The 57,671-nt window shown below is 63.7% G+C and carries 49 protein-coding genes, 1 tRNA gene and 1 pseudogene (2 of these 51 cut by a window edge); 30 read left to right on the forward strand and 21 right to left on the reverse strand.

Annotated elements, in window-relative coordinates; translation table 11 throughout:
- The 8 genes from K6142_RS12815 to K6142_RS12845 form a co-directional block, all read left to right on the forward strand.
- Positions 1-127, forward strand: the 3' portion of a protein-coding gene (locus K6142_RS12815) for a chemotaxis response regulator protein-glutamate methylesterase (RefSeq protein ID WP_190244806.1). 1,016 nt of this gene lie to the left of the window's left edge; only the last 127 of its 1,143 coding nucleotides appear in the window; its start codon lies off the left edge, out of view; it ends in the stop codon at positions 125-127.
- 170 nt (positions 128-297) lie between these two features.
- Positions 298-2,223: a HEAT repeat domain-containing protein gene (locus K6142_RS12820; protein ID WP_190244805.1), complete on the forward strand. Its 1,926-nt coding sequence runs from the start codon at positions 298-300 to the stop codon at positions 2,221-2,223.
- A complete protein-coding gene (locus K6142_RS12825; RefSeq protein WP_190244804.1) occupies positions 2,223-3,101 on the forward strand; it encodes a CheR family methyltransferase in 879 nt (292 codons plus the stop codon). The genes K6142_RS12820 and K6142_RS12825 overlap by 1 nt, the downstream gene beginning before the upstream one ends.
- Positions 3,102-3,126: 25 nt before the next feature.
- A complete protein-coding gene (locus tag K6142_RS16590; protein ID WP_263284345.1) occupies positions 3,127-3,252 on the forward strand; it encodes a hypothetical protein in 126 nt (41 codons plus the stop codon).
- Positions 3,237-4,010, forward strand: coding sequence for a ParA family protein (locus tag K6142_RS12830; protein ID WP_190244803.1), 774 nt, complete (start codon positions 3,237-3,239; stop codon positions 4,008-4,010). Before K6142_RS16590 ends, K6142_RS12830 begins: the two co-directional genes overlap by 16 nt.
- On the forward strand, positions 4,007-4,705 hold the full coding sequence (locus K6142_RS12835) for a chemotaxis protein CheW (RefSeq protein ID WP_190244802.1): 699 nt from the start codon (positions 4,007-4,009) through the stop codon (positions 4,703-4,705). Before K6142_RS12830 ends, K6142_RS12835 begins: the two co-directional genes overlap by 4 nt.
- 10 nt (positions 4,706-4,715) lie before the next feature.
- A complete protein-coding gene (locus K6142_RS12840; RefSeq protein WP_012611924.1) occupies positions 4,716-5,084 on the forward strand; it encodes a response regulator in 369 nt (122 codons plus the stop codon).
- A 159-nt stretch (positions 5,085-5,243) separates the two neighbouring features.
- Positions 5,244-8,342, forward strand: a complete 3,099-nt coding sequence (locus K6142_RS12845; protein WP_223380871.1) for a chemotaxis protein CheA — start codon at positions 5,244-5,246, stop codon at positions 8,340-8,342.
- 87 nt (positions 8,343-8,429) lie between these two features.
- On the opposite strand, the gene K6142_RS12850 is transcribed toward K6142_RS12845, so the two are convergent.
- On the reverse strand, positions 8,430-9,386 hold the full coding sequence (locus K6142_RS12850) for a hypothetical protein (RefSeq protein WP_190246059.1): 957 nt from the start codon (positions 9,384-9,386) through the stop codon (positions 8,430-8,432).
- Between the two features lie 268 nt (positions 9,387-9,654).
- On the opposite strand from K6142_RS12850, the gene ybgF reads away from it, so the two are divergent.
- The 6 genes from ybgF (at position 9,655) to K6142_RS12880 (ending at position 16,194) form a co-directional block, all read left to right on the forward strand.
- On the forward strand, positions 9,655-10,524 hold the full coding sequence (gene ybgF, locus K6142_RS12855) for a tol-pal system protein YbgF (RefSeq protein WP_190246058.1): 870 nt from the start codon (positions 9,655-9,657) through the stop codon (positions 10,522-10,524).
- A gap of 92 nt (positions 10,525-10,616) precedes the next feature.
- Complete coding sequence (gene dprA, locus K6142_RS12860; protein WP_223380872.1) at positions 10,617-12,242, forward strand: DNA-processing protein DprA; 1,626 nt, start codon at positions 10,617-10,619, stop codon at positions 12,240-12,242.
- Positions 12,243-12,296: 54 nt separating this feature from the next.
- A complete protein-coding gene (locus K6142_RS12865; RefSeq protein ID WP_190245566.1) occupies positions 12,297-12,791 on the forward strand; it encodes a hypothetical protein in 495 nt (164 codons plus the stop codon).
- Positions 12,788-13,627, forward strand: coding sequence for an HDOD domain-containing protein (locus tag K6142_RS12870; protein WP_012611918.1), 840 nt, complete (start codon positions 12,788-12,790; stop codon positions 13,625-13,627). The genes K6142_RS12865 and K6142_RS12870 overlap by 4 nt, the downstream gene beginning before the upstream one ends.
- A gap of 160 nt (positions 13,628-13,787) precedes the next feature.
- Positions 13,788-14,849 carry a diguanylate cyclase gene (locus K6142_RS12875; protein ID WP_190245573.1) on the forward strand — a complete coding sequence of 354 codons (1,062 nt, stop codon included), beginning with the start codon at positions 13,788-13,790 and terminating at the stop codon, positions 14,847-14,849.
- A gap of 235 nt (positions 14,850-15,084) precedes the next feature.
- Positions 15,085-16,194: a tyrosine recombinase XerC gene (locus K6142_RS12880; protein ID WP_190245574.1), complete on the forward strand. Its 1,110-nt coding sequence runs from the start codon at positions 15,085-15,087 to the stop codon at positions 16,192-16,194.
- 312 nt (positions 16,195-16,506) lie between these two features.
- Here K6142_RS12880 and K6142_RS12885 read toward each other — a convergent pair whose 3' ends face one another.
- From K6142_RS12885 to K6142_RS12910, 6 genes are all read right to left on the reverse strand, one after another.
- The gene (locus K6142_RS12885; RefSeq protein WP_190245567.1) at positions 16,507-17,628 is read right to left on the reverse strand and encodes an NAD(P)H-dependent flavin oxidoreductase; all 1,122 of its coding nucleotides are present in this window, start codon (positions 17,626-17,628) and stop codon (positions 16,507-16,509) included.
- A gap of 337 nt (positions 17,629-17,965) precedes the next feature.
- Complete coding sequence (locus tag K6142_RS12890; protein WP_190245568.1) at positions 17,966-21,274, reverse strand: PD-(D/E)XK nuclease family protein; 3,309 nt, start codon at positions 21,272-21,274, stop codon at positions 17,966-17,968.
- Positions 21,271-24,789 (reverse strand): UvrD-helicase domain-containing protein, encoded by a 3,519-nt coding sequence (locus K6142_RS12895; protein WP_190245569.1) that lies wholly within the window; start codon positions 24,787-24,789, stop codon positions 21,271-21,273. Before K6142_RS12895 ends, K6142_RS12890 begins: the two co-directional genes overlap by 4 nt.
- Before the next feature lie 292 nt (positions 24,790-25,081).
- The gene (locus K6142_RS12900; RefSeq protein WP_190245570.1) at positions 25,082-26,428 is read right to left on the reverse strand and encodes an ATP-dependent 6-phosphofructokinase; all 1,347 of its coding nucleotides are present in this window, start codon (positions 26,426-26,428) and stop codon (positions 25,082-25,084) included.
- 266 nt (positions 26,429-26,694) lie between these two features.
- Positions 26,695-27,690: a glycosyltransferase family 2 protein gene (locus K6142_RS12905; protein WP_190245571.1), complete on the reverse strand. Its 996-nt coding sequence runs from the start codon at positions 27,688-27,690 to the stop codon at positions 26,695-26,697.
- Between the two features lie 182 nt (positions 27,691-27,872).
- Positions 27,873-28,430: an HDIG domain-containing metalloprotein gene (locus K6142_RS12910; protein WP_190245572.1), complete on the reverse strand. Its 558-nt coding sequence runs from the start codon at positions 28,428-28,430 to the stop codon at positions 27,873-27,875.
- 299 nt (positions 28,431-28,729) lie between these two features.
- Here K6142_RS12910 and ricT point away from each other — a divergent pair, with 299 nt between their 5' ends.
- On the forward strand, positions 28,730-30,406 hold the full coding sequence (gene ricT / locus K6142_RS12915; RefSeq protein ID WP_223380873.1) for a stage 0 sporulation family protein: 1,677 nt from the start codon (positions 28,730-28,732) through the stop codon (positions 30,404-30,406).
- A gap of 162 nt (positions 30,407-30,568) precedes the next feature.
- Positions 30,569-32,542, forward strand: a complete 1,974-nt coding sequence (gene metG, locus K6142_RS12920; protein ID WP_190243612.1) for a methionine--tRNA ligase — start codon at positions 30,569-30,571, stop codon at positions 32,540-32,542.
- A 213-nt stretch (positions 32,543-32,755) separates the two neighbouring features.
- Here the strand turns inward: metG and K6142_RS12925 are convergent, their stop codons facing one another.
- The 3 genes from K6142_RS12925 to K6142_RS12935 form a co-directional block, all read right to left on the reverse strand.
- Positions 32,756-33,508 carry a TVP38/TMEM64 family protein gene (locus K6142_RS12925; protein WP_190243611.1) on the reverse strand — a complete coding sequence of 251 codons (753 nt, stop codon included), beginning with the start codon at positions 33,506-33,508 and terminating at the stop codon, positions 32,756-32,758.
- Positions 33,509-33,817: 309 nt separating this feature from the next.
- A complete protein-coding gene (locus K6142_RS12930; protein WP_223380874.1) occupies positions 33,818-34,240 on the reverse strand; it encodes a hypothetical protein in 423 nt (140 codons plus the stop codon).
- Positions 34,241-34,310: 70 nt separating this feature from the next.
- Complete coding sequence (locus tag K6142_RS12935; RefSeq protein ID WP_190243609.1) at positions 34,311-35,039, reverse strand: glycosyltransferase family 2 protein; 729 nt, start codon at positions 35,037-35,039, stop codon at positions 34,311-34,313.
- A 111-nt stretch (positions 35,040-35,150) separates the two neighbouring features.
- Here K6142_RS12935 and K6142_RS12940 point away from each other — a divergent pair.
- The 4 genes from K6142_RS12940 to K6142_RS12955 all read left to right on the forward strand — a co-directional run bounded on the left by K6142_RS12940 (position 35,151) and on the right by K6142_RS12955 (position 38,521).
- Positions 35,151-35,227 (forward strand) — tRNA-Met (locus K6142_RS12940).
- 329 nt (positions 35,228-35,556) lie between these two features.
- Positions 35,557-35,772, forward strand: a complete 216-nt coding sequence (locus K6142_RS12945; RefSeq protein ID WP_196608570.1) for a helix-turn-helix domain-containing protein — start codon at positions 35,557-35,559, stop codon at positions 35,770-35,772.
- Positions 35,773-35,842: 70 nt separating this feature from the next.
- Positions 35,843-36,013 carry a hypothetical protein gene (locus K6142_RS12950; protein WP_223380875.1) on the forward strand — a complete coding sequence of 57 codons (171 nt, stop codon included), beginning with the start codon at positions 35,843-35,845 and terminating at the stop codon, positions 36,011-36,013.
- 48 nt (positions 36,014-36,061) lie between these two features.
- Positions 36,062-38,521 carry an AAA family ATPase gene (locus K6142_RS12955; RefSeq protein WP_223380876.1) on the forward strand — a complete coding sequence of 820 codons (2,460 nt, stop codon included), beginning with the start codon at positions 36,062-36,064 and terminating at the stop codon, positions 38,519-38,521.
- 297 nt (positions 38,522-38,818) lie between these two features.
- Here K6142_RS12955 and K6142_RS12960 read toward each other — a convergent pair whose 3' ends face one another.
- From K6142_RS12960 to K6142_RS12985, 6 genes are all read right to left on the reverse strand, one after another.
- Positions 38,819-39,001: a hypothetical protein gene (locus K6142_RS12960; RefSeq protein WP_223380877.1), complete on the reverse strand. Its 183-nt coding sequence runs from the start codon at positions 38,999-39,001 to the stop codon at positions 38,819-38,821.
- A gap of 268 nt (positions 39,002-39,269) precedes the next feature.
- On the reverse strand, positions 39,270-40,865 hold the full coding sequence (locus K6142_RS12965; RefSeq protein ID WP_223380878.1) for a cobaltochelatase CobT-related protein: 1,596 nt from the start codon (positions 40,863-40,865) through the stop codon (positions 39,270-39,272).
- A 75-nt stretch (positions 40,866-40,940) separates the two neighbouring features.
- A complete protein-coding gene (locus K6142_RS12970; protein WP_223380879.1) occupies positions 40,941-41,966 on the reverse strand; it encodes a DUF3150 domain-containing protein in 1,026 nt (341 codons plus the stop codon).
- 45 nt (positions 41,967-42,011) lie between these two features.
- Positions 42,012-42,299 carry a hypothetical protein gene (locus tag K6142_RS12975; protein WP_223380880.1) on the reverse strand — a complete coding sequence of 96 codons (288 nt, stop codon included), beginning with the start codon at positions 42,297-42,299 and terminating at the stop codon, positions 42,012-42,014.
- A gap of 76 nt (positions 42,300-42,375) precedes the next feature.
- Positions 42,376-42,672, reverse strand: a complete 297-nt coding sequence (locus K6142_RS12980) for a hypothetical protein (protein ID WP_223380881.1) — start codon at positions 42,670-42,672, stop codon at positions 42,376-42,378.
- Between the two features lie 104 nt (positions 42,673-42,776).
- Positions 42,777-43,754 carry an AAA family ATPase gene (locus tag K6142_RS12985; protein WP_223380882.1) on the reverse strand — a complete coding sequence of 326 codons (978 nt, stop codon included), beginning with the start codon at positions 43,752-43,754 and terminating at the stop codon, positions 42,777-42,779.
- 64 nt (positions 43,755-43,818) lie between these two features.
- Between K6142_RS12985 and K6142_RS12990 the strand changes: the two genes are divergently transcribed.
- The 3 genes from K6142_RS12990 to K6142_RS16730 are packed head-to-tail and all read left to right on the forward strand — an operon-like array spanning position 43,819 to position 44,901.
- On the forward strand, positions 43,819-44,307 hold the full coding sequence (locus K6142_RS12990; protein ID WP_223380883.1) for a type II toxin-antitoxin system RelE/ParE family toxin: 489 nt from the start codon (positions 43,819-43,821) through the stop codon (positions 44,305-44,307).
- A gap of 49 nt (positions 44,308-44,356) precedes the next feature.
- A complete protein-coding gene (locus tag K6142_RS12995) occupies positions 44,357-44,599 on the forward strand; it encodes a CopG family ribbon-helix-helix protein (RefSeq protein ID WP_223380884.1) in 243 nt (80 codons plus the stop codon).
- Positions 44,596-44,901 carry a type II toxin-antitoxin system RelE/ParE family toxin gene (locus K6142_RS16730; protein ID WP_223380885.1) on the forward strand — a complete coding sequence of 102 codons (306 nt, stop codon included), beginning with the start codon at positions 44,596-44,598 and terminating at the stop codon, positions 44,899-44,901. Before K6142_RS12995 ends, K6142_RS16730 begins: the two co-directional genes overlap by 4 nt.
- On the opposite strand, the gene K6142_RS13005 is transcribed toward K6142_RS16730, so the two are convergent.
- The 3 genes from K6142_RS13005 to K6142_RS13015 form a co-directional block, all read right to left on the reverse strand.
- Positions 44,898-45,257: a hypothetical protein gene (locus K6142_RS13005; RefSeq protein ID WP_190243924.1), complete on the reverse strand. Its 360-nt coding sequence runs from the start codon at positions 45,255-45,257 to the stop codon at positions 44,898-44,900. The two genes, K6142_RS16730 and K6142_RS13005, sit on opposite strands and share 4 nt — an antisense overlap.
- A gap of 2 nt (positions 45,258-45,259) precedes the next feature.
- A complete protein-coding gene (locus tag K6142_RS13010; RefSeq protein WP_223380886.1) occupies positions 45,260-46,447 on the reverse strand; it encodes a hypothetical protein in 1,188 nt (395 codons plus the stop codon).
- Between the two features lie 137 nt (positions 46,448-46,584).
- Positions 46,585-47,304, reverse strand: coding sequence for an ERF family protein (locus K6142_RS13015; protein WP_223380887.1), 720 nt, complete (start codon positions 47,302-47,304; stop codon positions 46,585-46,587).
- 279 nt (positions 47,305-47,583) lie between these two features.
- On the opposite strand from K6142_RS13015, the gene K6142_RS13020 reads away from it, so the two are divergent.
- The 6 genes and pseudogenes from K6142_RS13020 to K6142_RS13045 all read left to right on the forward strand — a co-directional run.
- Positions 47,584-48,825, forward strand: a complete 1,242-nt coding sequence (locus tag K6142_RS13020) for an ISL3-like element ISDvu5 family transposase (RefSeq protein ID WP_223380888.1) — start codon at positions 47,584-47,586, stop codon at positions 48,823-48,825.
- 105 nt (positions 48,826-48,930) lie between these two features.
- A protein-coding gene (locus K6142_RS13025; RefSeq protein ID WP_223380889.1) for an IS3 family transposase occupies positions 48,931-50,168 on the forward strand; the annotation gives its coding sequence in 2 pieces (ribosomal slippage) (positions 48,931-49,276 and positions 49,276-50,168; 1,239 coding nt in all).
- A gap of 13 nt (positions 50,169-50,181) precedes the next feature.
- A complete protein-coding gene (locus K6142_RS13030; protein ID WP_223380890.1) occupies positions 50,182-51,255 on the forward strand; it encodes a GGDEF domain-containing protein in 1,074 nt (357 codons plus the stop codon).
- Positions 51,252-52,427: an FprA family A-type flavoprotein gene (locus tag K6142_RS13035; protein ID WP_223380891.1), complete on the forward strand. Its 1,176-nt coding sequence runs from the start codon at positions 51,252-51,254 to the stop codon at positions 52,425-52,427. Before K6142_RS13030 ends, K6142_RS13035 begins: the two co-directional genes overlap by 4 nt.
- Before the next feature lie 75 nt (positions 52,428-52,502).
- On the forward strand, positions 52,503-54,164 hold the full coding sequence (gene hcp / locus K6142_RS13040) for a hydroxylamine reductase (protein ID WP_010939296.1): 1,662 nt from the start codon (positions 52,503-52,505) through the stop codon (positions 54,162-54,164).
- A 547-nt stretch (positions 54,165-54,711) separates the two neighbouring features.
- Positions 54,712-55,235, forward strand: a pseudogene (locus K6142_RS13045) (transposase); the annotation flags it as partial.
- Between the two features lie 226 nt (positions 55,236-55,461).
- On the opposite strand, the gene K6142_RS13050 reads toward K6142_RS13045, so the two are convergent.
- Entirely contained in the window at positions 55,462-56,058 is a 597-nt protein-coding gene (locus K6142_RS13050; RefSeq protein WP_223380892.1) for an inovirus-type Gp2 protein, read from the reverse strand.
- 358 nt (positions 56,059-56,416) lie between these two features.
- On the opposite strand from K6142_RS13050, the gene K6142_RS13055 reads away from it, so the two are divergent.
- Positions 56,417-57,115 (forward strand): thermonuclease family protein, encoded by a 699-nt coding sequence (locus K6142_RS13055; RefSeq protein ID WP_223380893.1) that lies wholly within the window; start codon positions 56,417-56,419, stop codon positions 57,113-57,115.
- Positions 57,116-57,161: 46 nt separating this feature from the next.
- On the opposite strand, the gene K6142_RS13060 is transcribed toward K6142_RS13055, so the two are convergent.
- A protein-coding gene (locus tag K6142_RS13060) for a hypothetical protein (RefSeq protein ID WP_167123738.1) crosses the window boundary here: on the reverse strand, positions 57,162-57,671 show its 3' portion. Its footprint extends 531 nt past the window's final position; 510 of the gene's 1,041 nt are visible here — the last part of the coding sequence; its start codon lies off the right edge, out of view — the gene reads right to left on this strand; the stop codon is at positions 57,162-57,164.

Raw genomic sequence — 57,671 nt, forward strand, 5'->3', positions numbered from 1 at the left:
GGCGCAGAGCGACGCCACCTGTGTGGTCTACGGCATGCCCAAGGCCATCGTGGATGCCGGGCTGGCCGATGAAATCATAGACATAGACGACATGGCCTCTGCCATAATGGCGGGGCTGTACAAATAGCCCAGGCAGCACACCGCGCGGGCGCGGTGTCGCAGGGTGCCCCGGTGGGCAAGGCGCCGGACGCGGACGGAACATGCCGGATGCGTCAGGGCGCCGGAGCAGGGCGGAAAGGCCGCAGGGCTGCACCGGGTCAGGCAATAGGGCCAGCCATTCCACGGAAGGACGGGAGTATGTCCGAACAGCAGATCATCGAGCAACTCCAGGGCGACGACGTCGAGGCAATCCGCGAGGCGGCCTACGCCGCCGGGAACCTTCGACTGGAAAGCGCCGTACCGCATCTGGTGGCGCGCATCCAGAGCCACAACATCGGGGTGCAGGAAGCGGCCGACCGGGCCCTGCGCAAGATAGGCGGGGTTGCCGCCGTGCATGGGGTGCTGCCCCTGTTGCGGTCGGACGACGCGCCCATCCGCAACATCGCCATGGACGTGCTGCGCGAGATCGGGGCCGACGACTTCGACTCGCTGAAGCAGTTGCTGCATGACGACGACCCCGACATGCGCATTTTCGCGTCCGACATCCTAGGCACCTCGGAAAGCATCCTCGCGGTGCCTTCGCTGTGCGAGGCGCTGCTGCGCGACCCAGAGGTCAACGTGCGCTACCAGGCCGCCGTCAGCCTTGGCACCCTGGCCTTCCCCGAGGCGGCGGACTGCCTGAACAAGGCCATGATGGACGAGGAATGGGTGCAGTTCTCGGTCATTGAGGCGCTGACCAAGATCCGGGCCGAATCGTCGGTCAACGCACTGGTCAAGGCGCTGGACGCGGCCTCGGACCTGGTGGCGTCCATGATCGTGGACGCCCTTGGCGAGATGGGCAACATCAAGGCCGTGCCGCTGCTGCTCAAGCGCCTGGACAAGTCGCCCGGGCCGCTGCGCAACAAGATCGCCAAGGCCATCGTCAACGTGCTGGGCGGCAAGTCGCTGTCCCTGCTGGGCGAGAAGGACAGGTTGCGCCTGCGCGACTACCTGCTGGCCGCCATGGATGACGAGGACGAGGACGTGCAGAACGCCGCCATGCGCGGCCTTGCCAGCATCGGCGGGGCAGAGGCGACGGAGGCGGTGCTGAAGGTGGCCGTGGTGCTGGACCCCGACCGCGACCACGAGCGTCTGGTGGCCTGCGTGCAGAGCCTGGCCGACATCGGCTTCAACAGCGCGGTGGACCGCCACGTGCGCGGCGATGACGAGCACACCCTGCTCATCCTCGTCGAGGCCATCCGGGGCATGCCCAGCCGCCACGGCATCGACGTGCTGCGCGGGGTGTTCTGGGACAAGCCGCGCGATGCGCAGCGGGCCATGTCCACGGTGCTGGCCGAACGCTGCGACCCCAGCGACCGCGATTTCTTCATCGACGTGCTGGACCGGCACAACGACGCCCACGTGCTGAAGGCGGCGCTGCACTACCTGGGCCGCCGGGCCAAGGCGGTGGAGGCGGGCGACCGCATGCTGGCCCTGCTTGAACACCCCTACGACGACGTGAAGGAAGCCGCGCTGGACGCGTGCATCGCCCTGAACAACCCCGCCATGAACGCCCGCTTCCGCGAATCGTTCCGCAGCCCCGACCCGCTGCACCGCATGATGGCCGTGTACGCCATGGGGCGCTTTGACGTGGAGGAGAACCTTGCCGAACTCACCGAGGCGCTGGAAGACGAAGTGCCCGACGTGCGCAAGGTGGCGCTGGAGGCGGTGGCCAACGTGTGCCCCTTCACCAGCACCCGGCTGGAACTGGTGGTGCCCCGCCTGCATGATGAAAACCGCGAGGTTCGCCTGGCCCTCATAGAGTTGCTGGGCAACTGCGGCGAAGGCAACGTCTTTCCCTACCTGATCCAGGCCCTGGACGACCCGGACGACTGGGTGCGGGTGCGGGCCATCGAGGCGCTGGGTTCGCTGAAGGACGCCGACGCCGTGCCGCAACTGGTGGCCCTGACCGAAAGCGCCGGGCATCTGGTGCTGCTGAAGGTGGTGGAGGCGCTGGGCGCCATCGGGGGCAACGTCGCGTTCCGGGCGTTGCTGCATCTGATGGAATCGGATGATCCCGAGGTCCAGCAGGCCGCCGAGACGGCAGCCGCCCGCATCCACGAAGAACAAGGAGTGGATGACTGATGTCCTCGCTGTTCTCCAACTCCATCACGCTGCGCAAGGAACAGAAGATCTCCGACGAGGAGTTCGTGCAACTGCGCGACTTCATCTACCAGCAATGCGGCATCTACATTGCGGAAAACCGCAAGTACCTGGTGGAAAACCGCCTGTCGAACCGCCTCAAGGAACTGAACCTCAAGAGCTTCGGCGAATACTATTACTTCTTGCGCTACGACGCCAACAAGCGCACCGAGCTCAATCGGCTGTTCGAGGTGGTGACCACCAACGAAACCAGCTTCTACAGAAACCCCCCGCAGTTGCAGATATTTCAGGAACACGTGCTGAAGACCACCCTGAACGATCTGCGCGCCAAGGGGCAGAAGCGGCTGCGCATCTGGTCGGCGGGGTGCTCCACGGGTGAAGAGCCGTACACCATGGCCATCATCCTGCACGAGGTGCTGAAGACCGAGCTTGCCAGCTGGGACATCAAGATCACCGCCAACGACCTGTCGGAGGCGGTGCTTGCATCGGCCCGGCGGGGCGTCTATTCCGACTACGCCCTGCGCACCACCCCCAAGGAGATCATCGACCGCTACTTCATCAAGGAAGGCACCCAGTTCAAGGTGGACCCCAAGCTGAAGCAGATGGTGAACTTCGGGCAGATCAACCTCAGCGACCGCATGGGGCTGAAGCGGGTGGAACGCTCGCACATCGTGTTCTGCCGCAACGTCATCATCTACTTCGACGACGAGATGAAGAAGCAGGTCATCGGCTCGTTCTACGACAACCTGCTGCAAGGCGGCTTTCTGCTCATCGGGCATTCGGAGTCGCTGCACAACATCACCCGCGCCTTCAAGCCGGAACACCACACCGGCGCCATCATCTACCGCAAGCTGGAGTGACGGCGGCGGCAAGGGAGACGGCAACGTGACGGAACGGAACCACTCCATGTCCGGGGCGGTGGGCATGGCCGCAACGCCCCCGGCGGACATGGGCGACACGAGCGACATGTACGACATGGGCGCAAGGGATGGTCGATGGGCGCGCGGGTAGTGGCCATCGCCAACCAGAAGGGGGGCGTGGGCAAGACCACCTCCACCCTGACGCTTGGCGCGGCGCTAGCGCGCCGGGGCAAGCGCGTGCTGATCATGGACCTGGATCCGCACGCCAACGCCTCGGTGCACCTCCGGTTCTATCCGGAGGACCTGGACGTGACCATGTACGACCTGTTCATGGTCGACGAGGCGGCCTGGCCCGGCCTGTGGAAGCGCCTGGTGCGCCGCAACGAAGGCCAGTCCTGGGACATGGCCCCGGCAAGCATCCAGCTTGCCGAACTGGATGTGGACCTGAAGGGCCGCAAGGGCAAGGGAGCGATACTGCAGCAGGCCATCGCGCATGTGCGCGACGACTACGATTTCATCATCATCGACTGCCCGCCGCATGTGGGCATTCTGCTGGTGAACGCGCTGGTGGCCTGCGATTTGCTTGTCATTCCCATCCAGACGGATTTTCTGGCGCTGCACGGGCTGAAGCTGCTGTTCGACACCATCCGGGTGCTCAACAAGGTGCTGCCGCAGCCCATACGGTACCGGGCCCTGGCCACCATGTTCGACCGGCGGGCCAGGGCGTGCAACAGGGTGCTCGAACTGCTGGCGCAGAAGATGGGGCCGAAGATGTTCAACACGGTGGTCGGCATGGATACCCGCTTTCGCGAGGCCAGCGCGCAGGGCCGGGTTATCTACGATCTCGACCCCGACAGCCGGGGGGCGCGTGCCTACGACGCGCTGGCCGAAGAGATGCTGCAATCATGACCCAACGTTCACCCGAGGAGTACTTCCGGCAGCACGATTTCGGCTCGGAAGCGGCCACGGGCGGCGGGGGCGAGTTCACCGCCGCCGAACGGGCCTTCATGCAGAAGTATCTGGGCGTGGAGGAAGGCGACCTCCTGCGCCGCATCGGCATTGATCCCGTCCGTGCGGGCGGGGCGGGCGGGGCGGGCGCGGCGGGCGCCGCCGCCGGGCTCGAAGACGAGGCGGAATCGCTGGACGCCCGCCTGCGCAACGAACCGGTCTTGCAGATGGTTGGCTTTTTCCTGGGTGCCCAGGAATTCGCCGTGCCCACCGAGGCCGTGCAGGAAGTGATAAAGTACGCGGCGCCCACGCGCCTGCCTGCCGCCCCGTCGTTCGTGGCGGGCATAGTCAACCTGCGCGGGCGCGTCACCCCGCTGGTGCGGTTGCGTGAATTGCTGGGCGTATATGATGGCGGCGATGCCGCCGGCAGTGAAGACAGGTTCATCATCGTCTGCCGCAGGCGGGGCCTGCAAATGGGCATGATGATTGAGCGCGTGCATACCATGTACCGGGTGCCGCAACAGGATATCGACTGGGCCATCGAATCGCATCTCGGTATCAGCGTCGACTTTGTGTCCGGCCTGCTCAAGGCGGACGAACGCCTGATAAGCATCGTTTCGGTGGACAAGATACTCGACTGTGTTCTGAAACGCTGAGGAGGCACTCATGAGCAAGCATATATTGATCGTGGACGACTCCAAGACCGTTCGCAACCTGGTTGCCTTCATAATGAAAAAGGAAGGCTTCAAGGTTACCACGGCGGAGGACGGTCTGGACGGTCTGGAGAAACTGTACTCCTCCGAAAAGGTAGACCTGATCATTTCCGACGTGAACATGCCGCGCATGGACGGGTTCACTTTCATCAAGACGGTGCGCGAGCAGGAAGCCTACCGCGACCTGCCCATCGTGGTGCTGTCCACCGAAGGACAGGAAAAGGACATCCAGATGGGCATGAGCCTGGGTGCCAACCTGTACATGGTCAAGCCCGCCCAGCCGGAAAAGATGGTCAAGAACATAAAGATGCTGCTCGGTTGACCGATACAGTGCAGTATAGTGGTTCTGAATGCGCGGCATTGCGCCGCGCCAAGGCTTTCTGGGGGCCCGGAGAAACCGACGGATGCGGCCATGCTGCCGCGCCGGTCGGCATCCCGGCTATCGAGCACGGCCACGCCCCGGCCTACCTGAGGTGAGGGTATGAGTCAGGATTTCATGGATCCGGAAATATTCGCCGATTTCATCGTCGAAGCCAAAGAGCACCTTGAGACCATCGAGCCCAACCTGCTCGAACTCGAGAAGGCGCCGGACAATCTCGCGCTGCTGAACGAGATATTCCGCCCCATGCATTCGCTGAAGGGCGCGTCCGGCTTTCTGGGGCTGAACCGGATCAACGGCCTTGCGCACCGTGCCGAAAACATCATGGACGAGTTGCGCAAGGGGGACATGACCGTCACCTCCGAGATCATGGACGTCATTCTCTCGGCCACCGACGCGCTGCGCCAGATGGTGGACAACCTTGATACCACCGGCGGAGAGGGCGATGTGGAGACGGAATCCATCATCGCCACCATCGACGCCATCATGGCCGGCGGTGCTCCGCCAGCGGCCCCGCGTCCCGCGCCCGCCGCACCCGCACCCGCACCCGCGCCCGCGCCTGAACCCGCCCCGGTGGCTGAACCCGTTGTCGCTCCGGCACCCGCGCCTGCCCCGGCACCCGCTGCCGCGCCAGAGCCGGCAGCGGCGGCTCCCCGGCCTCAGGCGGAGCGCGAAGTCCCCGCAGATGCCGGGTCCGCCGAGTGGATCGCCACGCTGGAGCCTCTGGAATCCTATGCCCTCACCGCCTTCGGCGAAGGGCACCTCAAGGATTTCATCGACGAGGCCCGCGAGATGGCGGAAAATCTCAGTTCGGGGCTGCTGGAACTGGAACGCAACCCCACCGAGCAGGGTGAACTGGTCAACGACCTGTTCCGCTTCTTCCACAACCTCAAGGGCAACAGCGGCATTATCGGTTTTGCCGAACTGAACAGCCTGACCCACGAGGCGGAAACCCTGCTCAACAACGTGCGCCGGGGCGAAATGACCGGTTCGCACGAACTGGTGGACCTGCTGCTGCTGGTGGTGGACCTGCTGGAAGCGCTTGTGGCGCGCATCGACCCCGTGTCCGGCAACGTCACCCCGTTCGATATTTCGGTCATTCTCGAATGCCTGCGCAAGGCCGTGGCCGGTGGCGACATCACCCTGCCCGAAGGCCTCGGCGGTCGCCGCAGCGGTGGACCCGTGGCGGAAGCCCCCGCGCCGGAAGCCAGCGCCCCCGGCACGGATGACGACGAAGACGCGCCGTCCCCGCCCGTGGCCCCCGGCTACGACCCCGACGACGTGGCCCTGTTCATCAATACGGTACGCCAGCAGATGGACAACGTGGGCGTGGCCCTGAAGACCCTGGCCGTGGACGGCACCCAGCGCGAGTACGTTGACGCGTTGTACCGGTGCCTGGTGACCATCCAGAATTCTTCCGGCTACATGGGGTTGGACGATATTCGCGTCTACGCCGAGCGCACCGCGGGCCTGGTGGACCAGGCGCGCTTTTCGGGCATGGATTTCAGCCTGATGGTGGACCTGATGGAGCAGGAAACCTCCATCATTGGCGACATGCTGGAAAAGCAGATCGCCCGCATCAGCATGCCCGCGCCCGCCCAGGCCCCCGAAGCAGCCCCGGCTGTCCCCGAAGCCAAGGCGGCCCCCGCCCCGGCGGCAGAGGCCAGGGCCGTCGCCGCCCCGTCCGCCGCCAAGACTGACGTCACGACTGACGCCAGGGCAGCTGCCTCGGTTGATGCCGAAGACGAGGAAGCGGAGGACGACGACGCGGCGGTGGTCACCATTTCCTCGGTGACCGGAACCCCCGTGCCCGCAGCGGCGGTGAAGCCAGCCGCACCGGCCTCTGCTTCCGCCGTGGCCGCCCCTGCCGCTTCGGCCAGGCCTGCGGCACCGGTTGCTCCTGCCAGGCCCGCCGCTCCGTCAGCGCCTGCGGCCCCTGCGGCCCCTGCGGGCGGTCCGGGCGCGGCCGCAGCCGCGCAGGCCCAACAGGCGGGCACGGCCAAGGCCTCGTCCACCATCCGCGTGGACCACGAAAAGCTGGACCACCTGATGAACCTCATCGGCGAACTGATCATCAACCGCAACCGCTACACCATGCTGGCCCGCAGGCTGGAGGACGACACCAACGTCGTCATCGCCGAAGTGGCCCAGGACCTGTCCGAAACCACCTACGCCATGGCGCGCATTTCGGACGACCTGCAAGACACCATCATGAAGGTGCGCATGGTGCCGGTGTCCTCGGTGTTCTCGCGTTTCCCGCGCCTGGTGCGCGACCTGTCGCGCAAGAGCGGCAAGGAAGTGGACCTCATCCTGGAAGGCGAGGAAACGGAACTGGACAAGAGCGTCGTGGAAGTCATCGGCGACCCGCTGGTGCACCTCATCCGCAATGCCGTGGATCACGGCGTGGAGTCCGAGGACGAGCGCGTGGCCAAGGGCAAGAAGGCCAAGGGCAAGGTGACCCTGCGCGCCTACCACAAGGGCAACTCCGTCGCCATCGAGATCGAGGACGACGGCAAGGGCATCGACCCGGAAAAGATGCGCGAAGTGGCCGTGCGCAAGGGCATCATCACCCCCGACGAAGCCAAGGCCATGGACGACCGCGAAGCCATGGAACTCATCTTCGCCCCCGGGTTCTCCTCGGCAGAGAAGATCACCGACATCTCCGGGCGCGGCGTGGGCATGGACGTGGTGCGCACCAACATCAAGAACCTGAAGGGCAGCGTCAGCATCCATTCGGAAATCGGCAAGGGCACCCGCTTCACCCTGTCCCTGCCGCTGACACTGGCCATCATCGATGCGCTGATGGTCAACGTGGCGGGCGAGATGTACGCCATCCCGCTGGACGCCGTGTCCGAAACCACCAAGATCGAGGCGCGCCGCCTTACCGACGTCAAGGGCCGCAAGGCCGTGACCCTGCGCGGCGAAGTGCTGGGCATCGCCTCGCTGTCCGAACTGCTGGGCCTGCCCAAGGGCGACAAACAGGACGTGCTGTCCGTCGTCGTCATCCACGACAACGACCGGCGCCTCGGCCTGGTGGTGGACCGCCTGCTGGAACGGCAGGAAATCGTCATCAAGCCCCTGGGCGCCTATCTTGGCGACCTCAAGGGCATCTCCGGCGCGACCATCATGGGCGACGGCAGCGTCATCCTGATCCTGGATCCGCACGAAGTGTACATGATGGCTACTTCAAAGGCCATTTAAGCTCCGTTTAGTCTTTGCCATGAATGCAGAACGCCCCCGTCCGGCAGCACCGGGCGGGGGCGTTTTCTCGTGGATTCGGGAAATGCGCTACATGGGCGCGTGCAGCCGCACCACATGGGCCAGGGTGCTGGCCTCGCAGCCGCAGGCCACCATCAGCAGCACCAGCGCGGTCACGATGCCCACCTTGTGGCGCAGCGGCGTGGCGGAACGGATCACCGTGCCCCACAGGCCGCAGGCGGCCAGCGGCAGCACCAGCGTGCCGACCAGGGGCAGCAGCGGGGGCAGGACGGTAAGGTCCGGGCTGGTCAGCGTGGCGGCGCGGTACAGCACGTACACCCCCACCGGCAGGGCGCACAGGGTGCCGCCCAGGGCCCAGCGGGCGCATACGCCCAAGGCGTAGTTGTAATAGTCGCGGCCAAAGTCGTCCTTGTCGCGGCGGGTCAGCAGCCAGGCCAGGCACAGCGCACCGGCGGCACCCGCGGCCACGAAGACCGACTGGCCCAGCACCGGCCACAGCAGCGAGTCTGCGGGCGCGGCGATGAGGGCGCGCATGGTGTTCATGGCGGAAGCGCTGGAAGGCAGGGGATGCCCCGGCAGCAGCAGGGCGCGGGCAAGGCCGAAACCGCATGCCGTGGCCTCGATGCCGCCGATGCCGGCGGCAAGGCCCACGAAGCGGTGCATGGCAGAACCCTTGATGTACTTCCAGCCCAGCAGGTACAGGGCGGCACAGGCCCCGCCCCCCGCCAGCAGCGCAGGCAGGGCCAGCAACGGTATGCGGAACGGACCTTCCATCAGGTCGGGCTGCATCTGGGCCATGCGCAGGGTCACCACGCCGCTTACGGCCACCAGCACGGCGGCGGTCAGGGCGGCCAGCAGGGCGCCCTGGCGCGCCAGTTTGTCGGGGAACGAGGACCGCTGGGTCACGGCCAGACGTTGGGCGGACAGGCACAGGAACGGCAGGCCCGTCACGGCCAGCAGCAGGCAGGCCAGAATGCCGCCCGGCAATGCCAGCGACCAGACGGCGGCATCGGGAAACAGGATCATTCGGTAAAGCTCCGTTGGGGTGATGCGGCGGCGCGCAAGGGCGTTGTCGCACCGGTCTTGTGCCCCAAAACCGCTTGGGGCGCAAGGGCGCGGGCCGGGCGGCAACCGCCGGTGGCGGCGCGGGACGGGGCGATGGCGCTGATGCGGGCGATACCGCCCGCTGCCCGTCCGGAGCGCGGCGTTGCGTGGATTTCCTTGAAAAAATGGCGGCCATCGCCTATGGAGGGTACAGTTCCGTCAACGTACACGGCCAGTTCGGAGATTCCTCATGCAGCATCGGCGGCTTCGCGCATCGGCGGCATTGCTTGTTCCGGCCCTTCTTCTCGCCACGGTCCTCTGTTCCGGCTGCGCCGGACAGGGCACAGGACAGGGCGCGGCGCAGGGCAGCACCGAATGGCGGCTGCGCATGCTGGAGGAAAAGTACCTTTCCTACGAAGAGGCCCGCAAGGTCCGCGACGGCTCGGTGGACGAGCGGTTGCGCGCGCTGGAGGAAAAGCAGGCCGCACTGTCCGCCCGCGTGGACGGCGACCGCGAATCCGATGGCCGCAGGCTCGACGCGCTGGAAGGCGCACTTGCGGGCAAGACGAGCGGGCAACCTGCCGTGGCTTCGCCCCCGGTTGCATCTGGTGTTGCGTCGGGCGATGCTTCGGCGGTACCGGCAGTCGATGCCGACGACCTGGGCGCGGGCGGGCGCCGCATCCAGCCGGAACCCGCCAAGTCCGCCTCCAGGGCCGTGCAAAAGCCGGAGCCCAAGCCTGCAAAGGGCGTCTCGGACAAGGCCGCCTACGAATCCGCCCTGAACCTGCTGCAACGCGGCAAGACCGACGAGGCCCGCGTGCGTTTTGACGGTTTTCTGGGCGATTACCCCAACAGCGCGCTGGTGCCCAACGCCCTGTACTGGAAGGGCGAGGCCCTGTACGCCCAGCGCCGCTACGCCGACGCCATCGTGGCCTTCAAGGAGGTCACCGCGCGCTTCCCCAAGCATCACAAGGCGGCGGATTCGCTGCTCAAGATCGCGCTGGCCTACAAGCAGCTGGGAGATGACGAGAACGTGCGCTTCCACCTGAAGGCGCTGCGCGAAGACCACCCCGATTCCCCGGCCGCCAAGCTGGCCCGGCAGCGCTTTCCCAACGGGTAAGCCGCCCGCGCCCTGCCATGGCTTCCCAGCCGCCCGCCCCCATACGCCCGGATAGCGCGTTTTTGCGTGCCATGCCATCCGGCCCCGGCAGATTGCCCGCTTTTGTCGATCTGGACGAGGCGGGCCGCGCCGAATTGTGGGCCGCGCTGGCCTTGCGCCACAGCCCCGGCATCGGGCCGCGCACGGTGCGTCGCCTGCTGGCCGGGCTGGGGTCGGCGCTGGCCGCCGTGCAGGCTGCGGACCGGGGCGGGCACGACTGGACGCTGGCGGGGGTGCGACCGCACATGGCCGCGCCGGTGGCGCGCGGCGTGTGGCGCGACACGGCCCGGCAGGAATGGGACGCGGTGCGCGCCTGCCGCTGCTCCATCCTGCTGTGGACCGACCCGCGCTACCCGGCACGCCTGCGCGAAGTTTTCGACGCACCTGCCGTGCTGTACTGCCGGGGCGACGCATCGCTGCTGGCCAACCACGCCGTGGCGGTGGTGGGTTCGCGCCTGTCCTCGCGGGCCGGGCGCGGGGTGGCCGCCGACATCGCCTACAGCCTTTCGGCGGCGGGCGTCACCGTGGTTTCCGGTCTTGCGCGCGGCATCGACCGCGAGGCCCACGTGGCCGCGCTGGAAGAGGTGGGCTCCACCATCGGCGTGCTGGGCACGGGCATCGACGTGGTCTACCCGCCGGAGCACGCGGAACTGTTCGAACGCATGGAAGCCACGGGGCTGCTGGTGTCGGAATACGCCCCCGGCACGCTGCCCCTGCCCGCGCACTTTCCCGTGCGCAACCGGATCATCAGCGGATTTTCGGTGGGGGTGCTGGTGGTGGAGGCGGCAGCCCGCAGCGGCAGCCTGATCACCGCGCGCCTGGCCCTGGAGCAGGGCCGCGAGGTGTACGCCGTGCCCGGACCGGCCACGGCCCAGTACACCTGCGGCTGCCGGGGGCTCATCGAGCAGGGGGCACGGCCCGTGGCCACGGCGGAAGACATGCTGGCGGACCTGGCCCCGGTGCTGGGCATGGAACTGGCCGCGCTGGCCGCGCCGTGTCCGCCTCCCGGTTGGGGAGGTTGGGGAGGTTGGGGCGGTCGGGACGACGCTCCGCTGGACGAGGTGTTTTCGCAGGACTTTTCGCCCAATCCGGTGTCTCCGGTGTCTCCGGGTGCCCCGAACGCCGCTACGGACAGAAATGCGGCAACAGGGGCACTCCCCGACAGCATCAGGCCCATTCCGTATGATGCCGCCAGCCAGCCACTTAAGCTTTCCGGCGGAACAGCCGTAGTACCTGACGGACAGGCCATGCAGCCATCAACGGAACCCGTTGCCGTGCATCCTCCGGTGCCCGGTCCGGCTGGCCTTGCAGGGGGGCGGGGAGTATCCGCCGACCCGGCGCCGACATCCCGGGCTTCCGCGCACGCAGCGGCGGCCCCACCGGCAACGCTGCCCGCTTCACCTGGCCTGTCCGGGGCCCATCCGGCACCGCGCCAGTCGCGCATCCGCAAGTCGGCACCCCCCGCACCGTGCCCGTCCTGTGGCAGCGGCGGCACCGGTACCGGCGGTGGTCCGGATGACGCCATCCTGGCCTTCCTGCACGGTCGCCCCGGCGCCCACGTGGACGACATCTGCCGCGCGTTGTCCATGGGGGCGGCGGACGTCAGCTGCCGACTGGTGTTGCTGGAGGTAAAGGGCGGGGTTCGCCGGTTGCCCGGCATGCGCTACGAGCGTATGTAGGGAAACGCGCCAACACGGATCGAAACGGCGGGCATGCGCCTGCCGGGGAAGGATATGCAGAAGATACCGCTAGACCTCGCCGCGCCCGGCATGAAGCTGGCCAAGCCCGTCACCAAGTCCGACGGGCTGGTGCTGGTGGGCACGGGCGTTGAACTGACCACCACCATCATCTCGCGCTTCCGCGCCAGCGGGGTGCAGTCGCTTACCGTGCAGGGCCGCCCCGTGGACCTTGGCGACGACGGCGGCAGCGACCTAGAGCGCATCGCCGGGCGGCTGGACCACCTGTTCCGCAAGCACGGGCAGGACCGGTTCATGGTCACCCTGCGCAACATGCTGCGCCGCTTCTTTGCCGAGCGCATCGCCGCCGCCAAGGCGGCGGAAGAGGCCGAAGCCGCCGCACTGGCCGCCGCGGCAGAGGCCGCGCGCGAAGAGGCGGAAGCCCTGGCCGCGCAGAACCGCATCCCGCTTGTTGATGACGAGCCGGAAGGCGTGCCCGCCCGGCCCGAAGTGGGCAACGGCAACGGCGCGCCACGGGAGACCGGACGATGAGCGAAGACCTGCGCACCATTTACAAGGGCCGCCTGCTGGCGGTGAAGGACCTGCCCACGCTTCCCACGGCGTTGCAGGAAGTCTCGCGCCTGCTGGAGTTGCCCAATACCACCACCGACCAGGTGGCCAAGGTCATTTCCTTCGACCAGGTGCTGGCGGCCAAGGTGCTGAAGATGGTCAACTCGCCCATCTACGGCTTTCCGGGGCGCATAGGCACGGTAAAGCACGCCCTGGTGCTGCTGGGGTTCAACGTCATCCGGGGGCTGATCATCTCCACCTCGGTCTATGACGACATGAACCGCGCCATGCGCGGCCTGTGGGACCACAGCGTGGGCTGCTCGCTGGCCTGCGGCGAACTGGCCCGCGCGCTGGGCATGAAGGACCCGGAGGAGTACGCCGTGGCCGGGCTGCTGCACGACCTGGGCAAGGTGGTGTCGGCCCTGCAACTGCCCGAGGCCAAGGCCAGGGTGGACGCGGTGGTGCAGGACCAGGACCTGCCGTACATCGACGCGGAAACGCAGGTGCTCGGCTTCGGGCATGACCGCATCAACGCCTGGCTGGCCGAACACTGGAACCTGCCCCCGGCCATCCGCGAGGGCATGGCCTTCCACCACAAGCCCATGAGCGCGCGCATCTACCCGCAGATGGCCTGCGTGGTGCATGTGGGCAACTTCATGGCCCGGCTGTTCGAGTACGGATCCGGCGGGGACGACAACGTGCCGCAACTTTCGCCGCACGCGCTGAAGCTGCTGGGCATGAACCAGAACGCGCTGGAAGGTCTGCTGGACACCCTGTGCGAGAAATTCGCCGATGCCGGGGAACTGGGCTTTGCATGATTCCTGACGCTGCCGTGTCGCCATCTCAGCCGTCTGCCCCGTCGCCGTTTCTGGTGCCGTGCCAGACGCTGCCCGCATGCCCGATTCCGGTCTGCGCGTCATGGTGCGCGTCATGGCACACGTCATGGCTCGCGGCGTGGCTCGCGGCGTGGAGCGCGTCATGAGTACGCGCCCCTTGGGGTTCGGCGACGCAGCAGCGGCAAGCGTGCCGCGCTGCTGGCTGGTCACGGCGGACGGTGGCCTGGCCGCCACCGTGCGCGCCTTGTGGGCGGCGGGCGGCGGCCCGGAGGGACAGTGCGCGGCGTCGTCCCGGCCCATGGACTGGCGGGTGTTCGACAACGGGCGGGCCGTGCTGGAACAGTTTTTTCTCGATCCGCCGGACCTGCTGCTGGTTTCCGCCGCGCTTCCGGACATGTCCGGCGTGTCGCTGATCCAGTTGGTGAAGGGCGAGAACGTGTATCGCCAGGTGGCCACGCTGCTGGCCCTGAGCGCACCGGAAATGGCCGGGGTGGACTGGCAGGGCGTGGAAGCCGACGATTTCATGGTGCTGCCCTCCGTGCCGGTCTCGGCAGAGGGTGCAGGCTGCGCGCCCCTGCCGCCCCCGCTGACCACGGAACTCACGGCGCGCATCGAACTGGCCCTCACCCGCGCGGGCCGTGCCCTGGACGCCAGTCCGCTGACCAAGCTGCCGGGCAACACCTCGATCATCAAGTTCATCCAGGGGCTCATCGACCGGCGCATGGATTTCGCGCTGGCCTACGCGGACCTCGACAATTTCAAGGCCTTCAACGACAAGTACGGCTTTTCGCGTGGCGACGAAGTGCTCATGCTCACCGCGCGGCTGCTGGCCACCACGGCGCGCGAGGTGCGCGGCCAGCCCGCCTTCGTGGGGCATGTGGGCGGCGACGACTTTGTCTTCGTGACGCCCGTGGACGAGGCGGAAGACGCCTGCCGCCGCGTGGTGGGAGCCTTCGACGCCATCGTGCCCGGCTTCTACGACGCGGACGACCGCGAGCGCGGGGCCATCGTGGCCCATGACCGGCAGGGGCAGGTGCGCACCTTTCCGCTGATGGCCGTTTCCATCGCCGTGGTGTGCAACCGGCCCGGCGACGGGTTTTCGCTGGCCCACTACGGCGAGGCCTCGTACCGGGCAAGCCAGGTCAAGAAGCTGGCCAAGGACAGGACGGGCAGCTGCTATGTCTTCGACCGGCGACAGGCGTGACCGGAGCGGTCGTGGCGCATCCGGCGTATCCGGCGTATCCGGCGCGGGCGGCGCGGGGGGCGGCGGGGCGGATGCCCCGGCTGGCCGTGCCGTGCCGGCGGCGCATCGCACGCTGACTGCTCCCGCGCGCGGTTCCGGACCCACGAAATCTTTCTCCCCGTCCACCGCCGTTCCGCCCGGCGCCGATCCGCCGGGTGATACCCTGCTTCCCCCCGCCCGCGCGGAACTGCTGGAGATGTTCCTGGCCCACCTGGGCATGGAAAAGGGATATGCCGATGCCACGGTGACCGCCTACGGCACGGACATGGACCAGTTCGCGGCGTTTCTGAAGGACGCTGCCGACGGCCCGGCCATTCCCGGCAGGCCGTCCTTGCCGAATCCCGCGCCGTCCTTCGTCACGCTGTCCCTGGATACCCCGGAACACATCACCAAGCGCCACGTGCAGCGATTCCTGGCCGAGTTGCACCGCCAGCGCATCGCCAAGTCCAGCGTGGCCCGCAAGCTGTCGGCACTGCGGGCGTTCTTTCGCTTTCTGTTGCGGCTGCGCCGGGTCACGGCAGACCCCACGGCGGGCGTGCACAATCCCAAGCAGGATCAGCGCCACCCCCATGCCCTGAACGTGGACCAGGCCTTCGCCCTGCTGGACGAACGGCGGCAGCGCAAGGCGCTGGCCACTGCGCATGCCACGGCCCACGCCGGACACGGCGCGGATTCCGGCCCCGCCGATGCGGTTCTGCTGGCGCGCGACCTGGCACTGGCAGAACTGCTGTACGGCTCCGGCCTGCGCGTGTCCGAGGCGCTGGAACTGAACGTGCTGGACGCGGACCCGGCGTCGGGCGTGGTGCGGGTGATGGGCAAGGGCGGTCGCGAGCGCATGAGCCCGCTCAGCGACACGGCCCGTGATGCGTTGTCTGCCTGGCTGGCCGTGCGCCATCAGGTGGACGAGGGCCGGGGCGAACCCGCCCTGTTCCTGGGCGCGCGGGGCGGACGCCTGAACCGGCGGCAGGCCGCGCGGATCATCGAGACCCTGTGCCTGCGGGCCGGGTTGCCTCAGGCCATCTCCCCGCACGGACTGCGCCATTCCTTCGCAACCCACCTGCTGGAGGCCGGGGCCGACCTGCGCAGCGTGCAGGAACTGCTGGGCCACGCCCGGCTTTCCACCACCCAGCGGTACACCCACCTGACTCTTTCGCGCCTTGTGGACGTATACGACCGGGCACACCCCCGTTCCGATCTTGCGTCACCGTCGGGCAAGACGCCGCAACCAAAGCCCGCCGCAACGCCGGAAAAACCGGCCCGCGCCGCCACGCCCCGCAAGGGCGGCAAGCCCACGCCCAAGCGGTAGCATTTGCCCCCTCAACAAAAGAAACGGGCCGGAACCCCAGAGGGTTCCGGCCCGGTACATTTTGCGAAGCGGTTGGAAGTCGTTCGACTGAGCGGGGCTTTCTTCCTTATATCCCGCGACGGTCCTCCGTCGCGGGGGGCAGTGCGGAGAGGATGCAAGGAATTACGAGTTTTGTCCGCCGGGCAAGGCGGCGTAGCGTTTTTGAGCGGAGCGTACTTTTGTACGTGAGCATCAAAAGCGATACGCCAACGCAGCCCGGCGGCAAAAGACGGATTCCGCCCGCAGCGTGTCCGCGCCGGGACGAACGCAACGCTACGCGCGCAACATGCCGAAGCGCTTGGAGATAGCCTCCTCGAACTCCTGCTGGAGCGAGGAAACCAGATCGTGCACCGACTGGATGCGATCCACCCGGAACACATTGGCGCCCGAGAAGGCAAACCCCTTCTCCAGGTTCCCCTTCATGGCGTTGATCAGCGCGGCGGCGATGCAATACGGGGTCTGCTCCTGCTCGCAGGTGCTGATGCACTTGAACACGCACTTGAAGGGCTTTTTCGCGCCTTCGCGCATGGAATCGATGAACGAGTTGCCGATGGCGCGGCCCGGCATGCCCACGGGGCTCTTGATGATGGTCACGTCCTGCTCGGTGGCGTCCACGTAGGCCTGCTTGAAGCGGTCGTCGGCATCGCATTCGTGGGTGGCCACGAAGCGGGTGCCCATCTGCACCCCGGCGGCGCCCAGTTCCATGAACCGGGTGATGTCCTCGCCGGTGTACACGCCGCCAGCGGCAATGACCGGAATGCGGCAGCCCTTCTGGTCCTCGAAGGGTTTCACCGCTTCCACCACCTGCGGAATGACCGCTTCCAGCGAATGGTTGGGGTCGTCGATCTCTTCGGCCTTGAAGCCGAGGTGCCCGCCAGCCTTGGGGCCTTCCACCACGAAGGCGTCGGGCACGTAGTCGAAGCGGGTGATCCACTTCTTGGCGATGACCGAGGCCGCCCGGGCGGACGACACGATGGGCACGAGCTTGGTGCGGAATTCTTCCTTCTTCTGGTCGCAGGCCTCGCGCAGGTGCCGGGGCAGGTCCAGCGGCAGGCCCGCGCCGGAGAAGATGATGTCGGCCCTCTCCTCGATGGAGGTACGCACCATTTCGCCAAAGGTGGTCAGGGCCACCATGATGTTCACGCCCACGATGCCCTGTGTCATTTCGCGGGCCTTTTGCAGCTCGCGGCGCAGGGCGCGGACGTTGGCTTCGATGGGGTTCTTGGCAACGTCGGGCTCTTTCATCCCGATCATGGCGGCGGCGATGACGCCGATGCCGCCTTCGTTGGCCACGGCGGACGCCAGGCGCGACAGCGAGATGCCGACGCCCATGCCGCCTTGCACGATGGGTATGCGGGCGACCAGGTCGCCAATGTTCAGGGTCGGAAAAGGCATGATTCAGTCCTCCGGTGCGGTGCGTGCGTGCCGGTGAGGGCACGCGGAATGGGACCGGGCCCGCGCGCATGCCTGGCATGCTCGTGGGCGCTCCGGTGTGCCGCCATGCGCGGGCGGCGCGCGGAAGACACGCGATACGGCGGAATGCCGGATCGTGGGTCTCCGTGGACTGCATCGGAATCTTTCGGGCAGCAAACGCTGGGTGGCGTCGTGCGGTACGGTGGCGGCGGTGCGGTTTCTCCCGCGCAGTCCCCACTGCGCGGGCGCATGCGCCGCCGGGCCGTGGCCGGGCGGACGCCGCGCTGGCGGCGCGGAAGGGCCGATGCGGCCCATTCCCTCAGGCGCGCATTTTACACAGTTTCGTGCAAGAGCACCAGTCGCAATGTTTGCCGTCGCGTGGCAGCAGCAACGGCGCTTCGGCCATGTGCCGCAACAGGAAGGAGAGCAGGGCGGGAATGCGGGTGGTGATGGCCGCATCGCGGGTTTCGTCGTCCGTGCCGTCGCCGAACAGGGGCAGTTCCTGCCCGGCGTCGCGCAGGATGACCCAGGCGGCGTCGTGCACGTCGCGCCCGGAATGCTGTCCGTACATGTGGACGTAGGCGGGCAACTGCACGCCGTGCAGGGCACCGGCCACGTCGGCCAGCAGGTCGGGGTCGCGGTCCGGGGTCCACACCTCGATGCGTTCCCACAGCGCGTCGTCGGACCACGCGGAGGGCTTCCATTCCACCTTGCCGGTCTTGTAGTCCAGGATCACCGCGCCCTGGCCGTCTTCGAAGTCGCGCAGGTCCACCCGGTCCACCCGGCCATGCAGGCGGCGCACCCGGCGGCCCGCGCTGCCCGGCACGTCGATGGTGGCCTCCACCGGCTCTTCCAGATCCAGCACGGTGAACCGGTCCGGCTGGCGGGACAGGTAGCGGCCAAGGCGTTCCGGTCCGGCCACCTCCAACATCAGCAGGGCGTCGGGCGGCAACTGGGCGGAAAGGCCCGAGGTGCCCAGCCGTTGCAGGAACAGGCGGGCAAGCTGCTCGGCGGAAAGTTCGTCGCGGCGCACCTCGCGTCCCTTGTGGGGCAGGTGAAAGTCCAGCAGCACCTTGTGCAGCAGGTCGCCCACGGCAATGGGGTCGTCGCCTTCGTTCACCTCGTCCGGCGGGGCCAGCCCGGCCAGCCGTTCGTGAAAGAAGCGCACCGGGCAGGTCAGCCATGCGTCGAGGGTAGAGGGCGACACGGGCGCGTCCAGCAGCCGTTCCAGTGCATCGTTGATGGCGGTGGTGCGTTCGATGGGGCGCGGCGCGGAGCGGAACGGACGCACCGTGCACGCGGCGGCATGCAGCGGGGGCTGCCCGGGTGAGAGCAGGCCGCCGCGCGCCCGTTCCTCGCGCCACAGCAGTTCTTCGACAAAGCGGCTGCGGATCTTCTTTTCGTCCAGCAGGCCGCTGCGGTCCACGCCGGTCTGGTAGCACAGCACGGCCTGTTCCGCACCGGCCAGCAGGCGGTGGAAGTTGTGCGCGGCCACCCGCTCGCGGCGGCGCGAATCGGGCAGCCCGGCCATGGCGCGCAGGCTGTCGGGCAACAGCGGGTCGTGCCCAGGCGCGCCGGGCAGGCGGTCTTCCGTGGCGTCCAGCACGATGACCCGGCGGAAGCGCAGCAGGCGCGTTTCCAGCATGCCCAGTACCTGCAACCCGGCCAGGGGCGTGGCCTCGAAGGGCACGCGTTCCTCGCGCAGGGTTTCGCGCAGGATGGTGTGCAGCACTTCGCGCGGGAAGGGCGTGTCCGCCAGTTCGCAGTCGCGCAGGGCGGGGATGACCCGCTGCATGAGCCGGAACAGGCATTCCGCGTCGATGGGAAAGCGTTCCCACAGGGTGCCGCCGTGGGCCAGCAGCAGGTCGCACAGCGCGCCCACCACATCGGCCACGCGGGCCGGGGTGTCCGCCGCTTCCCAGCGGGTCAGGCACAGCTCCAGCACGCGGTGCAGCAGGGCCGCCGCCGGGCCGTGTTCGCCGCCGGGGGCCTTCCGGGCCACCTCGCGGGCCAGAGCGCGCGGGTCCACGTAGCTGGCCCCGCCGCGCACCACGTTTTCCATGAGGTGGAACAGGTCGCGCAGGGGGCGTTCGCCGTCCAGTTCCAGCATCTTCAGGTACGGGTGGCGGATGCATTCGATGACCGTGCGCCAGTGGTAGCACATGGTGGACGGCGCGGCGTCCGATCCGCCCGGGGCCGCGAACGTGCCGCCCGGTCCGGCTTCCGGCCCTTGCTCCGGCAGCGCCAGCGAGGCGGCGGGCCGGGCGGTCTCTTGCAGGCGCATCAGGGTTTCCACCAGTCGCACCAGCGTGGAGCGCACCAGCGGATAGCCCATGGAGATGTTCACGTCCTTGTCCGGCAGGTGGTGCAGCACGGGCATGAGCAGCCCGGTGTCCGGCAGCACCACCGCCGTGCCCGCCAGTTCGTCGGCGTCAGGGGCAGTCAGGGCGGTCGGGGCGGGGGGGATGGAACTTTCGGTGCTTTCGATTGCTGGCGTTAGACTCGATTCCTTCAAATTGCCGGACGGGGTCGTGTTGGCCGACGGGGCGTCGGGCGCATCGCCGCTATCGGCGCGCAGTTCCCGTTCCATGACCAGCAATTGCGAATGCAGGTCGTAGCCTTCATGAAAGGTGATCGACGGGGTGTGTCCGGACGGCGGGCAGGCCAGCGCTGCCCCGGCGCGCCACGAGGTCAGCCAGCGCACGTGGTCCTCGCAGGTCCAGTGCACCGGGCGACCGCCCAGTTCCGCCACGGACGCGTCGGTGTGCAGGCACACCGTGGCCCCTTCGTGCCGCCACAGGTGCAGGAACAGCGCTTCTTCCGTGCCGGTGAGGGTGGAAAACCCGGCCACGAACAGCCGCTTGCCCGCCAGCAGCGGGGGCAGGGTGAAGCCGTCGGGGCGTTCGGTGGCGCGGCCCGTTTCGTCGGGGCCGGGCAGCAGGCGCACGGAGCGGAAGGCGTCGAAGCCCGGCGTGGTCCAGCCGCGTTCCGTCAGCGCAGCCGCGTACGCCTCGTGGATGCGGCCCAGCGCGCCCAGCAGGGCGGCGGCAAAGGGGGCCACCTGGCCTTCCATGTACTGGTAGTCTTCGGGCACGCGGTTCTGGACGAAGAACTCCTCCATCAGCGCGGCAAGGCGTACGCCCCAGGGAAAGAACCGCCGCTGGTCCGTGGCGGCGAGGTGTTCGTACAATTCGTCGCCGGGCCGGGCCAGGTCGCGCACGCAGTCCATGAGCAGGCCCACCCGGTCCAGCAGGGGAATGGGGCGGGCCGGGCGCGCGGTGGGGTCTTCCGCGTGGGCGCGCAGCAGGGTGAACATCTGGCGCACCGTGAACACGCGGGGCAGCAGACAGGGCCGGACGATGTCCGGGGCGCGGCGGATGCGGTCCACAAGGTAGCGTCCGGGACGACCATGCGGAAAGACGAACACGGCGTCGCCGGGACGGCCGCCCGTGGCTTCGATGAGCGTGGCGGTAAGCCCGGCCAGGAAGTCCGTGTCCCACGGAAAGATCAGGAATGGGCGCGGGCCCCTGCCTGCATGGGGAGCATGCGCGGCGCGCCGCGCGGCAGGGCGTTTGGGCCGGGCCGGGGACGGCGCGCCGGGCATGAGGATGTCGTCTGGACCGGTCACGGGCGGTGTCCTTCGTTGGCATCGTTCTGGGGGGCGTCGTTCTGCGGGGCAGCGTCGGTGGTGCGCAGGGCCACGGGCCGCACGGTGCGCCCGTCAAGGTACACCAGCACGCCGCGCACCCCGGCGGCACCGCGCCCGGTGGCCTCGGCCAGCAGGCCCAGGTAGCGGCGCACCTGCGCCACATGGTCGTCGGATGGACGGCCCGTCTTCCATTCCACCACGGTGCAGGTTTCTCCGTCGTCCACCATGAGGTCGGTGCGGTGGATGCTGCCCTGCGCGTCCATGATGGACTGCTCCGGCACTCCGTGAGTGAACCAGTGCGCGGCCTGCGGCAGCGCCGCCAGCCACGCCAGCATGGCGGTGAGCTCGTTGGCCGTGGCCTCCGGGTCCGGCACCGGCAGGGGGAAGGCGCGCATGCCGTGGGCCACGGCGCGGGCGGCGTCCTGGTCCGGGGTGCCGGTAAGGCGCAGTTGCTCCAGGCAGGCATGCACCAGCATGCCGCGCCGCCGCTCGGTGAAGGTGAATTCCTCCAACTGGTTGCGGAAGATTTTCAGGCGCGGCAGCCACTGCATGGGCCGCCACGGGGCGGCGGTGGATGGTTGGTCCGGTGTGTGTCCTGCCGCGTGCCCCGGTAGCGGGCCTGGCGCCGGGGCTGGCGCTGGGGTTGGCGCCGGAGAAGGTAACGGAGCGGGCACGGCCTGCGGAGCATCGGGCGGCGCGGCCTGCGCCGCCGCTTCGTCCCGTGGAGCTTGCCGCGTGTCCTCGGTATTCGAACCGGCGTGCGCGTCCGTTGCCCGCGCCGGGGGCACCACCCCGGTCACGTATTCCTGCCCGGTGTCGATGTCGCATCCGGTCAGCAGGGCGCGCACCCCGGCCAGCAGGGACGAATTCCGCTCAGCGAACGGGGTGGAGGTGACGTAGGCGTGCAGTTCGTCCACGGGCCGCGTCCAGCCCACGTAGAGCAGGTGCAGTTTTTCGGCGGCGGCAGCCGCCTGCGCGTGGTGGTAGCGGTCGCCCATTTCCGGGCACAGCGGTGCCAGCAGCGGCTGGCCGTCCAGTTCCGCCACCACCAGCGGCGGGTCGGTGCGGTCGGGCTGGTGGTGGAAGGGAATCACCACCACCGGGAATTCCAGCCCCTTGGACTTGTGCATGGTCATCACCCGCACGGCGTCCATGGCCTCGGGCATGGGCACCTTTTCCTCGCCGCCGCTTTCGACCCAGAATTCCAGAAAGGTGGCCAGCGAGGTGAGCCCGCGCGACTCCGCGTTGTGCACCACTTCCAGAAAGCGGCGCACGTAGCCGATGTCCTCCGGATGGCGCTGCGCCACGCGGAAGCGTTCGAAGATTTCGCGCACGGTGTCGTAGGGGCCCATCAGCCCGGCGCGGGCGTAGAACGGGGCCAGCCATGTTTCCCACGCCACGGGGAAGGTGGCGCGAAAATCGGCCAGCAGCCCCCTGCCGCCGCGCGGGTCGTCGGCGGGGCGGGCGCAGCGGTCGGCCAGCCAGTCGCGCAGCGCACGGTCGGAAAGGCCGCTGACCCCGCCGAACAACTCACAGCCGGTCAGCACCTCCCACAGGGCCAGCGCGTTGGGCGGGTAGTCCAGAAAGGCCAGCAGGGCCACGGTCTGGGTGACGAGGGGATGGTCGGCCAGCCGCAGGCTGTTCTCGGTCACCACCGGCACGCCCCAGTCCATGAGCCACGATGCCACCTGCGCGGATTCGTCGTTCTTGCGCACCAGCACGGCCACGTCGCGCCACGGGCGGCGGGTGGCCAGGTCGTCCAGGAACAGCGCGCGCAACTGCTGGCGCACCTTGTCGCGCAGGTCGCCGTTGTCCTCGCCGTGCACGGGCACGATGCGCACCAGCCCGCCCTGGGCAGAATCCCTGTCCGGCACCTCCTGCGCCGCCCCGGCAAAGGCCCGCGCCACCGATGCGGCGGCCTCGTCCAGCACGTGGTCGGGCGTCTTGTCGCCCAGCATGGCCGACAGCACCCCCCGCGCGCGCAGCGGGTTGTCCAGTTGCGCGAACACGGTGTTGTTGTGCCGCACGATGGCCGCGCGGCTGCGCCAGTTGCGGGGCAGGGTTTCACGCTGCGGGTCGGGAACGATGGCGGTGAGCGCCGGGGATTCCAGAATGTCGTCGAACAGGGCGGAATCGCCGCCGCGCCAGCCGTAGATGGCCTGCTTCACGTCGCCCACCCAGGTCAGCCCGCCGCCGCGCGACAGGCATTCCACGGCCAGTGGCTCGATGGCGGCCCACTGGTCGCGGCTGGTGTCCTGGAATTCGTCGATGAGGACGTGCGCAAGCCGCGTGCCCATGCGGCAGAAGGCTTCGGACACGCCGAACTCGCCGTTCAGCACGTCGCGGGCGTGCAGGGGAATGAGCGGCTGGGGCAGCTTGCCTTCGCGCCGCTGGAAGTCGGGCAGGTGCGCGGCCATGGCGCGGGCCAGACCGGCCAGCGGGGCCACCTGCAAGGCGCGCTGGATGAGCCGCCCGCGCACCGCAAAGTCGTTGCAGGCGTCGCGCCAGGCATCGAAGGCCGCGCGCGCGTCGTCGCTGCCCTTGCCTTTGGACGCCTTGAGCAGGCAGTCGTCCAGCCCGCCCTTTTCCAGATAGGCGGACTTGGATAGCGGGGAAAAGGCGCTGTTCTCCGCGCATTTGTCCAGAAACTTGTGCAGGTTGGCGGCGGCGGAAAGCTGTTCTTCGACCAGGATGCGTGACAGGGTGGCCGTGGCATCCTGCATGTCGGCATGAATGGCGACCAGTTTGGCGGCCAGGGCGTCGGTATCCACATCGGGCAGGCCGCCGCGTGGCGCATCCGCATCGAACGGGTCGGGTCCGCCATTGAAGGGGGCTGGGCCAGCATTGAAGATGTCTGGACGGGACATGCCGCCTTCCGCCAGATGCAGTTGCAGCAGTTGCGAAAGGCGCACCCGCAGCCCGGCCCCCACGGTGAAGCCCTTGAGATCGGTGTGGAACAGCAACAGGCGGCAGGCATCGCGCACGTCATCCCGCAATTGGACATCGCCCCGGCGGGCGCGGTCCAGGATCAGGTCGTACAGCGGCTCGAAATACTCGTCGGGCGAAAAGGACGGCTCGAAGTCCGGCGGCAGGGACAGCTCCAGCGCGGCCAGCCGCACCAGCATGGTCAGCAGGCTGTCGATGGTGCGGATGTTCAGCGCGCCGTAGCGCCGCAGGATGATGTCCACCCAGCGGGCCGCGCGGGCCGGGGGCCACGCCCCGTCGCCACCGTCTTTCCGGGCTTGGGCGGGATCGGCAAGGGCATGCTCCTTGAGCAGCCGGATGACCCGCTCCTTCATTTCCGACGCGGCCTTGTTGGTGAAGGTCACCGCCAGGATGTCCGGCCAGCAGTGCCCGCCTTCCACGGCCAGGGCGCAGGCCCGTCCGTCCTCGTCGCGCGCGCCCGCCAGCAACGACAGGAAACGCCGGGTCAGGGTGTAGGTCTTTCCCGATCCGGCGGAGGCCTTGATCTGCGTCAGTGTTGGCGTGGGCATGGGTGAGATTCTTGACTATTGGGAATTGGCGATTTGGAAAAGGCAGGCAAGGTTATTGTGTATGGGCGCGACACCGTTTCCGGACGGGGGGGGCGTCGTCTGGCAAGGAAGCCCCGTGTTCCGCGGCAATAGATCACACCACTGCCTTTCTGACCGTGCCCGGACGGGGATTTCGTCGTCTGGCAAGGAAAATGAGCCTTCCGCGACGGGAGCGTACTCTTCTCGTACGTGACCGGAGCGGAAGGCGAAATCTGACGCCGCCGGAGGTCCGAAGGACGGAGTACAGGCGCGGTCAAATGGGGCAGGCCCGGGTGGTATCCGGCACCATCCCCGCCAGATCCACCTGCCCGGTGGACTCCAGCACCGCCCGCCAGTAGTCGGAAGACACGTTCAGCTTGCGCCGGGTGCGCGTCACCAGGTCCAGCGGCAGGTGCACGTAGCGGTCCATCAGTTTGGACACCACCATGCCGGTGCGCCCGGCCATGGCGGCGTGCACGGCGTGCTGGCCCAGAAAGCCGCAGTACACCCTGTCGTTGGCGTTGGCGGGCACGGAACGGATGATGTAGCTGGGGTCGATGTACTTCAGCGCGTACGGCAGCGAATGTTCGTCGCAGTAGCGCTTGATTTCCGAGCGCAGCAGGGTGGCGATGTCGCCCAGGATGGGGTTGCCCGAGGCGTCGGTTTCGCCGGTGCCCTCCAGCAGGTGCTGGCCCGCGCCTTCCGCCACCACGATGACGGCGTGGGCGCGCGAGCGCAGCCGCTTTTCCAGCGCGGGCAGCAGGCCCCCTTCGCCGTGCAGGGCAAAGCGCACCTCGGGAATGAGCACGAAGTTCACTTCCTTCAGCGAAAGGGTGGCGTGCGCGGCGATGAAGCCCGACTCGCGTCCCATCAGCTTTACCAGGCCCACGCCGTTCATGGCCCCCAGCGCCTCCACGTGGGCGCACTGGATGGCCTCCGTGGCCTTGTACACGGCGGTTTCGAAGCCGAACGACTGGCTGATGAAGTTGATGTCGTTGTCGATGGTCTTGGGGATGCCGATGACCGAGATGCGCAGGTTGCGCCGCGAAATTTCGGCCACGATGCCCGACGCCGCGCGCATGGTGCCGTCGCCGCCGATCATGAACAGGGCGCTGACGTTCATGCGCTCCAGCGCGTCCACCACCTCTTCGGGCGACTGCGGCCCGCGCGACGATGCCAGGATGGTGCCGCCGAACTGGTGGATGTCCGAGACCTTGTCCGGGGTCAGTTCCATGAATTCGTGGCGGTACTTGGGGATGAACCCTTCCAGCCCGTAGCGGATGCCGATGACGGCGGGCACGTTGTAGGCGTGGTACGCCTCCATGACGATGGCCCGGATGACGTCGTTGATGCCGGGGCACAGGCCGCCGCAGGTGACGATGGCGCACTTGGTCTTGGAGGAATCGAAATACAGGTGGCTGCGCGGCCCGGCGGGTTCGAACAGCAGGGGCACGGATTCGGCGCCCAGTTCGGCGATGTGCTCGCGGTCGAGGAACAGGGGGATGCCCTGTTCGTCGGCGTAGCTGCCGTAGCAGAGCGGGGTGGGTATCTTGGCCGGTCCCAGGACGGGAATGGTGGTGTCCAGTTGCAGGACGCCGTTGTCGAAATGGGTCGAGGGCATGGGGTCTGTCCTCCCGGGGATGGCGGCTTGGAGTGAAGTGGGCGGAGGGGGGAGCCGGTCAGGAAATGTCGGCCGGTTCCGTTGGCATTTTGTGTGGTTTTTTCCGGATATACCTGTGCAGCATAGCACGGCGCAGCCCATAAGGCCAGCCTGCGCGCGCGGAATGAACGGGGCGGACGGTGTGCGCCGTCCGCCCCGATGCGTTCATGGTTGGGGTCGGCCTTTCGCGCGCGGACAGGGCCGCGTGTGCGGTGCCAGCGCCCCGGCTACCAGGGTGTGGTGGGGTACTGCATGCCAAGCTGGGTATCCAGCATGGCCCGCGAGGTTTCGCGCAGCACGGCGGTGTTGTGGCGGGCGCACTTGTCGCAGCCGATGCCGGGCAGCGCGGAGACCACGTAGCGCACGCTGGTGCCCGCCAGTTCCAGCAGGCTGTTGCCCAGCGAGGTGAGCACGCAGTAGTTCTTCCACACGTACAGCATTTCGTCGCGCACGCGGGTGCGCACCACGCCGTCGCCGTTCAGGTCGAAGTCCTCGACTTCGGGCCGCAGGACAAAGGCGTCCTGCGCGCAGGCGCGGGCCTGCGGCACCACGGCCACGTTCCAGTCGAACATCACCGCGCGGCGGATGCGGCGGCACAGGTCGTGCCCGGTGAAGGCATCGCCGTGAAAGCGTTCGTCCAGCGGGCCCAGCTTGCGCAGGGCGGCGGTCTTCACGGCGGCGAAGGCCAGCGAAACGGCCTGCACGCGGGTGGGCTGCTGGAAGTGCTTTTCGCCGTAGGCGGGCCAGTTGAACCAGGTGCGCGGCAGGCAGCCCGGCAGCCCGCTGAGGCGGGCCAGCTTCACGATCAGGCCGGGCAGGCGGGCGGCGCCGCGCAGCACGGCGTCCTTGGGGCCGTTGACCATGCCGCCCGCCACCATGCAGGCGGGGGTGGTGTCCATGTGTTCCACCAGACGGCGGGCCGCGCCGGGGCACAGGGTGACGGCGGGATCCACGAAGATGACCACGTCGCCGCTGGCGCGGGCGACGCCCAGGTTGGCGGCGGCGGCAAAACCGGCGCTCGCCGGGGCTTCCACGATGACGGCCTCGGGCGCGATGTCGCGCGCGTTGCGTACGGTGGCGTCGGTGGAGGCGCGGTCCACGACGATGATGTCGGCGGATTCGGCAAGGCCCGTCATTTCGGCCGCGGCGGCGCGGACCGAGGCAAGACAGTCGCCGATGTACTTCGCCGCGTTGGCGGCGACGATGACGAACGAGAGCTTCATGCGGGGTTCCTTCGGGGGTGTTGTGCGTTGGAGCGGTGTCGTTGTTGCCGGAAAGGGGCGCGCGAGCGTGGCCCGACTAACCTCATTGGCCCAACTGGTCCGATTGCCCGGCTGGTCCGATTGCCCGGCTGGCCCGATTGTCCGGCTGGCCAGATCGGCCCGTGCGGGCAGGGGCGGGCCGACTAGCGGGTTAGTCCCAGCTCTGCGGCGGCAGGCGTCATGGCCTCGATGGCGATGGTCAGGAATTCGCCAAGTTCAAGGCCGATGGCCTCGCACTCGCGTATCCTTTCACGGCTGACGCTGGCGGCGAACGCCTTGTCCTTCATTTTCTTCTTCAGGCTGGAGGCCTGCATGCCGTCCATGCCGGTGGGGCGCACCAGCGCGGCGGCGCTGACCAGGCCGGTCACGCTTTCACCGCAGCGCAGGGCGCGGTCGAACAGGCTGGCCGGTTCGCGGCCGGTGCATTCGCTGTTGTGGGCCACGATGGCCTGTACGGCTTCCGGCGGCAGCCTGTCCCCGATGAGGTCCACGGCCACCAGGCCGTGGTGTTCGGGGGTGTCCTTGGTGAGCGGGTAGTCGATGTCGTGCAGCAGCCCGGACAGGCCCCACAGTTCGGCGTCCTGCCCGAAGCGGGCGGCCAGGCCGCGCATGACGGCCTCGGTGGCCAAGGCGTGCTGGACAAGGTGGGGTTCCGGGTTGTGCGAGCGGAGCAGGTCGAGGGCTTCGGCGCGGGGGAGCATGGGGGCCTCCGGTGGACGGTCTTCGTGAAACGGGTCACATGGACTTCGAACCTTGTACGGCACGAGCACGGGCGTTGCAACCGCCGCGAACATGCGCGGGCCGAAGGGGGCCGCTGCCGCCGGGGCCGCGCGGGGCGCGGCTTTGTTGACACGTGCCCCATAAAAGCGGAAAAGAGGAGGTTATTTCGCCAAGGAAGGCGGAGATGGCCGCCACGCGGCCATGCGGCGTAATCCGTTCGCACCCCCTTCCGCCGGAATGTTTCCGGACGGGCGTCAACCGGCTGAAACCGGCGAGCACGATGGAACGAATACTCGGCATCAAGTTCCGTGAATACGGACAGATATACTATTTTCTTAGTGGTGGTCAGCCCGTTGCCGTGGGTGACAGGGTGATCGTGGAAACCGACCAGGGACAGGGCATCGGCGAAGTGGTGGCCCTGCGCGACGACCTGCCCGAAGACGCGGGAGAAACCGAGGCCGACCTGCGGCCCATCCTGCGCGTGGCCAGCGGCGAGGACCTGGAACAGGCGGCGGAAAACGAGAAGCTGGGCGACGAGGCCCGCGCCTTCTGCAACGAATGCATCCGGGGCCGCGACCTGGAGATGAAGCTGGTGGACGTGGAGGTGTTCTTCGACCGCAGCAAGATCATCTTCTACTTCACCGCGCCGACCCGCATCGACTTTCGCGAACTGGTCAAGGACCTGGTCAAGAACTACCGCACCCGCATCGAGCTGCGCCAGATCGGCGTGCGTCACGAAACGCAGATGATCGGCGCGGTGGGCAACTGCGGCATGGTCTGCTGCTGCCGCCGCTTTCTGCGCAAGTTTGCCCCGGTGACCATCAAGATGGCCAAGGAACAGAACCTGTTCCTGAATCCGGCCAAGATTTCGGGCATTTGCGGGCGGCTGCTGTGTTGCCTGAGCTACGAGCAGGAAAACTACGAGGAATTTCACCGGCGCTGCCCGCGCCTTGGCAAGAAGTACCTGACCTCGCGCGGCGCGGTGAAGGTGCTGCGCGCCAACATGTTCCGGGGCAGCCTGGCCCTGCTGACCGAATCCAACGAAGAGGTCGAGGTCACGCTGGAAGAATGGCAGCAGATGGAGCCGCGCCGACCCGAGCAGGGCGGCGGTGGCCCCGGCGGTCCCGGCGGCCACGGTGGCGGCATGCCGCGCCCGGACGGGCCGGAAGGCCAGCCGCGCGAGGGGCGTGACGGGCGCAGGCCCGAGCGTGGCGACCGACCCGAACGGGGAGACCGGGGTGATCGCCCAGAGCGATCGGACAGGCCGGACCGTTCGGATCGTCCCGACCGTACGGACCGTACTGACCGGGCTGACCGGCGCGATGGCCGTGCCCCGCAGGCACCGCTCGCACCACTTGACGCCCCGCGCCCCATGCGCGAGGCCGCCCCGGCGGGCAGCATCGCCCAGGCCGCGTTTGCCGCGACCTTTGATACGTTCATGACCGGCGGCCCCGCGCCGCAGGCCGAAGGGGCGGATGCCCCGGTGGCAGTGGCGGCGGCTTCCGTGGGCATCGCTGGTGACGGCGCAGATGCCACCCCGGCGGATGTCCCGTCCCCGGCGGTTTCCGCAACCGACGGCGCGACAGCCGTTTCGGCGGCGGCTCCCGCTGCGTCGGACGGTCCCACCGTCGGCACCGCGCCGCAGATCCCCGGCACGGGGGTAGCGGCATCGGACGCCGGTTCGTCCCAGCCCCAGGCCGGAGTCCAGGCCGGTCCCGCTTCCGGTGCCGCTCCTGCCGCACCGGCTCCGGCACCGGCACCCACCGTGGCGGGCGCGCCGGCGGCCATCGCCATGCCGCGTGCGCGCGGCCCGCTGAAAAACACCGATCCGTCCACCCTGCGGTCCAGCCGGGGGCGGCGCAAGCGCAAGCGGCGTCCTTCCGGTCCCCGTGAGGGCGGTGAGGGCGGCGAGGGCGGTTCCGGCGGCGGACATAGCGGCGGAACCGGCAGCGAATAATCGACCACATCCGTCAGCCCTGCATCCATCCGCACGGAGCAGGACGCGGCGACCATACAGGCAACAGTTTCCGCCCCCGGCGCGCGCCGGGGGCGGCCATCATATCGGAACGGCGGCGCGGCAGGCCCGCACCGCCCGCAGCGTCCGAATCGGGAGACCCACGTGGACCGCTTCTACATCACCACCCCCATTTACTACGTCAACGCCAAGCCGCACCTCGGCCATGCCTACACCACCATCGTGGCCGATTCGCTGCGCCGCTTCCACCGCCTGCTGGGCAAGGACACCTACTTTCTGACCGGCACCGACGAGCACGGCGACAAGATCGTGCAGGCCGCCGAAAAGGCCGGGTGTTCGCCGCAGGAATTCGTGGACGGCGTGAGCACGCAGTTTCGCGACCTGTGGCCGCATCTGGGCGTGGAGTACGACCAGTTCATCCGCACCACCGACGCGGAACACAAGAAGTGCGTGCAGGACGTGTTGCAGAAGGTCTACGACAGCGGCGACATCTACTTCGGCGAGTACGGCGGTCACTACTGCTACGGGTGCGAACGGTTCTACACCGAGAAGGAACTGGAAAACGGCCTGTGCCCCCAGCATCAGGTGAAGCCGGAATACATCAGCGAAAAGAACTACTTCTTCCGCATGTCCAAGTACCAGGGCTGGCTGCGCCAGTACATTCTGGACAACCCCGACTTCATCCGGCCCGAACGCTACCGCAGCGAAGTGCTGGGCATTCTGGACAGCGGCGCGCTGGAAGACCTGTGCATCTCGCGGCCCAAATCCCGCCTGACCTGGGGCATCGAACTGCCGTTCGACAAGGACTACGTGTGCTACGTGTGGTTCGACGCGCTGATCAACTACATCTCCGCGCTGGGCTGGCCCGACGGAGAGAAGTTCGGCCGCTTCTGGCCCGGCGTGCAGCATCTGGTGGCCAAGGACATCCTGAAGCCGCACGCGGTGTTCTGGCCCACCATGCTGAAGGCGGCGGGTCTTGAGCCCTACAACAACCTGAACGTGCACGGCTACTGGCTGGTGCGCGACACCAAGATGTCCAAATCGCTGGGCAACGTGGTTGACCCGCTGTCCATGATCGACAAGTACGGCCTGAGCGCCTTCCGCTACTTCCTGCTGCGCGAGATGCACTTCGGCAGCGACGCCAGCTTCTCGGAAGACGCGCTGGTGGCCCGCCTGAACGCGGACCTGGCCAACGACCTCGGCAACCTGTTCAGCCGCGTGCTGTCCATGACCGCCAAGTACTTCGGCGGCGTGGTGCCCGCGCAGGGCCCGCTGACCGAGGAAGACGAGGCCATCCGCACCCTTGCGGAAGAAGCCCAGCGCAATTACGTGCGGCTGTTCGAACGGGTGCGCTTCTCCAACGCGCTGGAATCGCTGTGGGAACTGGTGCGCGCCCTGAACCGCTACGTCGACCATGCCGCGCCGTGGACCCTGTTCAAGCAGGGCGACACCGAGCGCCTGGGCACCGTCATGTACGTGATGCTGGAATGCATGCGCAAGGTGGCCGTGCACCTGTGGCCGGTGATGCCCGAGGCCTCCACCGTGCTGTTGGGGCAGTTGGGCCAGACGCTGGACCCGGCCACCGTGCAACTGGCTGACGAGGCCGACTGCTGGGGCGGGCTGGCCGCCGGTACCACCGTGGCGGCTTCGTCCAACCTGTTCCCCCGTGTGGAACTGGAAAAGGCGGAAGAGCCCAAACCCGCCAAGGCGGAAGGCAAGAAAAAGGACAAGGCCGCCGCTTCCGCTCAGGCTGCCGCGCAATCCGCCGCACCTGCCGCTGGCGACGAACCCGCCACCATCGAGTTCGCCGACTTCCAGAAGCTGGACATCCGCTTCGGCACCGTGGTGGTGGTGGAACGGCATCCCAACGCCGACAAGCTGCTGCGTGTGGAAGTGGACCTTGGCGAGGCGGCCCCGCGCCAGATCGTGGCCGGGCTTGCCGAATACTTTACGCCGGACTTCCTGCTGGGACGCCAGGTGGCCGTGGTGGCCAACCTTGCCCCGCGCAAGCTGCGCGGCCTGGAATCGCAGGGGATGATCCTTGCGGTGCGCACCGAAAGCGGCATGCAACTGGTGGCCGCGTCCGGTCCGGTGGCCAACGGGGCCAAGGTGTCGTAAGGCGCAGATCGCCCGAACCGTTTTTGACGCTGCAATGAAAACCGCCCGCCGATGCATGTCGGCGGGCGGTTTCGCGTTGCGGCGGGAAATGGCGCGTGCAGGTGGCGTGTTGGGCGGGGCGAGATGCCGGAAGCCAGCGGGGGCAGCTGACTCGGTTGGCTCAACTGTCTCAGCTGTCTCAACTGGTTGGGGGGGGCGATCTTGCGTAGCGGGCTATACGCCCTTGTCGGTGGGGGAGGAATGGTTGCCGTTCTCGTTGCCATCCGGTCCACCCTCAGCGTCGTCTTCCGGAACTTCGAGGGTGTCGTCCACCCGGTAACGGCGGTACAGCAGGTAGCCCAGCAGGCTGGACACCACGAACAGCACGGCGCTGGCGGTGGTGCGCAGCTCCGGCGAAACGCGCACTCCGCTGCCCAGCAGGGCGAAGATGAACGTTTGCGGCACGTACCCGGCGGCGGACCCGACAAAGAAGGGCAGCGCGGGAATGGCGCTGACCCCGGCCAGCAGGTTGGTCAGCACGTTGTTGCCCACGGGCAGGCAGCGGATGATGAAGGACATGGCGAACGGATCGCGTCCGAGGAAGGCGTTGATTTTCGCCACCCTGCGGCTGAAACGGCGCGCCACGAACGACTGCCCGGCAAGGCGCGCATAGTAGAAGGTGACCACGCAACCCATGGCCGTGGCCAGCGTGCCCCACACCGTGCCCAGCACCGCGCCGAAGGCATAGCCGCCCAGAAAGCTCACCACCTGGCGGGGCATGCCCACGGCGGTAAGCAGGCAACTCACGCCAAGGTACAGGGCCAGGCCGGACACGCCGTGGTCGCGGATGTTGGCGTCCACCCAGGCGGTATCCAGGGCGTCGTGCAGGCCGGAAAGGCGCAACAGAGCGATGGCGGCGGCAAGTCCGAGAAAGACGAACGCACCCTTGAGCACGCGTTTGAGAAGTCGGGTGGGGCGGTTGGTCATGCGGGGCAATGGCGGGCGCCGGGTGAGGGTGGACGGACGGGCGGCGGTTGGCGCGGCGACGGGGTGAACGGCAGGCGATGGCCGGGTGCGGTGGAACGCCCCGCGCGGGGCTGGTCCTGCATCGGTGGGGCCGGTTGGCTGCGCATGCCGTGTGCCGGTCGAGTGTGTGCCGGTCAGGCGTGCGCCTGTCGACCGCGTGGCTCAGGCGCGTACCGGAGACGGTTAGGACACGCGCGGCGCGCTGACGGCGGCGCACACCGCATGTGCGCAGTAGCGGCAACGGGCCGCGACGTCAAGATGCCGGAGGGTTCAGCGCAAGCGCGGCCAGAGCAGGGGCATGGCCAGTACCTGTCCGGCCAGCAGCAGCATGTCGCGCTCCAGCAGGGCAAAGACAGCCACAAGGCCGCCGCCGGTCAGCATGGCGATGCGCAGAAGGCGCGGGCCGCGTGGGGCGGGGGCGGCGCGGGAGGCTGGCGCGGATGGCGTTTCGCTGGGGGGACGGCCTGTGGCGTCGGGAGAGGAGGGCGTGTCCGGTGGGGCGGCACTGCCCGCATCGACGGCGATGGTTGCGCGGGTGCCTTCGGATGGTGCCTGTCCACCCGGCGTGGATACCGCACTATCCGGATGATGCCCGCAGCGCATGTCCAGCGCCAGCGCGACCAGTTGCGACAGCAGGCCAATGGTCAGGATGGCCCAGCGGGCGGGCCAGAGCATCCATTCCAGCGTGTCCATTCCCCAAGCCCGTGCAGAGATGAGGGGCTGTCCGGCCCGGAGCAGGGCGGCGGTGCGGCCCGCCCCGAGATCAGTTGTGCTCGGCGATGTCGTAATTGATGTAGCGGCGCTTCATCCACGCCACGGCCAGCAGGTCGAAGGCGGCGGTCTTGGCGCGGCTGAAGGCCCCGTACTTGGATACGCCGTGCAGGCGCGGGCGGTGGTTCACCTTCAGTTCGGCCACGGTGGCGCCCTGCATCTTCATCAGGGTGGGCAGAAAGCGGTGCATGCCGGTGAACATGGGGATGCGCCGGGCCATGGTGGTGCGCAGCACCTTCAGCGAGCAGCCGGTGTCCTTCACCGTCTCGCCGGTCAGGCGGTTGCGGATGGCGTTGGCCCACCTGGAGGCGATGCGCTTGGCAAAGGTGTCCTTGCGCTTGGCGCGCCAGCCGATGACCATGTCGTACCCGCGCTCGAACTCGATGAGCATGGCGGGGATATCGGCGGGGTCGTTCTGCAGGTCGGCGTCCATGGTCACGATGACCTCGTGGCGCGCGGCCTGGAACCCGGCGGCAAAGGCGGCGGATTGCCCGCAGTTCTTGCGGAACGACAGGTAGCGCACCTGGGGGTGCTCCGCCGCAAGGGCCCTGATGACCTCGAGGCTGCGGTCCTTACTGCCGTCGTCCACGAACAGCACTTCCCACTCCTTGCCGATGTTGGCGATGGAGCGGCGGATTTCCTCGAACAGGGCGGGCAGGTTGTCCTGTTCGTTGTACACGGGCAACACGACGGAAAGAGAGGTGATGTTCTTGTTCTGCATGGCCCGCACTACATAAGGAATTTGCCCGGCGATGTAAATGCGCGGTTGACAGCCCGGCCACCCCCGCGTATACACACCTTCTTCGCTGGGGAGGCAATCCCCACATCGTGTCGCGGGGTGGAGCAGCTCGGTAGCTCGTCGGGCTCATAACCCGAAGGTCGTCGGTTCAAATCCGGCCCCCGCAACCAGTAAATCAAGGCCCTTACGGATGCTCTCCGTAAGGGCCTTTTTGTTTTTCCAACCCTATTTCCAACCTTGGGATGGCTAATCGGAATCTCGTAGTAGCAAAACCATGGGCCACCCCGTCACCATACGCATCTGTTAGGAGGCCTCCCGAACTGGGGGGCCTCCTGCTTTTTATCCTCTCTCCCGTGAGTCGTGATGGGCAACATCTCCAGGTACCAAACGTCGACGTTTGGTACCCATGACATTTTTCGAGGAATTTGGTTTCTACTGATCTGTTGGGTGCGCAAAGCAGCCCGTTTAAGAAAAAGAGCTTTGGTTCAGGAGGATTGCCATGAGCATTGGTGGCGTTGAGCGCACAGAGGCCCCGGACACCCAGTGGGTATCGGAAAAAACCGCAGCACAATTGACAGGCTTGAGCGTCCACACGCTGCGTGGGCATCGCCTGCGAAGAAAGGGACTCCCCTACACGAAGGTCGGTCGAGCGGTTCGCTACTCGACAATAGACATTGCCAGCTTCATGCAGGCGCACAGAATCGACTTTTCGTAGTTCAGTGCCCCGCGCTGATATCCAACGCGGTGGCTGGAGCTACTCAATCTCCAACTCATGAGAGGTTCATATGCATCCGAAAGAAGAACAACAAGTTCCTAAGATTCCCCAAATCGATCTCAATGTCCTTGCCGCGCGTGTCAAGGAAGTCCTGGAGGCATCGCCCGAGTCACTTGCGAAGGTCGAAGAGATCCAGGTTTCGCTGACGCGTTTGGACGTCACAATCATCCCAAAGCGATAGATCGCATGGCTGGGGGGGATACCCCCCTGCCCATGCAAAGGAGTTCTTATGAAAGAGTTGAGCATTGAAAAAATGATAGAAACTGCGTGCAAAACGAGGCAACCGGTAACTAGTTCCTGCATGCTTGGGGAGCCAGCTTTACATGGTGAGTCTCCTGTCATTGACGTCACACCCACAGAGGCCTCTTCGTTACCGCAGCCCAGTTCGCCTCATCGGTGGCAACGGGAGGCCCCATGGGCGCGGCCCCGAACATCACTGGCCCCGCATCTGCCATATAACCAGGCGAGCTACCCGGCAGACACGACTCAATATTTTCCTGCAATATCACCCAAGGTAAAGCGGATGCTGGCCGGGGTTGACGGCTCGAACCTTCCGTCTGTCCTCACGGCGGATTCAAATGCGGAAGTATTCAGCGCGCTGGTCGAGTGGGAATTTGCAAAGCTCGCCGCTGACCGTCGCGAGCGCCTGCTTATGGCGCTTGGCATTGACGTTGACAGGCATTTGTGGCTTCGCCGAGGCGGGAATCCCAAGAGTAACAAGGGGGATGAGAGCATCATTTCCCTGGCGTCTTCAAGCCTGAATAGAGGCCCACTCGAAGCGGCTCAGGTCGTGGGAGGGCTGCTCGGCTTGAAGCCGGAATACTGCTTCCATACGTTTCCGGCTGGGAGCAATACCCCGCCCCCCCTGCCACCGAGCACCAGCATCATTGAGGAGTATATCCCGAAGCAACTTATCGTTCGAGGGCGCTCCTACCAACTTGAAGATGTGGACTATCTGCATGACTTCAGTGGGTTCAAGGAGCAGGCGGTCTGCCGCTATACCAACGGCAATGGCGATTTTTTTGTGCTCGCGAGCCGAGTCGAGAAAGATGGCGAACCTGCACTACGTATCGGTGTGGCTCCGGCCTCTGCCTGGCTGTATTCGCGCACGAGGATGGCAAGATATCGGAAGGCTCCCGTGTTGCTCTGCCTCGGTACGCGGGTGGCCATGCACTTTCGGGAGAAGGCACGGGAGGGTCGGTTGCTTGAACGGGCAGGCATCATTGCTTCTGGCTGCTTTGGGGGGGCGACTGCATTTGACGCCCTGCACTTCAAAGACCTAGCCGGGCATCCTGTCGTGATTATCCCCGACTCCACTCGTGAGGGGGTGAAGGGGGCTGAAGACTGGGCGAAACGTTGCGCAAAGGAAGGCGCCGCGAGCGTGAGCGTCTACCCGTGGCCCATCATTGCCACCGGTGTGCCGGTCATTGATGCCTCTTGTCCCCCTGAATCGTGGGAAAAGGAGCTGTGGGGGAGGGCGGTGTACCTTGACCGCATTGAATTGCCCTCAAAGTTTGCTCAGGACGTGTGCCGTCTGTCTATTCCGGCTGCGGACTATAGGCGGTGGATGGCGTCCGTGGGCCTTGTGTCCGTGCCCACGGAGGAGGTTCGGGAAAGCAAGGGAACCATCCAGTTTTTTCGTCTTGGCGACATTCAGGGAAAAGAGCCGGGTGCCCGAGTTCTTCTGACTCTGGATATCCTGATCACGCCCCAATACACGACGCTGATTTGGGGATGCTCCAATGCGGGCAAAAGCTGGGTCGCTATCCAACTGGCCTTGGCTATGGCTGGTGGATTCAAAGCATTCGGACTAGCTGCGATGGGCCCTCGCCGCGTCTGCTACCTTGATGGTGAGGTTGGCGGGGAAGACTTCAAGGCGCGTTGTCAGCAACTCCTTCACGGAAACCCGAATGCCCAGGCCCTCGTGGATCAAAATTTGAGCATCCTGCCCCAATCCGGCTTGAACATTCTGGATGCGGCATGCTCGCAACAAGTCATCGAACAACTCCGCCACGAAAGGGCTAATGTGCTTGTCATCGACAACCTGTTGTCGTTGGCTCCAAGCGCGGCCAAAAGCAACGCCGATGGGCTGTTCAACTTCGTCCGACAAGTTGAACAAGCAGGGATCGCGGTCATCATCGTGCATCACTCCGGCAAGGATGGAACAAACTTCAAAGGATCAGCCGATCTCTCCAGTTTGTCCCAGAACGTCATCCGCCTGGATGGGCGCGAGCAGTTGGCAAGCCAGGAGAACCGGAGCCCTGAGTTGGAGGAGGTTTGCCAAGCCGACGGTCCAGTCGTGCGAATGACCGTTACCAAGTGCAAGGCTGCGCCCCAACTTGAAAGGAAATCCTGTACCTACCACCTTCCGGTAGGTAGTGGGTGGCGCCATATCGAGGGCTCTCTCGCAGACGTCGGGCAATCGCCTATGTCTGAAGGATTGAGCAGCGAGCCGAGGGCAATGGAGCCCCCCGTTGTTCCCACCCGGGATGTCGACATGGACTCCCTGTCGCCAGACGAGGAAAAGGTGTTCAGTGCGCTGAAAGAGAAGAAGAGCTCCAGGTCTGAATTGGAAACACGGACCGGCCTCAAAGAGGACAAGCTTGGTGGCATACTCCGAAAGCTCAAGGACCGAGGGCTTATCGTAAAGGAAGGCAAAGGCAAGGCCACCTACTACCGTTGTGTGTAGTGCTGCTTGCAAGCGATTCCGTCTTGAACGGGTGCCTCAGCATACGGGGCACCCTTCCTTTTTCTGGAATGCCCGGCCATGCGCAGTGCTTTTATCGTGATGTGCCGGGGTTGTGCCGCGAAATGCACCGGTGATTCGGTGGTTATACACCGCAAATCGGTGAAAAATTGAGGGCTAAAAAGAAAAAAATAGTAATGTCAGCATGGTGGGCTAGTGCATCCGGGTGGGGGTGTGCGCCTGTGGCGTTCCCCCTACTCCGTTGTGGGGGGGATGATAGTCTCCCCCCTCCTTCATGGACTACTCCTCTTGGGGACGGCCTTCAGGCAGCGCCAACGGTTCTTCCTCGCAATCGTTCGTTTTCGTGGTGCCTGTCTCCGACAATATGGCAGCAGCGAACACGCCAGCGACACCGGCTAGGCAGCCGCCAAGAAACACCCAGGCCCTGTTCATTCCCTTGTCCTTGGACTCGTGCTCAGTCATCGATGCTCTCCTTGACGACGTTAAGTACCGCGATGGCTATGGCGATGATTGATCCCCAGCTTATGCCCATTTTCCTCTCCTCGGGGTGCGGACCTTGGGGCAGTCCGCGAAGAGGACGCATTCCGCAGGCGGCAGAAGGCATTTCTTCCACGGCCAGAACCGGCACAGGTACATCCAGCGCATATGACCTCCTTGTCGGGGTGTTGAAAGAGAACGGGGAGGCGTGGTGCCTCCCCGTTGTTCGTTGCCGGTGTTTTTCGTCGTTGCATCATGTCGCGCGCCTTCCGACCAGAGCGCCTTGGAGCAGGCCGAACATCGCCGGGGTAAGTTCGGCCATGGTGTTGATCGTCCTGTGCCGTCCCGGCAGGTGTTGCAGGATGTTCACCGCACCGATGCCGATGGCGTAGACCTCGAACCCCAGCCGTTCGGCGTGCCGAATGGCTTCCAGGGCACATGTCGGCGTATCGGGGTCGCCATCGGTCAGCAGCAGGATGAGTTTGCGAGCCTCACGCAGGGGCAGCATTTCCTGCATTACCCACCACAGGGACTCGGCCAGTGGGGTGGTCCCCACGGCTGCCACCTTCAGTCTCGGATGTACCCGCTGACCGTGCCGCACCAGGCGCCCCACCGTTTTCTGTTCTGTTGACGCCGGGTCATGGCTGGCCGGAAAAGCGGTGATGGCCACGTTGATGCCCACGGTCTCAAGGGCCGAAGCCACGGCGTGACAGGCCGTGCTGGCCAGCCGGATGTTCGGGGTCATGGACCCTGAGCAATCGAGAAGTAGGTGCACGGCGGTATTAATGCCGACGCGCGTTCCCTTGCGCATGAAGACGCGAGCGTCATCCGTGGCGATGCGGTGGAGCCTGCGCGGGTCGAGCCTCCCGCTCTGTGCCCCGTGGGTCCGGCTGATGGTCGCAGCCTGCAACAGGCCATGAAGCCGCGTCCGCAGGGCCGTCGATGCCCGTTTGGCCTCGACGATGTCATCAGGGTGCAGGTCAGAACTGGCCTTGTGGGTGACGGTGGCCACGCTGACGGGCAGTCCATCACGTGCGGGAGCCTCACGCTTCAGGGCCTCACCAAGGATTGCACCGAATTCCTGCGGAAGCTCGTCCTCCTGGGCATGCAGCAGGTTCCTTATCCGTTCCCATGGCGATGCCGTAGGCTGATTGCCATCGCCAGACCCACCCTCCGGGGCTCCCCCAGTTTGATTGGCGTCCGGATTCGTACCTGACGCGGGTTGCGGCGTTTCCGTGGCCTTGCCCAGTTCAACGACGATGGCCCGCGCATGGGCAATGGCCTCGGCAGTGGATGCGCACGAGGTACGTACCGCTTCCACCACGCAGGCCATGCGGGTAAGCAGGCCCGGACAGATTTTATCGAGATGTGCCGCGATGGTATCGCGCCGTTTTTCGATGGCCGGGACGTCCCATGCCCTGACCGTGAGCAGCAGCCAGTTCAGGAACAGCACAGCGGGATCGTCCGCTGTCTTGGTCGCCTTGCCGCCGAAGAAATGGCCGATGAGCCAGTCGAAGTTGCCCCGGCAACCGGGGAACGAGGCGACCAGACGGTTTTCCACCCTCCAGTCCTCGATGATGTTCCAGGCATGGTGCTCAAGAGGGGCAAGGTTCGCGGCCTTCAGCGCTGCGAAGTCGGTATCCCGCAGGTGGGCGGCCTCATGGTCGATGTAGCCGCGGGCCAGTGCGAGGAAGGTGTCGGGCGCGTCCACTGGCAGTGCGGGAAGATGGATGGCCGCGCCGTCCGTGTAAGCCTCCGTGCCCCCGATGGTCACGGTGACGCCGTATTTCCTGCCGAGCACGCTCGCCACCAGCGGCAGCGAGCGCATCACGGCGCGTGTATCCAGCATGTTGTCCTCCTGCAAGGCGGCCCGTAGTGGCCGGTCCGCCCGGTAGTAGCGCCAATGGATGGGGGAATGTAAGCCCTACCAAAGCCCGCAATTGGGCAGGACGGGTTGCAAGTCGGGCATGACCTCGCGGGGAATGGCGTCCAGCGCAAGGTCGTCCCCAAGGTCGGGCATGTCGTCTTCCCCTTTTTCGGGTTCGTCTGCGGACGCTATCCGTCCATTCTTCGTGCTCCCATCCTGCCGCAGCAGAGCATCCAGCAGGTCTGCCGGACGATGCCCCTCCATGATCCGCTGCCCATGCTCCATGAGCGCGGACGGATCGCGCAGCAGGGCCACCAGCCCCTGCAGCATGAGCAGGTGCGCCCCCTGTATCCTGCCCCGCTTGGGCAGATTGGCGAAGGCCGTTCCGATGAGGTCGGCCACCGGGGCCACCCTGGGTTCCACGAAGGTGAGCCCGACCAGTTTCTGGTGGATGGTTCGCAGGGGAGACAGCGCCTTGTGGGTCACTTCGCTGCGGCCCGCGTAGCACTTGTGCCAGGCCTCGGTGGCGGCTTTGGCCACCTCGTCGAACAGGGTCCGGCCAAGCCCTCGCACCTCTTCCGCAAGCCCCAGGGCAACCGGCTCCACATCGTTCTGAGCGGGCGGCACGATGCGGTAGACCTGCCAACGGAAGCCCATGCGGCTGCGCACGTAGTCCGCACTGACGGTGGAATCGGCGATGATGCGCTCCCACTCGCCGTGCCGGGCAATCCAGTCCCGAACGGCGTCATCGTACCGGGTGAGGAAGGTATCCCTGGCTGCCAGAAATTCGGTTCGAATGCGGTCGAGTTCTTCCACAAGAACGGGGGCTTTTTCCTCCGGAATGCCCCAACCGCCAAGAAAGCGTACGCCGTGACGGTCGAGCAGGTTCACCGCGCGCGCTTTCAGCGTGCCGAAGATCTTCAGTTCCTCGGGATCGCAGATGCGCTTGCTGCCGAGGGAGGCAAGCTCCTCCGGCGGCAGGTCTGCACCGCCGAAGTCCGCCGGGGTCAACTTGCGGCGGGCGGTCCAGATGTTCACGTCGAGGTTGATGGCCATAAGGCAGTTCAGGATGGTGTCGTTCATGTGCGTGCTCCATAAAAGCGGAACGCCCCTCGGGGGAGGGGCGTCCTAGATTCCGTTGTGGAAGTGGTAGTGGTCTTTTTCGATCTTCTCCGCAGCCTGTCGCCACATTTCCTGTACCGGGTCCTCGTCGATGCAGCGGCCCCACCCGATGGTGTGGACCGTGACCCGAGAGGGATGTGGTTCCTCGTCATCCCCGGTCCAGGTGCGGACCTTGAGGAGGTAGAGTTCCGCTTCCGCCTTCCAGTGGTGGCGGACGCCGTTGGTGTGGATATCCCGGACGAGGTGGATGCTGCGGGAGAAGGGGAAGATGCGCATGGCGGATGTCGCTTTCATGAGAGTGTGCTCCTCGTGGGTGCTGTGTAGGTCGAGGTCGTTCCAGAATGCGGAATCGTCGGGAGGGAAATCACGGTTACGGGAGAGGGCCGTATGACGAGGCGAGCCGGTAGCCTTCCTTGAGTTTGCCAAGGGTGCGTGACCGCGCCTCGCGGATGGGGTTGCCCCGGTTGCACCGGGTGATGGCCAGGGCAAGCCGTTGTCCTTGCGTATTTAGCTTGCCCCAATGAAGGTCGATGCCGTGCTCCTGGATGGTGCAGGACCAGAACTTGCCGCCCGAAGGTGTGTCCTTTTCGAGGCGCAGCCAGGGAGGTGAAGGGAGGGAGGCGAAGAAGGCGGGGTCAAGAGACTGACGAGTAAGCAGGGAATCCATGAACTGGAGCACTAGGCCGGTATTGCCCGGGATTCGGGGAGACGCGGCATCCTTGCCGGGGGTGTCCGCAGCGGACGTGTTCGGCGCGGTAGCGGCGTCCCCGCTCACTCCCCCGAGGGGAACATGCGCTGGGCGATCTCGTGGAGCAGCGTTCGGGTTTCCCGGGTGGCCTTGAAGCCGAGCGTCCGGTCGAGGGCGTAGGCCACGGGCTGGATGCCCTGCAGGGCGAGCGGCTGGAACCGCTGGGTCAGGTCGGCCCAGCGAATCAGGGTACGGGTGGAGAAGGTCACCTCGATGGAGGCGCCATGCGCCGTGCCCGATTCGTCCATGAACAGACGACGGACTTCGTTGGCGTAATCGATCATGGTGCGCCGCAGGGGTGCAGGGAGTTGCGGTGCGATGCGTTCCAGCAATCGTTCTTCCGCTGCGGGTTCGGGGTAGCCCATCTCGCACAGCCAGAACCGGTCGAGGAAGGCGAGGTTCTGGCGCAGGGTGCCCTGGTAGAGGCCCGTTTCGTCGGAACCGCCGTTGGTGTTGGCCGTGGCCGCGAACCGGAACATGGGGTGCGGCATGACCAGTTCACCGCCGTTCTCCGGGATGCACAGGGGCTGGCCGTCGAGGATGCCGTTGAGCCCCGTGGCCGTGGCGGGTTCCAGTAAATCCAGTTCGTTGAGGAGCAGGATTCCTCCATGCTTCATGGCCAGCGCCAGCGGTCCGTACCGGAACTCCATAGAGCCCTGATGCACGGACAGGTGGCCCACGAGGTCGGGGAATTCCAGCCTGCCATGCCCGGTAACCTCAAACACCGGGTAGTTGAGCCGGGCGGCCAGTTGCCGGATGGCGCTGGACTTCCCGCTGCCGGTGGGACCGAACACGTAGAGCGGATCGGATGCGGTCATCAGCCAGACCACGATGTCGCGCGTGGTCTCGTGGAAGATGTAGTCGGGGTCGGCCTTGGGGGTGTACGTCGAGGGCTGGGGGTAGCCCTTGATCATGCGGCCCGACGGGGTGCCGCTGAACACGGCGCCAGCGTCGAGATCGACGGGCTGCAACGCGTGCAGGCCCGAATCGGTATGGGGCATGGGGTGCTCCTTTATGTTGTGTCAGTTTGGGATGTTGGCTATGTCGAGGTACAAGGAGGGGCGCATGTCCAATTTGGGTACGCATTTTGACCCGGAAACGAGAGAACGTTTGGAGGCTTTGGCCAAGACCATGGACAAGTCCGTGCCATGGCTCGTGGCTGAAGCCGTGCGCCGATACGTCATGGATGAAGGCCGGGTGGTGGGAGCCATTGCTGTTGGGCTGCGGCAGGCAGATGCCGGGCTGTTCACCATGGCTGATGTGGTTCGTGAGAGCTTTTCCCGATGTGGTGTGGACACTGCTCAGGCTTGGACCACTGAAGCGTGGTCCGACTTGCAAAAGCTGGGATCACGCCTGACCGCTGAGAACAGCAGGGGATTATTCCAGTTGGTTGCAGAAACCCTGGAGATGCTGCGTGCGGCTCTTGGTAAGAGCCAGGAAGGACGGGTGCCGGGTACCCGTGAGGTCGTGATGGCTGATCCCTTCTGTACGTTGATCTACCGGGTTCGGGGTGGGGAGGTGCAGGTGCTGCGGATTATCCCTCAACGCGATTGACGTCTGCTCATGGTGGATGTAGTCGTAAATGACTACGGAGGGTCATCCCATGCAGCATCCCACCACCATTCGTTTGGATCAGGATACCGTTATCCGGCTGGACGAGATCGCTGAGGCCACGGACAGCACGCGTGCCGCAGTCATCAAGGAAGCCGTCGAGCAGTTCCTTGCCTATGACGCCTGGTTTCGTCTCAAGGTGAAGCAGGGATTGGATGCCGCACGCGAAGGGCGCGTGGTGAGCCATGATGAGGCCAAAGACCGCATGCGCACCTTGGGCATTGCACTGGAATGAGCAGTGTCCTCGAATGGTCGCTCCCGGCGCTGGACGATCTTGCGGAGATCGCCATGTGGTTGCGCCAGGAGGATGCCGGGCTGGCCGAAGGCATGGTCCGACTCATCTTCGCGTCCGCTGAACTGCTTTCGCCGTACCCCCTTGCTGGCCGCGTGGGGCGAGTAGCGGGTACCCGCGAACTCGTGGTGAGGCGGAGCCCTTACCTTCTTGTCTACTTGGTCGAAGAGGCGCGAGTGGCCGTGGTCAGGGTGCTCCATGAGCGCAAGGATTGGCCGGGACCGGATAACTCTGACGCCCCCTAGCCGAAGTCGATGGTTCGGAACAGGCGTGCGTCGAAGGGATTGTCCCACCAGCCGCCGAGAATCTCGGCATCGTCAACGTCCTCGCCGATGCGCAGGAAGAGGTAGTCGTCAACGTCAAGTTCATCCATGACGTCGGTGATGAACCGTACCTCCTCGAAGTCCGCGTACCATTTGACACCTTCCCAGTAGTACAGCACGCCTTCCGAGTCCGGTGCGTCCTGCCTGAGTCCGTTTTGCAGGAACAGTTCGATATCGCTGGGGTTCGTGGCATGCTGCCGTGCCTCGTGCATCGCGGCATCAAGCCGTGCCCGCCCGTTGTCGGACAGGCACAGGGCGACTTCGCTGTAGTATCCCATGGTCATTCTCCTTTTCCGTTGATGGGGCCGATGAACAGCCGTTCATGAGGCTGGCCGGTCTTGCGAGCCCGCTCCAGGATGTCTGTCGCCGTTTGGGGATCGCCGGTCAGGGCCTGCAGTTCCTCCTGCAGGGCCGACTGGTCGATGGTCTGTCTGCCGGGCATGGATGCCACCCGAAAGCGGTGTCTGCCCGCGGTTATCCAGTCCCGGGCCATGCTGTCGCTTACCGCCGCGATGCGCTGGAAGGCGGAGCGAATGCGCCCTTCGATGGCCGCGATATCGCCCTCGATGGCGAGTTTGCGTTCCTTCAGGCCCGCGAGATGGTCGAGGTCCGCCGCATGGGCGGGACCGAGGTCCACGGGTATTCCGTCAACCCGCATGGGCCGGAACTTGGGACAGGTGGCGTTGGCGTCGCACCAGTCGCACAGGGGGTGAAACCCCTGGCAGTACGGGAGGTCGTCAAGCGCCAACTGCCCCGCCTTGACGGCGTTGACGGCCTGCCACAGGTCCGCGGCAGTGTTGCAGCAGATGCCGAGCATGGTCCGGTTGGGCGTATACGGCCCGAAGGCCTTGGCGTCGGCCATGGAGATGGAGAGCACCCAGCCTTCGATGGTCACGCCTTCCGGAGTGTCCGGCAAGTTGATGCCGAAGAGCAGACGGGCCGCTTCCGGGAAGGGCTTGCGGGTGAAGATCGGCTGACCGTCTTCGTCCCGATGCGAGCAGCACGGGCGATGCCAGGTGCTCTCCAGCAGGCCGATCTGCCCGTAGAGTTGCACCTCGTTGGAGGTGTAGAGGGTTTCGGGCAGGTGCCCGTTGCTTTTCAGCTCCAGCACCCGGATGACGGGTGTCGGAGCTTCGTGGATGAGGGTGATGTCGAGGTGGGCCTTGATGGGCACGCGGTGGAAGGATGCGCTGATTTCCAGTTGCGGGATGAGGCGGTGACCGCTTCTGGTGAGGGCGTCGGTGATCCCGGCCTCCTGCCAGTGGCCTCGGTGCAGTGGGAGGTGGCGCTTCAGGATGGAACCGACATGCTGAGGCGGGATGGTGTGGGGCTGCGTGCCCGGCGACGCCAACTTGCGGGCAGCCGCCGAGCGCAGGCATTCCATTGCGGCGCCGATGTCGGACATGCCGACGTAGGTGCTGCGGTCGCCCAGTTGCGTCTGCGTGGTGTGGATTTCTTGCGCGAGCATGGATTCGGCGAGGAGGCAGAGAGGGTCCGGCAGTGCCGGAGGCATGGGGGATTGCGAGGTGTCTGTCATGGGGGCTCCATCGAATGGGCGAGGCTCCCCATGGCGGGGGAATCCCCGCCCTTGGCGTGGTGTGTGGATCAGGCGGTCTCGGCGTACCGCCACCAGACCTTGCGCTCGGCGTTCCATTTGAACCCGGCAGCCGAGAGCAGTTGCTTGCGGGCAGACGTGTTGCCGGACGCCATAACGCAAAGACGGCCATCCTGCGTGGTGGCCGTCGTGTAGGTTACCCCATCCAGCTTTGGCAGCGATGCCAAGGCCGGGTGTAATGCCTTGTCTGGCGGCATGGGGCGTGACTCAGTGTGGGGAACTGGCTGTACATGCGCAGTTGCGGCGCTCCCTTCCACCTTTTGCCGGGGCTGACGTGCTGTGCGTGGCTTGGCAGACGTATCGCGGGAAGCAGCTTCTCCGTCGTCATCGTCCTCCGTCACCATGCCAAGCATGGCCGAGAGAGCGTAGCGACGGGCATAGGTCATGGCGCTGCCATATCCTTGCGGGTCTGCCTTCGGTAGGGGCATGACCAGCAGCGACGACTGCCACTGACCGGATTCCGCATGCGTGAGCTTGGTGACGAGACCGAGGTGCCCAGCCTCTGCTGGGACCGGATACTGGGTCACCCAAATCCCGTTGGTCAGCAGCGCGTCGCGGCAAGAATCCATGACGGAGTTGAGTGTGGCGTAACGCGATTTGGCGAACGGATTCTCACGGTCCTTGATGGCCGGTTGCAGGGTGTGCTGAACGGCAATGAGGGCCTTGGCGAGGTCTGTGACCTCTGGGGAGGTGTACTCGGTAGGGTACATAAGGACTCCTTAGAAAGAGACTAGCCCTGATACGCGGGGTATTAGGGCTGTTTTTAAGTAAAAGGCTGGGGATTCAAAAGTGTAATATATATCTAAAAAACAATGAATTACGAATATTTCTTGCTGGATACGGACTCGCAGTTGATTATAGCGCTGTGTCCCTTGTGGTCATTGCTCAATATTCTTCGGGTTCCTCGACGCGAGACGTGGAAATCAGCTTTCTTGACTCTCCTTCCTGACGCATCGTAGCCTTTCCTTTTGCCCAGGAGGGAAGGAGCCGTGGAAGCTAACGATTTACTGACGTTGGGCCTTGGCCTCACAGCTCCCTGGCGAGTCGTGGACCAGTCTCTGGACCTTTCAAAGCAGCCAAGCGAACTTCGCCTTGAGGTCGAGGCCGCGAGAGGTGAGCGCTACCCTTGCCCGGCGTGCGGTGCGTTGTGTAAGGCCCATGATTTCGCTGAGTTCAGCTGGCGGCATCTCAACTTCTTCCAGCATCACTGCCTGATCAAGGCCCGTGTCCCCCGAGTGAGATGCCCGGAACATGGCCTCAAGCGCGTCAATGTCCCATGGGCACGGCCTGGCAGCGGGTTCACCCTGCTTTTCGAGCAAGCGGTCATGCTTCTTGCCCGAGAGATGCCGGTCAACGCCGTGGCGCGTTACGTCGGCGTCACCGACAAGCGGATATGGCGGGTCGTGACGCACTACGTCTTGAAGGCCATGGGCAAGCTTGATCTCAGCCGACTGTGCGGAATCGGCCTTGACGAAACGGCAACCAAGCGTGGCCATCATTACGTCACCATCTTCGTGGACATGGACCGGGAAAGCCGCCCGGTGGTCTTCGCGACTCCAGGCAAAGGCAAGGAATGCCTCAAGACCTTTGCCGCGTACCTCAAAGGGCGTCAGGGCAATCCGGAGAACGTGGTCGAGGTGGTCTGCGACATGTCACCAGCTTTTCTGTCGGCGGCCGAGGCGACCTTCAGAAATGTCGCTGTAACCGTGGACTGGTTCCATGTGGTTCAGATTTTCACCAAAGCCCTCGACGAGGTCAGGCGTCTGGAAGCCAGAGAGGTCATACTTCCCAAGGCTGCCCGGTGGGCGGTTCTCAAGGGCCTGGAAACTTGGCGTAGCGAGGAGCAGGTCGCGGCGCTCAAGGAGTTGGAGGAACGTGGATTGGCGACAGCCACCGCGTTTCGGGTGAAGGAACTGCTGCGGTGGGTGCGCAAAGCTGACACCAGGCAGGGTGCGCGATGGCGAGCAACGCGGTTTTTCGAATTCGCTCGGGAACTTGCCGGGGATTCGGTTCTGCTCGCACCGGTACGCAAGGCGCTGAACACGTTCGAGGATCATTTGCCTCGAATATTGAGAAGATGGGACTCCTTGCTTTCCAATGCTCGCTTGGAAGGGCTCAATGGCCTCTTTCAGGCTGCTCGCTCGCGGGCCAGAGGGTATCGGAACGTAACAACCTTCATCACCATGATCTACCTGATCGGAGCGCCCATCACCCAACTCTTGGAGGCGTGAATTCCACAGCTAACGTCGAAGACCCTAAAAACGTGAGGGATTGATGTGGAGTAGCCCCCGTTTGGACCGGACACCCCGCCAACGATAGGAGATAGGTCTAGCCCTATGACCAGGCCTAGTGCTAACGGGGGAGCCGTGGTGGAAGTGTTGACCACAGCCCAGCGTCGACGTTGGACGGTGGCGGAGAAGGTTCAACTGGTCCAGGAGTCGTTGCAACCGGGGATGAACGTTTCGTACGTCGCCCGAAGAAACGGCCTCTCTCCCAGCCTGTTGTTTCGCTGGAGGAAGCTCATGAGCGACGGAGGCAAGACCGCCGTCCAGGCGGATGACCAGGTCGTCGGAGCCGGGGAGGTCCGGGCGCTCAAGAAGCGTATACGCGATCTGGAGCGAATGCTGGGCAAGAAGACCATGGAGGTCGAAATCCTTCAGGAAGCGTTGGAGATTGCGCGCGAAAAAAAACTGATCTCGCGCACTCCGTTGCCCTGGGAGGACGGTTCCCGATGAAGCGTGTCGCCGAGGCGCTGACGGTCTCGCGCTCCAGGCTGGCCGAAAGAGTGAAAGACCCAGCTCGGGAGCGTCCGCCCCGCTACTCCAAGGCTGAGGACGAGGTGCTGTTGCCCCTGATTCGGGACATCATCGACCATCGGCTGACCTACGGCTACCGCCGGGTCTGCGCGGTGCTGAATCGTCGCCTGGTCCAGGATGGTCATGCGCGCGTCAACCACAAGCGCGTGTATCGGATCATGCGCCTTCATGGCCTGCTTTTGGCCAGGCACAAGGGCTACCGGCCAGACCGCAGCCACGACGGCAAGGTCATCACCCTCAAAAGCAATCTTCGCTGGTGTTCAGACGGGTTTGAAATCCATTGCGACAGTGGCGAGGTGGTGAGGGTAGTCTTCGCCCTTGATTGCTGCGACCGCGAGGCCATGGGGGCCATTGCGACCACGGCGGGCATCAGTGGGCAGATGGTGCAGGACTTGATGCTGGAGTGCGTAGAGAAGCGGTTTGGGGTCGTGAAGGCCCCGCAGCCCGTCGAATGGCTCTCGGACAACGGCTCTTGCTACACGGCCAGGGAAACGGTGGCGTTCGCGACACTGTTAGGCCTGCTTCCGCGCTTCACGCCGGTGCGCAGCCCGGAAAGCAACGGCATGGCCGAGGCTTTTGTGAACACCTTCAAGCGGGATTACGTGCGTATCCACGCCCGTCCTGATGCGGCAACGGTTCTGGCCCAGCTTCCCGGCTGGTTCGAGGACTACAACGAGAGGCACCCTCACAAGGGCTTGCGGATGAAATCCCCCAGGGAATTTATCCGCGCATCAGCAACCGCAGGGTGTCCGGTTTAGCAGGGGCAACTCCATGATGAAAAAACTTTTCGCATCAAAGCTGATATCTTTTTTTTCGTTAATTCTTTTTATTATTAATATTTTTATTGTGTGGAGTATATATTCGATTCATTCTTCGTTGGAGCGCGATGCCAAGCTTATTAGCAACATAGGTTTTATTCGTGGGTCGACACAAAGAATTCTGAAATTTGAATTGCTTAAAAATATTGATAGTGCTGATTTCTCTATTAGCGAGGTGGATACAATATTTGCTATTTACGTTGCTGATGGCAAGGCGGCTGAATTTAGGTTTGACCCAGAGATATATCAGCCTTTTAAGAGTCTTTATGGTGAATGGAATGCATTTAAGGATGTTTTGTATAAAAACAGGGCTGGACAGCAGCAATTTTTACAAGAACTGTCATTAATGAGTGAATCTATTTGGAGTGGTTCTAATTCTCTCATGTTGAGGAAAGTTATTGGATCAGATCGTAAAACTTCAAATATCAAAAAACTATACTATTATGTTTTCTTCCTTTTTGGCTCGTCATTCATTTTCTATTTGATATCGAAGATTTTTGTACAAAAAGTCGAGCATAGCTCCTGCCATGACAGTTTGACGTCTGTTTATAACAGGAGTCAATTTGACCTGGATATCAAAGAAGAAATAGACAGATATGAGAGAAACAAGAGGGAGTTTTCATTGCTCATAATGGACATAGATCATTTTAAAAAAGTTAACGATTCTTTAGGGCATACAGAAGGAGACAGGGTTCTTAAAAAAATGGCAGGGACGGTCAGGCAATGTATCAGAAAGACAGACTTTTTCTACCGGATCGGGGGGGAAGAATTTGCTGTTTTGTCACCCGAGACAGATCACGAAAGCGCGTTACTTTTGGCTGAAAAAATTCGGAGTGTAGTGGAAAAAGAATTTTCCAAAGACAAGTCCAAGATAACGATTAGCATAGGCGCTTCTGTGTATACAGATGGAATGAGTCATTCTGATTATTATAATCAAGCTGACAAAGCTTTGTATGAAGCTAAAAGAACTGGAAGAAACAAGTCTGTAATTTTTGATACTAAAATTCAGTATGGGAGAAAAAAATGAGAAAAATTGTAGAATCAGTGTATTGGGTTGGTGCAGTGGATTGGGACAGGCGTCTGTTCGACTCCTTGGTTCCGCTCCCCGATGGGACAACCTACAACGCCTATCTCGTGGAAGGCAGCGAGAAGACCGCTCTCATCGACGCCGTGGACCCGGATATGGTCGATACGTTACTTGGGCATCTGGATGGGGTGGAAAAGCTTGATTACGTAATATCCCAGCATGCGGAGCAGGATCATTCCGGGACCATTGCCCTGGTGCTGGACCTGTACCCTGAGGCCAAGGTCGTCACCAACGCCAAGGCCAAGTCTATGCTCATGGATCTTTTGCTCATCCCCGACGACAAATTCATCGTTGTCGGGGATGGCGAAACCCTTTCCCTTGGCGACAAGACGCTCACATTCATTCTCACGCCTTGGGTGCACTGGCCGGAAACCATGTCCACCTACTTGGCCGAAGACAAGATTCTGTTCAGTTGCGACTTTTTTGGCTCGCACATCGCAACGAGCGATCTCTTTGTGCGCGATCAAGGCCGGGTACATGAAGCGGCAAAACGCTATTTCGGCGAGATCATGATGCCGTTTAGGACCATAATCGCCAAGAACCTGGAAAAACTCGCCCCCTATGACATACGCATGATCGCCCCCAGCCACGGCCAGATTTACGACAGCCCCGGCTGGATCATTGACGCCTACAGGGACTGGGTTTCAGGCGTGGCGCACAACCTGGTGGCCTTTCCCTTCGTGTCCATGCACGGCAGCACTAGGCTCATGGTCGACCACTTGGCGGCAGCTTTGTCCGAACGCGATGTGAGGGTGGAACTCTTTAACCTTGCCGTGACCGACATCGGCAAGCTGGCTATGTCCCTCGTGGATGCGGGCACCATCGTGCTCGGCACCCCCACAGTGCTTGCCGGTCCGCATCCCATGGCCGCCTACGCGGCATTTTTGGCCAACGCCCTGCGGCCCAAGGCCAAATATCTGTCCATAGTCGGTTCATACGGCTGGGGCGGCAAGACAGTGGAAACTCTGGCCGGCATGATTCCCAATCTGAAGGTCGAGGTGCTGGATCCTGTGCTGTGTAAGGGGTTGCCCACAGACGACACGTACGGTGCCCTGGATCGTCTGGCGGATGCCATTGCCGCCAAGCACAAGGAAAGCGGCTTTCAGAGGTAGTTTTTTTTTCTAGTATCGATTTGAGGTGCGTGCATTGTCACGCGATCGGCAACAGTAATTATAAAGGAGGTCACTATGTTTTGCTTCCAGTGTCAGGAAACAGCGAAGAATACGGGATGCACGGTCAAAGGTATGTGCGGCAAGCCGGAAGAAACCGCCAATTTGCAGGATCTGCTCATTTTTGTGCTGCGTGGCATCGCCATTTATGGCGAAAAATTAAAGGAGTTGGGACAGCCGGACCGCTCTAATGACGACTTCGTGCTCCAGGGATTATTTGCGACCATCACCAATGCTAACTGGGATGATGCCCGATTTGAGGCTATGATATCGGAAGGCTTGGCTCGGCGTGACAAGTTGAGAAATGCTTTTCTGGCTGTTTACAAGGCAAAAAATGGCAAAGATTTCAGCGAGCCGTTGCCCGAAGCCGCGACTTGGACTGGGGACTCTACCGCTTTTGCTGAAAAGGCCAAGAGCGTAGGCATTCTGGCAACTGAGAACGAAGATGTGCGTTCTTTGCGCGAACTGCTCATAATCGGTCTGAAAGGTGTCGCGGCCTATGCCGAGCACGCTGCTGTACTGGGCTTTCGCAAGACCGAAATCGACGAATTCATGCTTGAGGCCCTGGCTTCAACGACCAAGGATTTGTCCGTGGATGAAATGGTCGCGCTGGTCATGAAGGCCGGCGGCATGGCCGTAACCACCATGGCCCTGCTGGACGAGGCCAACACCACTACCTACGGCAACCCGGAAATCACCCAGGTCAACATCGGCGTGGGCAAGAACCCCGGCATCCTCATCAGCGGCCATGACCTGAAGGATATGGCCGAGTTGCTGAAGCAGACCGAGGGCACAGGCGTGGACGTTTACACCCACGGCGAAATGCTTCCCGCCAACTATTATCCGGCGTTCAAGAAGTACCCGCATTTCGTGGGGAACTACGGCGGTTCCTGGTGGCAGCAGAATCCCGAATTCGAGTCCTTCAACGGCCCCATCCTGCTGACCACAAACTGTCTGGTGCCGCTCAAAAAAGAGAACACCTATCTGGACCGTCTCTACACCACTGGCGTGGTTGGGTATGAAGGGGCCAAGCACATCGCTGACCGGCCTGCGGGAGGAGCCAAGGATTTCTCGGCGCTGATCGCACAGGCCAAGAAATGTCCTCCGCCCGTTGAGATCGAGACTGGTAGCATCGTCGGCGGTTTCGCCCATCATCAGGTACTAGCCTTGGCCGACAAGGTGGTTGAGGCTGTCAAGTCCGGCGCGATCAAGCGCTTTGTGGTCATGGCCGGGTGTGACGGTCGGCAGAAGTCTCGTTCCTATTACACTGAAGTGGCCGAAAATTTGCCCAAGGACACCGTGATCTTGACGGCCGGTTGCGCCAAGTACCGCTATAACAAACTGAATCTCGGTGACATCGGTGGCATTCCACGTGTGCTGGACGCAGGGCAGTGCAACGATTCCTATTCCCTGGCCGTCATTGCTCTGAAACTCAAAGAAGTCTTCGGCCTGGATGACATCAACGATCTGCCCGTATCTTACGATATCGCCTGGTACGAGCAGAAGGCCGTGGCCGTGCTTCTGGCCCTCCTATTCTTAGGTGTGAAGGGAATCCGCCTCGGACCCACGCTTCCGGCATTCCTGTCCCCGAACGTGGCCAAGGTACTGGTTGAAAATTTCAACATCAAACCAATCGGAACAGTGCAGGATGACATCGCGGCCATGATGGCGGGTAAATAGATGAAGAGGGGGCTTCGGCTCCCCTTTTTTTCATCAATAGCTGATCTCTGCTTTAAAGATTCGTTGAGGCTTCCAATCAGATTTTGTGTTGGATTCAATGGAGGGCAGAAATGATAAGTCCAAAGGTAAAGGCTGTTTTCTTTTTTTGTCTCGCGTTGACATTTGGAGTCCTGATTTTTGGCGGTTACGCCATCAACAAGGAAAAACCACCCATTCCCGCCAAGGTTCTGGATCACTCAGGGAGCACCCTGTTCACAGGCGAGGACGTCATCGGTGGACAGAATTATTTGGTTCCTCGACGCGAGACGTGGAAATCAGCTTTCTTGACTCTCCTTCCTGACGCATCGTAGCCTTTCCTTTTGCCCAGGAGGGAAGGAGCCGTGGAAGCTAACGATTTACTGACGTTGGGCCTTGGCCTCACAGCTCCCTGGCGAGTCGTGGACCAGTCTCTGGACCTTTCAAAGCAGCCAAGCGAACTGACCTGCCCGGCACTTTTCAGACCAGCCGAAACTTGAGATAGGTTTCTCCCTCAACCACGAGGGAACCGATGAAAAAGGGACGATTTTCCGAAGAGCAGATGGTCGGCATTCTGCGAGAAGCTGACCGTAGTTCAGTGGTCCAGGTGGCCAAGAAGCATGGAATCAGCGAACAGACGATCTACACGTGGCGCCAGCGGTTCGCAGGCATGTCCGCCGATGACGTAAAGCGGCTACGCTTGCTGGAACAAGAGAACACGCGGCTGAAGAAGATACTTGCGGAACGGGACCTTGAAATCGAGGTCATGAAGGAAATCGCTGCAAAAAAATGGTAGGCGCACCCGTCCGACGCATCCATGTGGCATACGCTAGGAGTCGCGGACTTTCACAACGCAGGGCGTGTGCGCTGTTATCCACTTCCCGGTCGTCGCTTCACTACGAGTCATGGCTGGAGGCTCGGGACAAGCCCCTGATGGCGGCGATGTCAGGTCTAGCAGCGACGTATCCGCGCTTTGGATATCGCCGGATCAACGTGTTCATGGACCGTCTGGGGCATGTCATGGGTGCCGACAAGGCGTTCCGGCTTTGGTGCAAACGTACAGTGGTTGCTGCTAACAACCAGTGGGCTACCTTTCGTAACAACCCGCCTGATGTATTGCTTCCCAAGCCGTTATCGGAATTTGTTTGTGTTCTCTTCAAGTAGGGGGCGATCTTGCGTCCCCAAGAAACTCCTCAATCGTAGGAATTTTGACTCGCAAACGTATGGTGGTGGATTGCGTAGTGCATTGCTCTCGTAGGAGCTTTCCTTCGGTTGTTCACCATTAAGTTGGCAATGAACTCCCTCCCCATTCTCTCACGTTCAAGGGGGCATAGCCCTTGGTCCTCGTTTTAGCCAGATAGCTGGCCCACTCCACGCATCTTTGGATATCTCGTTCATAGCAGGCGTCATGACGATCCAGGTGGATGAAGTCAGGGTGCCTGTTGCCGTCTCTGCTTTGGTCACACCTTTGTAGGAGGCCAGAGTAGTCGATCCCAAGAGCGCGCTGCCAGAGTTGTTCAGCCTTCTCCATGTGGTTCCAACTGCTTTTTGTTAGGTTGCCATTTAGGAGGAGCATCACGTGGTAATGCTGGTGTTTTTCTCTGGATTGTTCACGTGCCCAGACGTACTGGAAGGCTATCCCCTTGCGGGATAAATAGCGTGTAAAGCTGTTGAAAAAGCGCTGAATATCTTCGTTTCCACGGGAAGAATAGAAGTTTCGCGGATAACGTAAGTCAAAGCGGATGAAGAGCACTCTGCTGAATCGATTCGTCATGTACTCGATACGGTCAATGATGGCATCGAGTATGTCGATACGACAGGGCTTGTCGTTATACGCTTGAACTGGATAGTCTCTGTGGGTTTTTTCTGTTATGAACATGGTGTACTCCTTTTTTGGGCTATTGAATTAGTGGAGAGTGTTATTGTTTACACAAAAAGAAGCCGACACTCGTGATGTCGGCTCTTGGTATGGCTATCCTTGGCTAGCTGTTGATATGGATGTGTGGTATTTGTTGTGTGTATGTTTATACAAATATGTTTATGTGTTTAATGTTTATTTATGAACAATGAATATATAATAGATACATAAGAGAGATAATACAATTTTAGCATGTGTAAAATTTAGAATATAAATCGCCATGCTAGGTGTTTGTTGTTTTGAAATTGATTGTTGGTGAAGTTTGATGTGCTAATTTTTTGTCAGACTTATTTTTTACATACTATGTAGGAGGTGAGAGGTGGCTTGTAGAAAATTCAAGTGTCTGTGCGCGGCAGTTGTGTTTCTTCTGTTCTTGACATTCTCTGCTGTGTTGTCTTTCGCGTGGGGCGGGAAGGTTGTTGGTGTCTCAGATGGTGATACGGTTACTGTGCTCAGCAGCAGTCATGAACAAATTCGTGTCCGTCTGTATGGAATTGATGCTCCTGAGAGCGAGCAGTCTTTTGGCGCGAAGTCCAAGCAGAGCCTGTCGGGTTTGCTGTTTGGTAAGATGGTAGAGGTTGATGAGGTCGATGTTGATAGATACGGCAGGGTCGTCGCTCGTTTGCATGTCGGCCAGGTTGATATCAATGCGGAGCAAGTCAGGCGGGGGATGGCGTGGGTGTACGATTCTTACTGTCGCGATGTGGTGTGTGTTGATTGGCGACGGTTAGAGGGTGCAGCACGTGGTTCGTCTCTGGGATTGTGGGGCGATCCGCGCCCCATGCCGCCGTGGGAATGGCGGAAGAGCAAGAGGGGGGCGTCCACGCAGGGTGTCCAGCATAAGAGTGGCGTTGAAGGCCAGCCTTCCGAGGTAGGATATCACGGCAATCAACGTAGCCACGTTTTTCACCGTTCAGGCTGCAAGGATTATGACTGCCCCAATTGTGTCGTTATTTTTGAGACGCGTGAGGATGCAATAAAGAAAGGCTTTAGGCCTTGTGGCGTGTGTCGGCCTTAGGACTTCTGTGTTTTGTCGTTTGTTCGCTTTTGTTGAATCGTTTTTTTTATTCCTTTGAAGTGGCAAGCCTGCCTTTTTTGATGGATTTATCTGTTGCGTCGTACGTATGTTGTGCCAGATTGTAACATTCGCTGAAGTAATCACATTTTTTTGAGAGGTTAAGGCAGGAGTCTTTCTCACATATAGCAGTCTTTCTGCGCGACTTGATAGTCTTTTGTGTCTCGATAAATGCTTCGGTTTTATTCATTTTCTTGAAGTTTATGTTGTCCCAGAGTACGAGCGAAAATAATCGGTTAGATATTTCGGCCTCTACTTCTTTAAGTTTTGTAGTGTTGAAGAACGTATTGAAGTAGTGGCGTGTTATTGTGTCATCGTTTGTGTGTTTCTGTGGATTGTGCTCGTAGGCGATCATCGAAAGGGTTGACTTGATTCTGTTGAGAACGTCATCGTAATGCTGGTCGAGTTCCTCAAAATCAATAAAAAAGCATAGGTGTTGCAGTGCTTTGCTTTTATCTGCAAGGGGTGTGTTATACGTTTCTTCTATTGATGCCCATAA

It is taken from the genome of Nitratidesulfovibrio sp. SRB-5 (genome assembly GCF_019931275.1).
Lineage (GTDB): Bacteria > Desulfobacterota > Desulfovibrionia > Desulfovibrionales > Desulfovibrionaceae > Cupidesulfovibrio.

Coding starts and splice junctions, on each gene's coding strand:
- K6142_RS12820 (WP_190244805.1), top strand. CDS start 298: ATGTCCGAACAGCAGATCATCGAGCAACTCCAGGGCGACGACGTCGAG.
- K6142_RS12825 (WP_190244804.1), top strand. CDS start 2,223: ATGTCCTCGCTGTTCTCCAACTCCATCACGCTGCGCAAGGAACAGAAG.
- K6142_RS12830 (WP_190244803.1), top strand. CDS start 3,237: ATGGGCGCGCGGGTAGTGGCCATCGCCAACCAGAAGGGGGGCGTGGGC.
- K6142_RS12835 (WP_190244802.1), top strand. CDS start 4,007: ATGACCCAACGTTCACCCGAGGAGTACTTCCGGCAGCACGATTTCGGC.
- K6142_RS12840 (WP_012611924.1), top strand. CDS start 4,716: ATGAGCAAGCATATATTGATCGTGGACGACTCCAAGACCGTTCGCAAC.
- K6142_RS12845 (WP_223380871.1), top strand. CDS start 5,244: ATGAGTCAGGATTTCATGGATCCGGAAATATTCGCCGATTTCATCGTC.
- K6142_RS12850 (WP_190246059.1), bottom strand. CDS start 9,386: ATGATCCTGTTTCCCGATGCCGCCGTCTGGTCGCTGGCATTGCCGGGC.
- ybgF (WP_190246058.1), top strand. CDS start 9,655: ATGCAGCATCGGCGGCTTCGCGCATCGGCGGCATTGCTTGTTCCGGCC.
- K6142_RS12865 (WP_190245566.1), top strand. CDS start 12,297: ATGCAGAAGATACCGCTAGACCTCGCCGCGCCCGGCATGAAGCTGGCC.
- K6142_RS12870 (WP_012611918.1), top strand. CDS start 12,788: ATGAGCGAAGACCTGCGCACCATTTACAAGGGCCGCCTGCTGGCGGTG.
- K6142_RS12875 (WP_190245573.1), top strand. CDS start 13,788: ATGAGTACGCGCCCCTTGGGGTTCGGCGACGCAGCAGCGGCAAGCGTG.
- K6142_RS12880 (WP_190245574.1), top strand. CDS start 15,085: ATGTTCCTGGCCCACCTGGGCATGGAAAAGGGATATGCCGATGCCACG.
- K6142_RS12885 (WP_190245567.1), bottom strand. CDS start 17,628: ATGCCTTTTCCGACCCTGAACATTGGCGACCTGGTCGCCCGCATACCC.
- K6142_RS12895 (WP_190245569.1), bottom strand. CDS start 24,789: ATGCCCACGCCAACACTGACGCAGATCAAGGCCTCCGCCGGATCGGGA.
- K6142_RS12900 (WP_190245570.1), bottom strand. CDS start 26,428: ATGCCCTCGACCCATTTCGACAACGGCGTCCTGCAACTGGACACCACC.
- K6142_RS12905 (WP_190245571.1), bottom strand. CDS start 27,690: ATGAAGCTCTCGTTCGTCATCGTCGCCGCCAACGCGGCGAAGTACATC.
- K6142_RS12910 (WP_190245572.1), bottom strand. CDS start 28,430: ATGCTCCCCCGCGCCGAAGCCCTCGACCTGCTCCGCTCGCACAACCCG.
- ricT (WP_223380873.1), top strand. CDS start 28,730: ATGGAACGAATACTCGGCATCAAGTTCCGTGAATACGGACAGATATAC.
- K6142_RS12925 (WP_190243611.1), bottom strand. CDS start 33,508: ATGACCAACCGCCCCACCCGACTTCTCAAACGCGTGCTCAAGGGTGCG.
- K6142_RS12930 (WP_223380874.1), bottom strand. CDS start 34,240: ATGGACACGCTGGAATGGATGCTCTGGCCCGCCCGCTGGGCCATCCTG.
- K6142_RS12935 (WP_190243609.1), bottom strand. CDS start 35,039: ATGCAGAACAAGAACATCACCTCTCTTTCCGTCGTGTTGCCCGTGTAC.
- K6142_RS12945 (WP_196608570.1), top strand. CDS start 35,557: ATGAGCATTGGTGGCGTTGAGCGCACAGAGGCCCCGGACACCCAGTGG.
- K6142_RS12950 (WP_223380875.1), top strand. CDS start 35,843: ATGCATCCGAAAGAAGAACAACAAGTTCCTAAGATTCCCCAAATCGAT.
- K6142_RS12955 (WP_223380876.1), top strand. CDS start 36,062: ATGAAAGAGTTGAGCATTGAAAAAATGATAGAAACTGCGTGCAAAACG.
- K6142_RS12960 (WP_223380877.1), bottom strand. CDS start 39,001: ATGACTGAGCACGAGTCCAAGGACAAGGGAATGAACAGGGCCTGGGTG.
- K6142_RS12965 (WP_223380878.1), bottom strand. CDS start 40,865: ATGCTGGATACACGCGCCGTGATGCGCTCGCTGCCGCTGGTGGCGAGC.
- K6142_RS12970 (WP_223380879.1), bottom strand. CDS start 41,966: ATGAACGACACCATCCTGAACTGCCTTATGGCCATCAACCTCGACGTG.
- K6142_RS12975 (WP_223380880.1), bottom strand. CDS start 42,299: ATGAAAGCGACATCCGCCATGCGCATCTTCCCCTTCTCCCGCAGCATC.
- K6142_RS12980 (WP_223380881.1), bottom strand. CDS start 42,672: ATGGATTCCCTGCTTACTCGTCAGTCTCTTGACCCCGCCTTCTTCGCC.
- K6142_RS12985 (WP_223380882.1), bottom strand. CDS start 43,754: ATGCCCCATACCGATTCGGGCCTGCACGCGTTGCAGCCCGTCGATCTC.
- K6142_RS12990 (WP_223380883.1), top strand. CDS start 43,819: ATGTCCAATTTGGGTACGCATTTTGACCCGGAAACGAGAGAACGTTTG.
- K6142_RS12995 (WP_223380884.1), top strand. CDS start 44,357: ATGCAGCATCCCACCACCATTCGTTTGGATCAGGATACCGTTATCCGG.
- K6142_RS16730 (WP_223380885.1), top strand. CDS start 44,596: ATGAGCAGTGTCCTCGAATGGTCGCTCCCGGCGCTGGACGATCTTGCG.
- K6142_RS13005 (WP_190243924.1), bottom strand. CDS start 45,257: ATGGGATACTACAGCGAAGTCGCCCTGTGCCTGTCCGACAACGGGCGG.
- K6142_RS13010 (WP_223380886.1), bottom strand. CDS start 46,447: ATGCTCGCGCAAGAAATCCACACCACGCAGACGCAACTGGGCGACCGC.
- K6142_RS13015 (WP_223380887.1), bottom strand. CDS start 47,304: ATGTACCCTACCGAGTACACCTCCCCAGAGGTCACAGACCTCGCCAAG.
- K6142_RS13030 (WP_223380890.1), top strand. CDS start 50,182: ATGATGAAAAAACTTTTCGCATCAAAGCTGATATCTTTTTTTTCGTTA.
- K6142_RS13035 (WP_223380891.1), top strand. CDS start 51,252: ATGAGAAAAATTGTAGAATCAGTGTATTGGGTTGGTGCAGTGGATTGG.
- hcp (WP_010939296.1), top strand. CDS start 52,503: ATGTTTTGCTTCCAGTGTCAGGAAACAGCGAAGAATACGGGATGCACG.
- K6142_RS13050 (WP_223380892.1), bottom strand. CDS start 56,058: ATGTTCATAACAGAAAAAACCCACAGAGACTATCCAGTTCAAGCGTAT.